Origin of the sequence: Shewanella sp. SM71 (genome assembly GCF_025653905.1) — a bacterium.
Taxonomy (GTDB): Bacteria; Pseudomonadota; Gammaproteobacteria; order Enterobacterales; family Shewanellaceae; genus Shewanella; species Shewanella oncorhynchi.
Genome location: NZ_JAKKRW010000008.1, coordinates 170217 through 225969 on the forward strand (window position 1 = coordinate 170217; position 55753 = coordinate 225969).

The 55753-nt window shown below is 45.9% G+C and carries 34 protein-coding genes (1 of these 34 running past the window's edge); 16 read left to right on the forward strand and 18 right to left on the reverse strand.

What is annotated here, in order from left to right; genetic code table 11:
- On the forward strand, positions 1–758 hold the 3' portion of the coding sequence (locus tag L5L97_RS10305; RefSeq protein WP_263181795.1) for a DUF3187 family protein. The gene continues 229 nt to the left of window position 1, outside the view; the window shows 758 of its 987 coding nt (coding positions 230–987); the start codon falls outside the window, past its left edge; the stop codon is at positions 756–758.
- A gap of 283 nt (positions 759–1041) precedes the next feature.
- On the opposite strand, the gene L5L97_RS10310 is transcribed toward L5L97_RS10305, so the two are convergent.
- Entirely contained in the window at positions 1042–1638 is a 597-nt protein-coding gene (locus tag L5L97_RS10310; RefSeq protein ID WP_105251362.1) for an FxsA family protein, read from the reverse strand.
- A gap of 225 nt (positions 1639–1863) precedes the next feature.
- Between L5L97_RS10310 and cutA the strand changes: the two genes are divergently transcribed.
- The 5 genes from cutA (at position 1864) to L5L97_RS10335 (ending at position 8522) form a co-directional block, all read left to right on the forward strand.
- Positions 1864–2187 carry a divalent-cation tolerance protein CutA gene (gene cutA, locus L5L97_RS10315; RefSeq protein ID WP_113940010.1) on the forward strand — a complete coding sequence of 108 codons (324 nt, stop codon included), beginning with the start codon at positions 1864–1866 and terminating at the stop codon, positions 2185–2187.
- Positions 2184–4019, forward strand: a complete 1836-nt coding sequence (locus L5L97_RS10320) for a protein-disulfide reductase DsbD (protein WP_263142059.1) — start codon at positions 2184–2186, stop codon at positions 4017–4019. Before cutA ends, L5L97_RS10320 begins: the two co-directional genes overlap by 4 nt.
- Before the next feature lie 181 nt (positions 4020–4200).
- Positions 4201–5856: a cation:proton antiporter family protein gene (locus tag L5L97_RS10325; RefSeq protein WP_263181796.1), complete on the forward strand. Its 1656-nt coding sequence runs from the start codon at positions 4201–4203 to the stop codon at positions 5854–5856.
- Positions 5857–6151: 295 nt separating this feature from the next.
- Positions 6152–7297: a galactokinase gene (galK, locus tag L5L97_RS10330; RefSeq protein WP_028761840.1), complete on the forward strand. Its 1146-nt coding sequence runs from the start codon at positions 6152–6154 to the stop codon at positions 7295–7297.
- A gap of 190 nt (positions 7298–7487) precedes the next feature.
- Entirely contained in the window at positions 7488–8522 is a 1035-nt protein-coding gene (locus L5L97_RS10335) for an aldose epimerase family protein (protein ID WP_263181797.1), read from the forward strand.
- A 133-nt stretch (positions 8523–8655) separates the two neighbouring features.
- Here the strand turns inward: L5L97_RS10335 and L5L97_RS10340 are convergent, their stop codons facing one another.
- Together L5L97_RS10340 and L5L97_RS10345 are read right to left on the reverse strand one after the other, a co-directional pair.
- The gene (locus tag L5L97_RS10340; RefSeq protein ID WP_263181798.1) at positions 8656–9060 is read right to left on the reverse strand and encodes a hypothetical protein; all 405 of its coding nucleotides are present in this window, start codon (positions 9058–9060) and stop codon (positions 8656–8658) included.
- Positions 9061–9550: 490 nt separating this feature from the next.
- Positions 9551–10552, reverse strand: coding sequence for an NAD(P)H-quinone oxidoreductase (locus L5L97_RS10345; protein WP_263181799.1), 1002 nt, complete (start codon positions 10550–10552; stop codon positions 9551–9553).
- A gap of 409 nt (positions 10553–10961) precedes the next feature.
- Here L5L97_RS10345 and L5L97_RS10350 point away from each other — a divergent pair, with 409 nt between their 5' ends.
- A complete protein-coding gene (locus L5L97_RS10350) occupies positions 10962–14078 on the forward strand; it encodes a M9 family metallopeptidase (protein WP_263181800.1) in 3117 nt (1038 codons plus the stop codon).
- A 158-nt stretch (positions 14079–14236) separates the two neighbouring features.
- Here the strand turns inward: L5L97_RS10350 and L5L97_RS10355 are convergent, their stop codons facing one another.
- The 4 genes from L5L97_RS10355 to L5L97_RS10370 form a co-directional block, all read right to left on the reverse strand.
- Positions 14237–16054 (reverse strand): sel1 repeat family protein, encoded by a 1818-nt coding sequence (locus L5L97_RS10355; protein ID WP_317629529.1) that lies wholly within the window; start codon positions 16052–16054, stop codon positions 14237–14239.
- Between the two features lie 199 nt (positions 16055–16253).
- Entirely contained in the window at positions 16254–19325 is a 3072-nt protein-coding gene (locus L5L97_RS10360; RefSeq protein WP_263181802.1) for an efflux RND transporter permease subunit, read from the reverse strand.
- Positions 19325–20539, reverse strand: a complete 1215-nt coding sequence (locus L5L97_RS10365; protein ID WP_317629530.1) for an efflux RND transporter periplasmic adaptor subunit — start codon at positions 20537–20539, stop codon at positions 19325–19327. The genes L5L97_RS10360 and L5L97_RS10365 overlap by 1 nt, the downstream gene beginning before the upstream one ends.
- A 296-nt stretch (positions 20540–20835) precedes the next feature.
- Positions 20836–22191, reverse strand: a complete 1356-nt coding sequence (locus tag L5L97_RS10370) for a leucine-rich repeat-containing protein kinase family protein (RefSeq protein WP_263181803.1) — start codon at positions 22189–22191, stop codon at positions 20836–20838.
- A 210-nt stretch (positions 22192–22401) separates the two neighbouring features.
- Here L5L97_RS10370 and L5L97_RS10375 point away from each other — a divergent pair, with 210 nt between their 5' ends.
- The gene (locus L5L97_RS10375) at positions 22402–23841 is read left to right on the forward strand and encodes a LysM peptidoglycan-binding domain-containing protein (protein WP_263181804.1); all 1440 of its coding nucleotides are present in this window, start codon (positions 22402–22404) and stop codon (positions 23839–23841) included.
- Positions 23842–24016: 175 nt separating this feature from the next.
- On the opposite strand, the gene L5L97_RS10380 is transcribed toward L5L97_RS10375, so the two are convergent.
- Positions 24017–25138 carry a sterol desaturase family protein gene (locus L5L97_RS10380; RefSeq protein WP_263181805.1) on the reverse strand — a complete coding sequence of 374 codons (1122 nt, stop codon included), beginning with the start codon at positions 25136–25138 and terminating at the stop codon, positions 24017–24019.
- Between the two features lie 249 nt (positions 25139–25387).
- Complete coding sequence (locus tag L5L97_RS10385) at positions 25388–26758, reverse strand: DUF4397 domain-containing protein (RefSeq protein ID WP_263181806.1); 1371 nt, start codon at positions 26756–26758, stop codon at positions 25388–25390.
- 375 nt (positions 26759–27133) lie between these two features.
- Between L5L97_RS10385 and L5L97_RS10390 the strand changes: the two genes are divergently transcribed.
- Entirely contained in the window at positions 27134–29848 is a 2715-nt protein-coding gene (locus L5L97_RS10390; protein ID WP_263181807.1) for a DEAD/DEAH box helicase, read from the forward strand.
- 148 nt (positions 29849–29996) lie between these two features.
- On the opposite strand, the gene L5L97_RS10395 is transcribed toward L5L97_RS10390, so the two are convergent.
- From L5L97_RS10395 to ansB, 5 genes are all read right to left on the reverse strand, one after another.
- A complete protein-coding gene (locus L5L97_RS10395; RefSeq protein ID WP_263181808.1) occupies positions 29997–30956 on the reverse strand; it encodes a hypothetical protein in 960 nt (319 codons plus the stop codon).
- Positions 30957–30980: 24 nt separating this feature from the next.
- The gene (gene yidZ, locus L5L97_RS10400; RefSeq protein WP_263176418.1) at positions 30981–31946 is read right to left on the reverse strand and encodes an HTH-type transcriptional regulator YidZ; all 966 of its coding nucleotides are present in this window, start codon (positions 31944–31946) and stop codon (positions 30981–30983) included.
- Positions 31915–33111, reverse strand: a complete 1197-nt coding sequence (locus L5L97_RS10405) for an MFS transporter (RefSeq protein ID WP_263176419.1) — start codon at positions 33109–33111, stop codon at positions 31915–31917. Before L5L97_RS10405 ends, yidZ begins: the two co-directional genes overlap by 32 nt.
- 253 nt (positions 33112–33364) lie before the next feature.
- Entirely contained in the window at positions 33365–36199 is a 2835-nt protein-coding gene (locus tag L5L97_RS10410) for a M16 family metallopeptidase (protein ID WP_263181809.1), read from the reverse strand.
- 484 nt (positions 36200–36683) lie between these two features.
- Positions 36684–37742: an L-asparaginase 2 gene (ansB, locus tag L5L97_RS10415; protein WP_105251343.1), complete on the reverse strand. Its 1059-nt coding sequence runs from the start codon at positions 37740–37742 to the stop codon at positions 36684–36686.
- Between the two features lie 556 nt (positions 37743–38298).
- Here ansB and aspA point away from each other — a divergent pair.
- The 6 genes from aspA to L5L97_RS10445 all read left to right on the forward strand — a co-directional run bounded on the left by aspA (position 38299) and on the right by L5L97_RS10445 (position 46189).
- On the forward strand, positions 38299–39741 hold the full coding sequence (gene aspA, locus L5L97_RS10420) for an aspartate ammonia-lyase (protein WP_131524382.1): 1443 nt from the start codon (positions 38299–38301) through the stop codon (positions 39739–39741).
- A 114-nt stretch (positions 39742–39855) separates the two neighbouring features.
- Positions 39856–41157, forward strand: a complete 1302-nt coding sequence (locus L5L97_RS10425) for an anaerobic C4-dicarboxylate transporter (protein WP_263181810.1) — start codon at positions 39856–39858, stop codon at positions 41155–41157.
- Positions 41158–41296: 139 nt separating this feature from the next.
- Positions 41297–42022 (forward strand): fumarate reductase cytochrome b subunit, encoded by a 726-nt coding sequence (locus L5L97_RS10430; protein ID WP_168825590.1) that lies wholly within the window; start codon positions 41297–41299, stop codon positions 42020–42022.
- Between the two features lie 151 nt (positions 42023–42173).
- Positions 42174–44183: a fumarate reductase flavoprotein subunit gene (locus L5L97_RS10435; RefSeq protein ID WP_263181811.1), complete on the forward strand. Its 2010-nt coding sequence runs from the start codon at positions 42174–42176 to the stop codon at positions 44181–44183.
- A complete protein-coding gene (locus L5L97_RS10440) occupies positions 44180–44905 on the forward strand; it encodes a fumarate reductase iron-sulfur subunit (RefSeq protein WP_105251338.1) in 726 nt (241 codons plus the stop codon). Before L5L97_RS10435 ends, L5L97_RS10440 begins: the two co-directional genes overlap by 4 nt.
- 228 nt (positions 44906–45133) lie before the next feature.
- Entirely contained in the window at positions 45134–46189 is a 1056-nt protein-coding gene (locus L5L97_RS10445; RefSeq protein ID WP_263181812.1) for a porin, read from the forward strand.
- Between the two features lie 366 nt (positions 46190–46555).
- On the opposite strand, the gene ushA is transcribed toward L5L97_RS10445, so the two are convergent.
- The 4 genes from ushA to L5L97_RS10465 all read right to left on the reverse strand — a co-directional run bounded on the left by ushA (position 46556) and on the right by L5L97_RS10465 (position 55022).
- On the reverse strand, positions 46556–48289 hold the full coding sequence (gene ushA, locus L5L97_RS10450) for a bifunctional UDP-sugar hydrolase/5'-nucleotidase UshA (protein WP_263181813.1): 1734 nt from the start codon (positions 48287–48289) through the stop codon (positions 46556–46558).
- A 167-nt stretch (positions 48290–48456) separates the two neighbouring features.
- Positions 48457–50589, reverse strand: a complete 2133-nt coding sequence (locus L5L97_RS10455) for an endonuclease (RefSeq protein WP_263181814.1) — start codon at positions 50587–50589, stop codon at positions 48457–48459.
- Positions 50590–50663: 74 nt separating this feature from the next.
- Positions 50664–53936: an ExeM/NucH family extracellular endonuclease gene (locus L5L97_RS10460; RefSeq protein ID WP_263181815.1), complete on the reverse strand. Its 3273-nt coding sequence runs from the start codon at positions 53934–53936 to the stop codon at positions 50664–50666.
- Positions 53937–53969: 33 nt separating this feature from the next.
- Positions 53970–55022, reverse strand: coding sequence for a porin (locus tag L5L97_RS10465; protein ID WP_263181816.1), 1053 nt, complete (start codon positions 55020–55022; stop codon positions 53970–53972).
- Between the two features lie 532 nt (positions 55023–55554).
- Between L5L97_RS10465 and L5L97_RS10470 the strand changes: the two genes are divergently transcribed.
- Positions 55555–55753 (forward strand): transposase (locus tag L5L97_RS10470; RefSeq protein WP_263181817.1); only part of this gene is annotated, 199 nt, incomplete at its 3' end.

The window sequence follows — 55753 nt, forward strand, 5'->3', positions numbered from 1 at the left end:
GTGTATGGGCTGAAACTGACGATTACTATGCTGACTATTATCATAATTCTCTTAATGGTGGAATAAAGTGGCAACTCACTGAAAAATTGATGTTTGATACTAATTATAAGTGGAGTTTTAGTGGGGATAACCATCTTGACTCGGTCACTATCTGGTTTCATGATGCATTTGGTGTGGGTCAAAATGGCCGCGACAATACAATCAAAGACAAAAACCAAATATTTTCAAAGAATGGTATAAATCAACCTGATCTTTCTGGCGATACGCTAACGAATGCCCTAAATTTCTATTTAGAATATCAATTGCTTAGTGAGGATAATTATGGTCTATCAATTGGTGGCAGCTTATATTACAACCATGTTAATTCTGGCCCATTTGTAGATAACCGTTTTGAACAAGCATTACAGCTGAATTATAGCTATACATCTGGAATGCATCATTTTTACTCCACAACAGGTATAAGTTTTAGACAAAATGATGAAAGTCTATCTGGAATAGACTATAAAGACCATGCTGTAATGTTATCTTTAGGTTATGAGTATTTAATGGGACGCCATGGTTGGCTTATTGAATTACATCACTATGAAGGTTTACTCAAAACAGATAATGACTTTTCAAAACCTTCTCACGAAGTATTTCTAGGCTATAGGTATTATCTGAATAACAGTGCAATTGAATTCACTATCGTCGAAAACCTACTCAACATGGACAACAGCACTGATATTGCTTTTTCTCTTGGATACAGAGTCATGATTTAATAATACCTAACTTTATCGCTTGGATGCGAAAAAAAAGCTTTTCTCTAATATCATGTTAACTCTTATACCTGAGTGGGCGGGTAATTAGTATTGGAGTTTTTTAAGAGTGAAATGGCTATTACGGTGGAGGTGAACCAGCGGCACAGGTCAGATTGATTCAGTGGGCCACTGGTATCTAAGGGATATTAGGGGCGAATAAACGCGATAATCAAATGAGTTAATCCAATAAAAAACTAACGCAAAAAGCGACTAAGACAATACGAGACTCATACTAAGACTAAGACTAAGGCTTAGGATCTTTATCCTGTTCTTTGTCCTGCGCTTTATCAGAGAGTTGATGGCTAGCGGGTTTGATATCACTTGGATCGACTTTATGTTCAAAGTCTCCCTCAAACACATTACCGTCCTTTTTCACACTATCATCAAATGGTGCTTGGCCAAATGGGTCCTGTGGCTTAGGCCCAAAGGGACCTTGGCCTGCTTGAAAGCCACCGTGCATTGTGCCCTGTAAACCGGCAACAACCCGTAACTGCATACGTTTGAACAGCAAGGCAGCAATGGGACGACGGGTTAATGGCGTCAAGAATAATAGGCCAATGGCATCGGTTACAAAACCGGGGATCACGAGCAAGATGCCCGCCATAGCTAACATCATACCTTCAACGATTTCTTGCCCCGGTGCTTCACCACGGGCGAGTTTTTGTTGTACTTGCATTAAGGTGTTTAAGCCTTGGCTGCGAACCAGAGAGACCCCGAGCACGGCGGTAAACAGCACTAAACCTATGGTAGTCCAAGTGCCAAGCACTTCACCCACACGGATCAGCACCGACAGCTCTATTACTGGGATCAGCACAAAGAGTAAAAATATAATGAAAAACATACCGACCTCAGGTTTATCTGACTATCTCTGTAAACTAAATGGGGGTTATCCGGTCTTAATTCAAGTCAGGATAACCATTAGGACCAAGTAAGGGAGCAAAACACTGATATTTAGCTCACCCTTTTGTTAACCCGCTAATGTATGAGACCATTAAAACACGTAAAGTAGCCTAACGAAGTTGGCTTAAGCGAACTTTAAGATTCTTAAGAGACGATACCTAACACTATGCAGCATCAGTATTTAGTGGTTAGCACTACCTGCCCCGATGAAGTACAAGCCAATACTTTGGCCCGAGCTTTAATTGAGTCGCGTATTGCCGCTTGTGTTCAGATTTCCGCCCCGATACGTTCAATTTATGCTTGGGAAGGAAAAATCTGTGAAGAGCAAGAATTTAGCTTACAGATTAAATGTTTACAAAGTCGATATACAGAGTTAGAACAACTTGTGCTTAGGCTTCACCCTTATCAAGTACCCGAAATTATTGCCGTGCCTGTGACCCACGGGCTACCAGCCTACTTAGATTGGATAAAAGACAACACTCAGCCATGAAAAAACTACTCAGCCTTATTTTCACTTCTTTATTGCTTCTTGCGCCCTTAGCTCATAGTGAAGGGGTTTTCGGTAACAAATTCGACTTCATGAAGGGTGAGCCTGAATTGATGCCTGTCGATCAAGCATTTGTCTTCGATTCCAAGCAAGAAGGTAATCAGGTCAAACTCAATTGGGTGATTGCCGACGGTTACTATATGTACCGCGACAAGCTTAAATTTAGCGTCAATGGTGCCGAGTTAGGCACGGTCGCTCTACCAAAGGGAAAGCCCCATGAAGATGAGTATTTTGGTAAGCAAGAAGTCTATTATACCTATGTCGATATTCCCGTTGGTTTAAAACAGGCCGATGAAAATGCCACGCTCACAGTGACCTTTATGGGTTGTGCCGAAGGTAAATTGTGTTATCCACCGACCAAGCATGAAGTCGTTTTAAAGGCGATTGCAGCCAACGATGGATTAATTGCAGGCGCCGAATCAACCACGACGACTGAGCAAACCAGCACTGAGCCAAGCACTGCCGATAAAACCAATACGCAACCCATTACTCAGCAAGATACCCTGAGCCAAATGCTGTCGAACGACAGCTTAATTTGGACTTTAGTGATCTTCTTTGGTCTAGGTGTCGGTCTGGCATTAACGCCCTGCGTATTCCCTATGTATCCGATTTTGTCGGGTATTATTGTCGGCCAAGGGCAAAAGCTCTCAACCGCAAAAGCCTTTACCTTGTCCATGGCTTACGTCCAAGGCATGGCAATCACTTACTCTATCTTAGGGTTAGTGGTCGCATCGGCGGGACTAAAATACCAAGCGGCATTACAACATCCTGCCGTATTAGTCGTACTCGCGATTTTGTTCTTTGTGCTCAGCTTATCTATGTTTGGCCTATACGATTTGAAACTGCCATCGAGCTGGCAGGAGAAGATGAACTCAGTCTCGAATAATCAAAAAGGCGGCAACTTAGTTGGCGTGTTCTTGATGGGCGTGATTTCTGGCCTTGTCGCATCACCTTGTACTACCGCGCCGCTGTCGGGTGCACTCGTTTATGTGGCCCAAACCGGCGACCTACTCCAAGGTTTCTTAGCCCTGTATGTACTCAGTATGGGTATGGGATTACCTCTACTGATTATCGGCACCTCAGGCGGTAAATTATTACCGAGAGCCGGCGCTTGGATGGACATCATCAAGACTATCTTCGGCTTCCTGCTGATCGCTGTATCTATCGTGATGCTTGGCCGTATTTGGACAGGAGTAGTATCCGATGTGCTTTGGTCACTGTGGGGCGTAAGCTTCACCGGCTACTTGATGCATCAGAACAAACTCAGTGAATTTAACTGGAAACAAACTGTACGTTCAGTCCTATTAACGCTGGCGCTACTGGCGAGCTTCTCCTACGGATTCCAAGCTGTGATGGGACACTTTGGTTTTAATAACAATTCCGTAGGCACTGCGGCGACGACCGAAGAAGTCCATGGCTTTAAACGGATTAAATCGATTGAAGATCTTGAGCAAGAAATTGCAGCCGCTACCGCCCAAGGTAAGCCTGTGATGCTCGATCTGTACGCCGATTGGTGTGTTGCCTGTAAAGAGTTCGAAGCCATCACCTTTAAAGATGCCAACGTGTTAGCCCGCATGAATAAAATCGTGCTGCTACAAGCGGATGTGACTAAAAGTGACAAGGTCGATGTGGCCTTACTCGAAAAATACAATGTGCTCGGTTTGCCTACGCTGTTGATGTTTAATGAACAAGGTGAGCAAAGGGAAGATTTACGCGTGACTGGTTTTATGGGCCCCAAAGATTTTGCCACCCATTTAGATCATCTCGTGAAATAGTAACGATTTAGGCTTAGACCAGCGGAGTGATTTAGTTCACGCGAGTTTTAACAGCCAAGTGTATTTACCGCAACACCAATAAAAAGCGGACTTTTTTCATTAAAAGTCCGCTTTTTTATCCAAGTGTCATAGATTTCTTATACAATCACTTACAATTTTAGACTTTTTAGATTGGAGCATCATGGAACCAGGCATCCTCATTATTACACTCATCTGCGGCATGCTCGTCAGCCGTATAGGACTCCCTCCGCTCATCGGCTACTTAGTGGCAGGCTTTGTACTGTTCATCTTAGGAATAGATAAAGAAAGCCTGCCATTACTGCAAGAACTCGCCAGCCTAGGCGTCACTTTACTGTTGTTCGCCATAGGGTTAAAACTCGATATTCGTAGCCTGTTCAAGGCCGAAGTATGGGCGGGTTCGAGTGTGCACTTAGTGCTCTCGATCGTGATTTTTGTGCCGATTCTGAAACTCTTCGGCTTACTGGGCTTAAGCCAACTCACGAGTCTGAACCTAGAACAACTGACGTTAATTGCCTTCGCATTAAGCTTCTCCAGCACCGTATTTGTGGTCAAAGTGTTAGAAGATAAAGGCGACGTGCAATCCCTCTACGGCCGGGTCGCTATTGGTATCTTGATTATGCAGGATATCTTCGCCGTACTGTTTTTAACCATTTCTAAAGGCGATGTACCTTCGGTATGGGCCTTTGCATTACTCTTACTGCCACTGGCTAAACCGCTCATCTATAAAGCGTTCGACCGTGTCGGCCACGGTGAACTCTTAGTCCTTTTCGGCCTAGTTATGGCACTCGTGGTTGGCGCTTGGTTATTTGAATCTGTTGGTTTAAAACCCGATCTCGGCGCACTGATTATCGGTATCTTGTTGGCGGGCCACAAAAAGTCCTCCGAGCTGGCAAAATCCCTGTTCTATTTTAAAGAACTCTTCCTCGTTGCCTTCTTCTTAACCATAGGACTCAATGGCTTACCTACGGTATCGGATATCGTCCTCGCGGCGCTATTGGTGTTGTTAGTGCCACTCAAAATTCTGCTGTTTGTTTACATTCTTACCCGCTTTAAGCTGCGTTCGCGTACTTCTATGTTGGGCTCATTTAACCTAGGTAACTTCAGTGAATTCGGTTTGATCGTCGCCGCAGTAGCCACCTATAAAGGTTGGTTACCTCCTGAGTGGCTAGTGATCATCGCCGTGGCATTAAGCTTTAGTTTTTTACTCGCCGCGCCACTTAACGCCACCGTCGGTAATATCTACCAGCGATTCCAGCAGCGTTTAATCAAGCTAGAAAAACGCCCGTTACACCCAGAAGATAGACCCATCGCCATTGGCAATCCACGCTTTTTAATCTTAGGCATGGGCCGTATTGGTAGCGGTGCCTATGATGAACTCAGGGAACAATTTGATGGGGAAATTCTCGGTATTGAACACAAGCAAGACTTAGTCGACTTACATAAAACAAAGGGTCGCAATGTAGTGCAAGGTGACGCATCAGATACCGACTTTTGGGAAAAACTCGACAGAGCACCTAATCTTGAACTGGTACTGCTAGCCATGCCGCACCACGCGGGAAATATGTTTGCAGTTGAGCAACTCAAAAAACTGAATTATCAAGGCAAAATCAGTGCAATTGTGCAGTACAGTGATGATGCCGCGGCGCTTCGAGAATCGGGGGTACACAGTGTGTACAACCTGTACGAAGCCGCAGGTGCCGGTTTTGTGGATCATGTGATTTACGAGCTATTGCAAAACTCGGAGAAAAACACAGTTCAAGCGGAAGATACTGTACAAGTGCCTGATCCTAAACTTAATGCGGAGCCACGTAGTTAAGTGCCTGCTAATGCTGCATTAAATTAAAATCACGCCATAACAGGTCGCACAAACGAGCAGTAACATCCTCTGCTAGTTTGTGCGGCATCCAACTAAATGCTGACTAATCTTTACAAATCAATTAACTAGATAAAACACTCAATACGCTATTTTGCCTCCTCATCCCAGTATCAATTTACTCATTGCAGCCTATTGCCATTTCAGCAAAAAATCTCAGTTACATCACTGACTCAGTCGTGATATAAATCGATGACGGTAACGAAATTAGCTCAGCTTTTTTGGAATTTTTTACAGCATGTCAAACCCTGCGCAACGCGCCACTAAGTTATTTGTCCAAACCTTTGGCACTAAAGCCGATGATTTATATCAAGCCCCAGGGCGCGTCAATCTGATCGGTGAATACACGGATTACAACGACGGTTTTGTACTCCCGGCAGCCATTAATTTTCATACAGTGATTGCAGTAAAACGCCGTGACGATACTAAGTTTCGAGCCGTCGCCGATGCGTTTCCCGGACAAATTAAAGAGTGGGTTTTCGGCCAAGAAAACGACATGGACCCGCAAGATGGCTGGGTGAATTACCTCAAAGGTTTTACTGCAGCTATGGCGCAAACTGGCTTATTAGCCAAGGGCTTAGACTTAGCCATTGTGGGCGATGTGCCACTTGCTGCAGGTCTTTCATCTTCGGGCGCACTCGTTGTCGCCTTCGGTACAGCCATTAGTGATACCAGCCAACTGCATTTATCCCCAATGGCAGTGGCGCAACTCGCACAGCGCGGCGAACACAGGTATGTTGAGTCGGCCTGTGGCATCATGGATCAAATGTGCAGCGCCATGGGTGAGCAAGACCATGCACTCCTGATTGACTGCTTAGATCTCGATAGCGAAGCCATTCCCATTCCAGAAAACCTAAGCCTTATTATCATAGATGCCCATATCGAGAAACAACGCTTAGCCGCGACCAATGAGCAACGTCGCACTGAGTGTGCACAAGCGGCAGAGTACTTTGGCTTAGATGCACTGCGTCACCTCGATTTACGCCAGCTAGAAAGTGCAAAGGCCGATTTAGATGAAGTGCTATACCGCCGAGCGAAACACGTCGTCACTGAGAACCAAAGAACTCAAAATGCTGCCCGCGCCCTAGAGCAAAATAACATCCAAAAATTCAGTCGTTTAATGGCAGAATCCCATGCTTCTCTGCGTGATGATTTTGAAGTCACACTGCCCGAATTTGATACTTTAGTTGAAATTGTTAGCCAAGTGATCGGCGAACGTGGTGGCATCCGCATGACCGACGGCTGCGTGGTCGCCTTAGTCGACCATGAACTGACGGACGCTGTTGTTGCCGCCGTTGAACATGAATTCTTCGAAAAAACCGCCATCGATGCCACAGTGTATTTATGTTCCGCCAGCGCTGGCGCGGGTCGCATCGATAACTAGCCAGAACAAGCAATTGGCTAGAACAAGCACTTAGCCGCACTTAAATCAAAGACAACCAAATTGAGTGACTACGCCGTCGATAGCATACGAATTCATCGCTGAACTTTATGCTGTTGATGGCAAATAATAGGGTTAACATACTCATTTAACACAATAAGCAGTGAGCATATTCAACACAGAGGGAAGCTAAATGGTACGTTTCAGTGTTTTGGATCCTTGGACCGATCCCCGCGGCGGTGAAATCGAACGGGTTCGGATCGACAATGGCATACTCGCATTAGAAGTCATCAGCTTAGGCGGTATTATCCGCGCTCTGTGGACTCCTGATAAACACGGCGAACGTGCCAATATCGTCTTAGGTTGTGATAGCGCCGAAGATTACTTGACCCAATCGGCTCATTTAGGTGCCATTGCAGGCCGCTTTGCAAATCGCATCGCTAACGGCAAAATGCACTATCAAGGTCATGATTATCAATTAGATGTAAACCAAGCGACTAACTGTTTGCACGGCGGCCGTGAGGGTTTTAATCGTAAAAACTGGCAACTAGGTCAACTCCCCGATGGTGTGCGTTTGACCTTAATGAGCCCAGATGGCGACATGGGTTTCCCCGGTAATTGCACAGTTCAGCTGGATTACCGCCTCGCAGGCAATAATTTGTACGTAGAAATCTTAGCCTCCGTCGATAAAGCCTGTCCCGTAAGCCTCACCCAACACAGTTATTTCAACCTCGATGGCACAGAGACCAATCATAAGCATCTGATGCAAATCGATGCCAAGCGCTATCTGACCATGAACGATGTCAGTGTTCCCACTGGGATTGCCGATACAACTGGGTCGATTTTCGATTTAAGTCAACCAATACGCTTAGGTGATAAGCTGCATGCCGCTGAACTCGCAAGCACTCGCGGTTATGATCACTGTTATATGATGAATAATCCCGATGGCTCACTCGCCCGTTTTGGCTGTTTAAGCAGTCCCATCAGCGGTCGCGCTATGACGGTTTATACTAATCAACCGAGTGTGCAGCTGTACTGTGCTAATTTTTTAAATGGCACTGTAGGTCGCAATCAACAGGTATTAAATCAACATCATGCTGTGTGTTTAGAGCCGCAAATGCTGCCAGACTCACCGAACCAAGGCGAGCGCTTTGGTGATAACGTTTGGTTAATGCCAGGCAAGGTTTATCACCACATCAGTCGTTATCAGTTCGATGCCGATGCGTAGCCATTCGCAATAAAAATTGAGAAAACGAGGAAAGCGCGGTTTAGCAGAAGGGAATAAATAAAGCGATAAGGAATAAAATAAACACTACTTTATTCCTTACACTCACAGTGTTAGCCCTTAGGCCGACACTGTGTTAATCATCAAAATCATCGCCCCAATCATCGTCAAAATCCACGCCAACGGCATCAGATTCGACTTCTGGTTCAACTTCAGGCTTCGCCTTACGTACAGGCGCACTTTCCTTCACGTTGTTCAAGTCAATGCGAGCTTGATGTTTACTCATAAATTGAGATCTTGCCGCCTTCCATGCACCACCAAACTTAGCCTCAGCAGCTTTTAACGCAGCCTCATCTAAGTCGTATAGGTTCACTTTGACTATATCTTCCACATACTCAATGATCGCATCGCGATCGGTATTGTATAGGTAGATACGTCCTGGGGAGGCATCGGGCAGCTGGTTGTCATGGACGACAATCGCGTTGCCTTTCGATGTTCTCAGCTCACCATACCAAACCTGTTTCTTTGCTGTGTTATACATATATGCTAATACCCTTAAATCAACACATACACCATGAGTTTTTTAGCCTGAATAAGCGAAGCATCGCTTGCTTTGATCCACGAATAGCGCCTGAAAGTCTCTGACGTTTTCAACTGGGTATTTTTACAGAATATTTCCGATAATCAATGCCTCATACCATGAAATTTTCACTAATTACGAATTAATTTCTGCCAAAGTACCCAAAAAGTTTAATCATTAACGACTTTAGTCTAAAAAATCGACGCGGCAAGTTTTATTCCCAAGAAAAAGCAATCATATCTATGGTGTTTGATGAGTCATCAACGTTAACAATTCGAGGTTGCTGTAAAGTTAACCATCAAGGTTATCCATGAGGATTTAATGACAGCGCTACAAACTCATATTTACCGAACAATGACTAAGCCACTATGATGTCAGAATGTCTTCTAGATTGACTCGAATAGCAGCGACTTAAAGCAAATATGTCGCTGCAAAATCCAGTATGCCTAGCTCAAATGACAGTCAGTATTACTTTGCCCCTGTGCTCACCCGACTCCATCAAAGCATGGGCTTTAGCGGCCTGTGCTAATGGAAAGGTTGCAAAAATATTGGGGACAATTTTATGGGCGTTTAACAACGGCCAAACTTTCTCCAATAATTCAGCAGCAATGGCGGCTTTGGCCTCCACGCTCTGCGGTCTTAGGGTCGACCCTGTCCACATGATACGTTTTGCCATCAGGCGGAAAATCTCGACCTCGGCCTTAGGCCCCCGTTGCATAGCTACCGACACCATACGCCCGTCCATCGCTAAGGCTTGTAAGTCGAGATTGATAAAATCACCACCCGCGATATCAAATACCACGTTTACGCCCTTATCTTGAGTGAGTGCCATCACAGGTTCAACAAAGTTTTGAGTACGATAGTTGATGACTTCAGCGGCGCCAAGGCTCAAGCAATAATCGCGTTTCTCATCCTGTCCCGTAGTCGCTATTACTTTTGAACCCAGTGCACTGGCCAACTGAATAGCCGTACTACCAATGCCACCTGAGCCACCGTGGATCAGTACCGTCTCGCCCGCTTTGAGTCCCGCACGCATAAACAGGTTACCCCATACGGTGAAGAAGGTTTCTGGCAGCGCAGCCGCCTGCACATAACTAAAGCCCGTCGGGATCGGCAAACAATGGGCCGCATAGGTCAGTGCATACTCGCCATAACCACCGCCCGGCACTAAGGCGCATACCTTATCGCCAACTTGCCATTGGCTCACGCCGTCACCGAGGACACAAATATCCCCAGCAACCTCAAGACCAATAATCGGTGATGCACCCGGTGGCGGTGGATACGCGCCCACCCTTTGTTTAACATCGGGGCCATTCACTCCTGCTGCATGTACGCGGATCAACACTTGCCCCGCCGCAGGGACAGGCAAAGGCGAGCGCGATAGCCGCATCACCTCGGGCGCCCCAGGTTGCTCAACATGAATATGAGTGTACTCGCTTGGTAAAGCTGACATAAAAGCTCCTGTGAGAATGGCACCAACCTAATAGCAGATTGCTATGCTTAAACGGTTCGTTTGCTAAACCTTAATGCGGCTAAGCTAGCGCAATTTCAAGCCAAATAGCCACAGTTATTCCATTCTATATGCCATCGCACTAAATCAAGCGGCTGACGTTAACCATTTGAACTGAAAGCTGAACCTAAGCTGAACAGAAAAGATGTATCAAAAAAATATTATGACAAATACTAGATATATTAAAAACTTACAGCCATTATTCTGATGCATTATTTGCTGGCTGCGATGTTTGTCGCGCTATTGTTATCACGCAAATAATCCAATGAGGTTTGATGCAAGTCTGTGTTAAATACATCAAATAACGCCCAAGGAAGATCTGCTTTGCAGACTAGATAACTACGGATACACAATGAAAAACACACTACTCTTCGCAGCAATTAGCTTAGCGATTGCAACTCCCGTTCTTGCCCATAACACTCATGCAAGCCCCCCATTAGGCAACAACACACCAAACAGTTCACCAGCTCAACCCGTCCCGCCACCACCCTCTGCACCGATTAGCTTAATTGAATCACATAGACCACTGCTACGGGAGACGCCATTGATGGCATCCCCCAATGATCCGACGATGACAGAGCAGCCTAAGATTCATTCACGCCAGAAACGTCAGATAGAGGTCTCGGAGCAACCTCCACTTAAGTTGCAGAATCGTAGCGCCGCGATGCAAGTCAGCGACTGCAGTGACTTTGTTGGGAAATCAGGTCAGGCACTAGTCAATGAACTGAGCCAATCTACGCCCGAATGTGTCGGTAAGCTCTATAGTCTCAAAGGCAGTAGCGCGACCGCACTATTTAGCGAGGCCAATGTGATCAGTGTCGCCAACGCCATTGCCACTAAAGCAAAGGACTACACTGGGGTCGATATTCAGCATCTTGAGTCCCATATTTACTTTATCCGCGCGGCCCTTTATGTGCAGTTTTACAGCCCAAATGATGTACCCGCTTACAGCAATGCTGCTAAGGTCAGCTTAAAATCTGCCCTTAATGCGTTATTTGCGAACGCTGCGATTTGGACTGTCTCCGATGCTAATGCTGGCGTGTTGAAAGAAGCCTTAATCCTGATTGACTCAGCCGAGCTCGGCGCCGAGTTTAATCATGTCACTATCAAAGTGCTTACGGACTACGACGCTAACTGGCAAGCCAGTTTCGCCATGAACGCCGCAGCAAACTCAGTGTTTACCACCTTATTCCGCACCCAGTGGAATGATGAAATGCAGGCGCTGTTCGCGCGTGATCAAGGGATTTTAGATGCGCTGAATAACTTCCAACTCGAACATCGCGACTTATTAGGCACCAATGCAGAGTATCTTTTGGTCAACTCAGTTAAAGAGTTATCTAGGCTGTATTACATTGACGCCATGCGCCCGCGAGTGACCCAGCTGGTCAAAAACATCCTCAGCAGCACCAGCAAAACCGAACCGAGCAAAGTGCTTTGGTACGCGGCGGCTGAAATGGCCGACTATTACGATCGCAGCCATTGTAACGATTACAATATCTGTGGTTTTAAGGCGCAGTTAGAAGCCGATGCCTTACCTTTTAATTGGAAATGCTCCGACAGCCTCAAGATCCGCGCCCAAGATCTCTATCAAGATCAAGCCAAATGGGCCTGTGATGTGCTGACCAGCCAAGAAAGTTATTTCCACAGTAAACTCGAAACGGGCATACAACCCGTGGGGCAGGATAACAACGATGACTTAGAGCTAGTGATCTTCGGCAGTTCGTCTGAGTATAAATCCTTAGCCAACAGTATCTTTGGTATCAGTACCGACAATGGCGGCATGTATTTAGAAGGTTCGCCCGCTGGACTCAAAAATCAGGCACGTTTTATCGCCTATGAAGCCGAATGGCGCACGCCAGATTTCCATGTCTGGAACCTGCAACACGAATACGTACACTACCTCGATGGACGCTATAACCTGTTTGGTGACTTTAGTCGTGGCACTTCAGCCAATACCATTTGGTGGATTGAAGGCCTCGCGGAATACATCTCTTACCGTGACGCAAACCCTGCGGCAATTGCCATGGGCGAAACCGGTGAGTATATGTTATCGACCATCTTCAAAAACAACTATGAATCTGGCCAAGACCGCATCTATCGCTGGGGCTATCTGGCGGTGCGTTTCATGTTTGAACACCACAGGGACGATGTGAGACAGATTCTAGCCTACCTACGCAACGATCAATATGCAGAATATCAAGCCTTTATGGATAATATCGGCACACGTTACGATAACGAATGGCAGGGTTGGCTCGCCAGTGGTTTAAGCACGGCTGACGATGGCATAGTCGATAAGGGCCCGAGTGATGTCGACGCTGAGCCCAGTGGCCGCGAAGGCAACTGGGCAGGACCAGCAGGCACTATCAGTAAGGATTACTCGCCTTGCCAAGTGACTAACGAAGCCTACCGTTACACAGAATCGGCCAGCCTGAAAATTGATGTGCCGATGGAATGTATCGATTCAAAACTCGGCCGCGCCAGTTTCAGCTTCACCAATACCGATCGCACAGCCCAAGAGCTTTGGATCAAGATTGGCGGCGGTTGGGGGGATGCCGACATTTATTTCGATTCTAGAGGCTGGGCAAGCCCTGAGCAAAACCAAGGGGCTGGTATCGGTAATGGTAATTATCAAGTGATTAAGGTGCAGTTAAACCCTGACGAGTATTGGCACTACATTACCTTATCGGGGGACTTTGGTGGTGTCGATATGCAAGTCAGCACCACTGAGCTATTTGCTGATATCGACCCCGATCTGGGGGATGGCGGCGTGGATCCTGAGCCACCAGCCAATTGCGGCGCAGCGACCTTAGATTACGGTAAGCTCACCCTAGGCAAAAATGAGTGCATCAGTGGCGGGCGTAACAGCTTCTACTTCTGGGTTGAGGAAGATAATACCCAGTTCACTGTCACCACTAAGGGCGGCGTTGGGGATGCCAATATTTACTTCAATGCCAGTCAGTGGGCCGATGCAGATAATGCCGATGCAAAGAGCGCTAAAGCAGGAAATCAAGAATCGCTTAGCTTCAGCGCCAATCGTGGCTGGCGTTATATCACGATTGATACTGCCACTGAGTTTAGCGGCGTAACACTGACCTTAAGCACAGGCACGAGTAACACACCCGATCCAGTGCTCATTGCCAACGCCTGCGCGACGCAATCACCTTTAAGTTATGGTGAGCTCAGTGCTGGCAAAGCCATTTGCACCGCCGATGGGCGCAACGATTATTACCTTTGGGTACCAGAGGGAACGAATCAGCTAAGCATCAACTCCGCCCACGGCAGTGGTGATGTTAGCCTGTTTTCGGGGACGACTTGGGCGAATGCTCAACACTTCGATGCAGCCTCTGTAACACCCGCCAATACGCGGGAAAGCATCACAGTCAATGCACCAAACGTGGGGTGGTATTACATCACAGTGCAAAGTGAGCCCCAGAGTGCGGGAGTCGCACTGCAGGTTGATTTACGCTAGTTTGATGACTCACATCGCTTAAGTAAGCAGTTTTAGCCATTACGCATAAATCAAGCATTTGAATAAATAGCAAAATCCCTGCTTCGGCAGGGATTTTTATTGAAGATAAGCTGAATAAGCGACACTGACGTCATAGAGTCTTTAGCGACAATACGTTATTAGCGCATCCCTTCGAGCACTTGCACTCTCTCCTTGGCCCTTGCTGCATAGTCGTTTGAAAACCGCTCTGCCATTTCAATGCTCTGCTGATAAAGCGTTAACGCTGCTTTAGCATCGACCGGTCCACCCTCGCCTTTATCTAACAGGGTTGCTAGCTGGAAGTATGCATTGCCTAAAATGTCCGCCTGCAAACCTTGCTTGGCACCCAGCTTCGTCACTCTTGCTAACCAGTAGCGCGCGTTAATCGCATCCCGATGGGTTTCCGATAACAGGATATTGGCAAGTTCGGCTGCGGCATAGAGATCCCGCTCGGCGGCAATCTGCCAAAATTCCTTACCCGCAGCAAAATTATCCGCCAAATAGTAGTAATCGCTCGCCGCCGCATGGGCCAGTTCAGGCTTAGCCTTCACACTCAGGCGATAATTTTCCAATGCCGTTGTGGCATTAAAGTAAGGGGAGCAAGATAACACTTGATAAAACGCCATCAGACTTCTTGCCTCCGGCAACCCTTGGTCAACTAGCTGATTTAACTGCTGCCATGCTTGCGTTTCACGAACCTTATCCGCACCTGTATTAACCAAGCCACGCTCGATAACCGATAAAGGTAAACGGATTAACTCAAGCTTTGCCGCGTTATCGCCAAAGCTCGCGGCGCGCTCCAGCCAATAGATCTTCTCATCGGCACGCCCCGCGTAACCCGCTTGATCTCGCATCCAATGCAGCGCCTCAATATCGCCAGCTTCAGCGGCTTCACGGTAATATTTCTGTGCCTTAATTTTATCCTTGGGTAAGGCGTGCCCAAGCTCATAGATACGTGCTAACAATCGTTTATCAGCAGCCTTTGAACTCTGAGCTAAGGTATTGATTTGTGATTCAGGTTTACCATAGGCATACAATTCCACATCACCGTTAGCATAAGTATATTGAGTACCATCGGGATAATTCACCTCAACCGTATCAGGCTGATACCAAACATTGACCTCATACTGTTCGGCAATCTGTGGATTAAAATTCACCTTCATCACAGCCTCATCACCGCGACGAACCGCTTGAGTATAAGGACTAGCCCATAGGCTAGAAATTTGCTGCAAACTGCTTTTCAGCCTAGCCTCGAAGGGTTTGTCTTCCTTAGGAGAATGAATAAATACTGGATAGTAAACTGGCGCTAAAGATAAAGGCGTAGTCGCAAGCAACGAATTATCCGCCTCGCTACCCGCATGAATAGGATCGATATTAAGTTCATGAATTAAATAAAAATCATCGTGGGGTGACACTTGAGTCGGCAACGTCGTTTGGCTAGCAACTTGTGCTGCATCCACAACAGAAGTGCGCTGCAACTTAGCAAGGTATTGTTGTTTAAGTGTTTTAGCCCTTTGCCACAACGGATGGTTCGGCAGTATTGTCACATCGAGCATTAAATCCTCAAGCCGCCACTGACAATCGCCGCCACCATTTAAAGCTAAGGGCAGCGAAAACTCACTCGCTTTGCTACCACTGCTAATCACTTGCCGCAGCACTGAGGTTTCTTCGAATGTCGCGCGGTAAGGATTAGCAATATCACCACTGGGAAAACGGATTTCCTTTCGGGTGCAAACAGATGAAACGTAATAACCGACAAGTTCTAATTGCGTATTAGCAGGTAATACACCGACGAACTCGAAACGCGGACTGTCTACAGGTGCAGTCACTTGATCGACGGGCAACTCACTACGAAATAAAGAATCCCAAAAAGAGGCCATGACGGGAGAGGCAAACATCAATCCAGCCGAGCAAACCAAATATAAAAAAGCCCTATGAAAGCAATGTAACAAACTCATAATGCCAGCTCTCCGTCGCTGATGAGGCAAATCCACTCGCACTTAAACACTCGCTTAAATACAACAAAGATCATTAAGTTATCGACAAAAAATTAAGCCAACGCGTTTAGCCGTTGGCTTAAATCATAACGTATTTACAGGCAAGTTGAACCCATGCCTCTCAGCCTAGGGGCGATAAACCCAGCGCATAAAACTCAACTTAAGCACTTCGCAGTCTAGCAAGCACATCCTTGGCCTTCAATTCAGCCATAGCGACATAGGCCACAGGCACTACAAATAACGAGAAGAAAGTGCCCGCTAACAGACCTCCGACTAAGACTAAACCTATGTTAGCTAACCCTAACGAGCCCGGTCCCGATGCCAAGGCTAAAGGAATCGCACTTAAAATCATGGTTAAAGACGTCATTAGAATCGGTCTTAAACGAGATTTGGCACTGCTTCGCGCCGCCTCAATCGCACTCAAACCTTGGTCTTGTTGCTTATTGGCAAACTCCACCAGCAAGATACCGTGTTTAGTCACTAGCCCCACTAAGGTTAATAAACCAATCTGCGAATAGATATTCACACTCTGGCCAAACAAGGCTAAGGTCAATAACGCACCGACAATACACAAGGGCACAGTCAGTAAGATAATTAAGGGATCGACAAAACTTTCGAACTGCGCAGCCAAAATCAAATAGATAAACACCAATGCCAGCAAGAATAGCGACTGAGTGCCCGCCTGCGAATCCATAAGATCCTTTACCACGCCATTGTATTTAAAGCCTTGGGCATCATTAAGCAATGTCGGTAATTGTTCATCTAAGTAGGTTTTGATTTCATCAGTTGAATAGCCGGGCATAATATCTGCCGTCAATTCAGCGCTATCAAGACCCATAAACGTCTTAATGTTAGATTCTGCCGTAGTCTGTTTAATCGACACAAATTGCGATAATGGCAGTGCTTGCCCAGATTCAGAAGTGACATACAGCTTATTCAACACTTTAAAATCACTCAATTTGTCTAAGTTTACTTGCACTTGAATAGGATAAGTAAAACCATCGGTAGCATGTAAGTCCGCCGCCTTCACTGAGCCAAGAAAGGTAGAAAGTGCATTAGTGACATCACCATAACTCACACCTGAGAGGATAATGGCGTTGCGATCGATAGACAGATCGTAGCGTAGTTGGTCCCTAAGCACTGAGTTGCCCACGTTATTCAGGCCAGGATAATCCTCGAGTAATTTTTGCACTTTGGCGGCGGTTTCGCTGAGTTCGTCCTTATTCCGATCTAAGGTCGTCAGCTCTAAACGCAAGTTATTGGCAATATTAAGATTATTCGCTGAGCGAATGCTAAACGACATGTTATAGGCAGAAACGTTTTCCTTTGATGTTGTAATCAAGTCGCTGATCACATCATCTATACCCTCACTGCGCTCACCCCAAGGTTTGAGTAGCACATGGTTCACTGGCTCTCCCTCGATATAGGACAAGTTAGCCCCAACCGCGGGATGCTCGTCCATCACGCCATTAAGCTCAGCATTGTGATTGAGATGATACTGCCGACCGACACCGGTAGGACCATTAGACGCCACATCAATAAAGCCAGAGTCCTCCGCAGGCAAGAGTATTTTGGGTAATTGCCAGTAAGCAATACCCGCAAGACCCACCAAAACCACAGCCGCGCCAAACATCAAGCGCTTGCGGAAAAACCACTTATTCAGCTCATTGATATACAAATGATTTAACTGCTGCAGCGCATTCTCGACTCGGCTAAACCATTTAGGGTGTTGCTCAGTGGTATTGATAAGATAAGCGCTCATCATAGGCGACAAAGTCAACGCCACCACGCCAGAGATCATTACGGCCGCTGCTAAGGTAAAGGAGAATTGCCGAAACAGATCGGCGGTTAAGCCCGACATTAATCCGATCGGCAGATACACGGCGGCGAGCGTTAACGTCATCGCAATGATAGGGAAAATGATCTCCTGACAGCCTTTAATCGCCGCATTGAAAGGCGTTTCACCGTTTTCAATATGGCGATAACAGTTCTCGACCACCACAATGGCATCATCCACCACCAGGCCAATGGCCAAAATAATCGCCAGAATAGTCAACACATTGATACTAAATCCGAGCGCCGACATCACAGCAAACACCCCAATCACGCACACGGGAATGGTAATAATGGGGATCGATGCCGCCCGCAGGCTACCCAAAAATAACACCACAATCAGCGAAACTAAGATCACTGCTTCAATCAACGCAGAAAACCCTTCGTCGATGGAGGCTTCAATAAAATCAGCTTGGTTGTAGGCCAAGTTCATTTCTAAGCCTTGGGGTAAATGTTTTTGCATGCGTGCAATTTCGGCTTTAATGTTCGAAGCCACTGTCACGGGGTTAGCGTTGCTCAGCGGTAAAATCTGCAATGACATTGCACTATGTCCACCGATAGACAACATACTCGGCGACAGACTTTCCTCGCCCATCACCACATCGGCGACATCGGACACGCGGATGATCTTACCCTCGCTGACCTTAATCACCAGATCCTTCACGTCTTCAAGCGTTTCAACTTGATTCAAAGGGTTAATCGAGAAATCCCGCGACTTACCTTTGATCGCGCCCGAGGTAAAACTGGCATTGTAGGAGCCTAACGTGCCCACCACATCGGCAGCTTTAATATTCAGCGCCTTCATTTGTTCAGGATTGAGCCAGACTCTGACCGCCTTTTGTGAGCCACCATAGGGCCCCCAAACGGCACCAACGCCTTGAACTTGTTTGAGTTGCGGTACTAACTGCTGGCTAATGTAGTCGTACATAGCCTGCTTTTCCATGCCACCCGCGTTCACAAAGGTGATGATATTACTGGCCGAATCCGTGGCCGAGGTATCGTCGGTAACTGTGGGCTTATCTATCATGCTCTGGGGGAAATCGTTAATCCCTTCGACGCTGCTACGCAACTTGTTCATTAAGTTGGTGTATTCAATATCGCTGGTGTCATCATTGAATTTAATCGTTAATGAGCAACGCCCCTCGCTACAATCGGTCGACATGGTATCGACTTTATCTATGCCCGAAGCCGCAGCAATCAACTTATCGGCCACGTTGCTCGACATAAAATCGGCGCTCGCCCCTGCAATCGACGCATTTACAGATGCCGAGTGGGTGGTATGCTCAGGGAAGTATTGGATATCGAGTTTTTGAAAGGCAATCAAGCCCAGTAACACAGCCATAATACTGAGTACGGAGGCGAAGATAGGATGACGAATACAGACTTCGGGTAAACGCATTATTCAGCCACCTCAATATTTGGAGTTGAGCCTGAATCAGCACCTTTGTCAGCGCTTGATGTTGCCGCTTTATCTGCAGTGTTTCTATCCTGCACGACTTTGATCTTGCTATCGGACTTGAGGTTTTGCATACCCGTTTTAACGACTAAATCGCCTTCGGCTAAACCTTCAGTCACGACGGCATAACCGTCATTCGTATTTTGAGCGAGTTTAACCACTTGCTTTACTACGCTATCGCCCTGCACTAGCCAGACAAAACGTTCATCGTTATTGGCAATAATCGAATTTTGCGGCACTAATAGACGTTTAATCCCTAGACTATAGAACTGCTTGATGTTGGCGAACATGCCAGGAGCAAGCTTAAACTCAGGGTTTTCAAGGGCGGCATGCACTTCAACCCGTCCTGAGCTTTCATCTACCGCAGGGGCAACATAGTTAACTAACCCTTTGAATACCTTATTACCATAGGCCTCAACAGTCACATTCACCTTTTGGCCCTTTTGCGCCTTGCCTAAATCCTTCTGACTAATGGCATAACGCACTTCGACCGGATTTAAACTATAGAGGGTGACTAAGGCCGTACCAGCACCAATTTGACTGCCGATAGACTGACTAAAGCTGGTCAACTGACCATCAAAGGGAGCCTTGATCAGGTAATCGTTCATGGTTGCTTGTTTCTGGCGAAAATCCGCATCGGCCAGATTCACATTTTCCCGTAGCTCATCCACATCTTGCTTAGCAAGCGCAAAGGGTTCTTTAATCAGTAAATCTTCGATACGCTCCAGCTTAGTTTTAGCCAGTGCTAAGGTGCTCTTGGCTTTGTCTAAATCAGCCTTGGCTTTAATGTTGTCCTGCTCGGCAATCACTTGGCCTTTAGTCACTTTGTCGCCGTTACTAAAATGAATCGCGCTAATTTTTTCGCTAGCATTAAAGTTCAGTGTGGCTGAATCGATAGCGTTGATTTTACCGACTTCATTCACTACATCGGCAAAGGACGTTTCTTTAACGGCCTCGACCGTCACAGGGATAATGTCAACCTTGTCCGCCGACATCACGGCCATAGGGGCTAAAGCGAAAACACTCGCCAGTAGAAACGGCAAAGGCGCGAATAAGGGCGCCTTTGGGAGATGATGGGGATGGCTTTTTAATGACATATCGCATGCACTGCGTGCTCGTTCAGTTACTCTTTGTATAAACAGCGTTCGTGTAAACATAGTATGCAAACCTATCGTTCTTACTATTCAACGGACATCCTATCCGACAACAGCAAACCGGATTGAACCCAAAACTAATACCAAGTCCCCCCAAAGTGCCTGTTTAAGCAATTTGAGGTTATTTGGGTATACAGCCTATAGGCTTAATCCCAGTCAGTGCCAGTAAAAACTCGGTTACACAACCAAACAAAACAATAACTTAACGATAAACTCAATAGTGAGCACTTAAATCACACAAACAACCATAAAATACAGCAAACTTGAAACAAGTGTAGAGCCAGCCGGTTAGCAAGCCACTATTTACCTTTTAACAGGGCTCCGATGGCCTTTTTCACATCTGCAAAACAGGGGCGCTGAGCCACATCTAACTGCATGCACTCGTCTTTAATCGCACTCAACTGTGTGTAGTACAGAGGGCCAATCGAGGCACTCACATCGGCCGATGCATCCACATAGGCCAACAGATCTTCAATCAAGCAACCAAGCGCCCGCACTTCAATAGCTTCTATCGCTAAGCGTTCTGCTGTCGATAGATTGCGTAAGTTTGATGCCGCACCAAAATCCCCAAACAATAAGCTCATCTGTTGATTAACCATAATATTATGGGCGTAGACATCACCATGACTTACTTGTTTGGCATGCATGTGCGCCATTGCATCGGCCAACTGGTGTGTGATTTTGGCGACTTCATCAAGGCGAAATTGGCTACCGTCTTTAAAGGTATCGCGAGTACAGGTGACAAGACTTGGTGGTAGCCCTAAGTTACTAAACCCTGGCGGAATAAGTTCCATCACTAAACCCAATTGATCTTGCTGGCTAATGTGCGCCACGACCTTAATAAGGTTGGGATGATCACCCGTTGTGAGACAGCAATCTAACTCGTCAGCGGGATAACCATCACTCGTCACTTCACCCTTAAAGAGTTTTACCGCAATCTGCGCCGACCCCGTCGCGGCTATCATGGCTTGATTCAACCAATCGCCTCGATAAATGACCCCAGAAGCCCCTTCGCCAAGCTTCTCAGCCAACTTGATATCACCCAGAGTCACATTCGCCACTGTGGCCACATCGGCGTGGGGATCGACTAAGGTATGGCTGAATGGATTTCCCGCAAAGGCGAGCCAAGTCAGTTTGGGCAAACTGAGTAACCAAGCTGGCAGTGCGTGGAGTTGATTGGCCGATAAACGCACTAACTCTAAGTTGCGGCAATTGGCCATCGACCCGGGCAAGGCTGTTAAACGGTTACCCGCTAAGGCTAATTTTTGCAGACGATGTAAATCGCCCATGGCCGTAGGCAACGTCTCAATGAGGTTATCGGTTAGGATGAGCCAGCGGGTTTGCAGCGGTAATGCCGCAGCTGTCACTGTTTTAATTTGATTGGCCTTAAAGCCAATCATCTCTAAATTTGTGCAGCGTCCTAATGCCTCGGGTAAATGCTCGAAGCGGTTATTAGAAGCAAAGATGATCTTTAAACGCGATAATAGGTACAGGTCCTCGGGCAAAGCATTCAATTGATTATTCGATAAATCGAGGATTTCGAGGGTATCGGCTAAGTCAAAAATCTCCCGTGGAAACTCGGTTAACTCCTCGACCAATTGTAAACGCGTGATCCCTTGTAACTGCCCTGCTCTTAACTGCGCTAACGTCTGCACTTTGCTACCCAAGTTAATGAAAAATCGCGGCTATGGTAGCGTATAAATCGACAAAGCTAAACGCAGGATCTGCAATCAAAGGGCGGCACAATCGGCCTTAAGACAACTTTGATACTATAGGTAAAACTTGGGGGAGCTATCCAGAAACTCGAAAACAGATTAGCATGTGCACCAATATGGAATGCCCAGTCAACTCATCACAGGACAATCATGCGGACACATTTTCGCCAAACGCACTCATTTACAGTGCTTATGCTTGCCATGCTAATGGCCCTACTGAGCGGTTGTGCTACAACATCAGCAAGCCCATCAACCACTGAATTCAATGCCACAGCAAGTGATGTCAGTAACGATAACGACCACTCGCCACAACAGCATCAAACACCACCCGCAGTGATTGAGCAGTACAGCGATGTGTGGGAAAAGATCCAACACGCCAATACCATTGATGTCCATGATGATGCCGAAGTACGTAAACAGCGTAACTTTTTCGATGATAAACAAAAATTTATGAATCAGGTTGGCGATCGCGCCGAGCCATTCTTGTATTACATAGTCAGCCAGCTCGAAGCGCGTAACATGCCATTAGAATTGGCGTTATTGCCCATAGTCGAAAGTGGCTATAACCCTTTAGCACAAGCTAACGGCCCCGCAGGACTGTGGCAAATGATCCCTGCTACTGGACGTAATTTTGGCTTAACGGTGAATTCAGCCTACGATGGCCGTAAAGATGCGCTGGCCTCAACCGATGCAGTGCTCGACTATCTACAGCACCTATACGACACCTTAGACAAAGACTGGATCAACGCCGTCGCCGCCTACAATACCGGTGAGCTAGTGATCAAAGCCGCCATTGATAAAAACAAAGCCAAGGGCAAACCTACGGACTTTTGGTCACTGGGTATCCCCGCTAAGCGAGTACAAACAGTCCCTAAGTGGCTGGCATTTATTCAGATTATTCGAAATCCCAACCACTACGGTTTAAAAGTCCCTCCTATTGCTAACCGCCCTTTCTTGGAAAGAGTGCCAGCACCTAATGGCGTAGATATTGGCCAGATTGCTAATGCAGCAGGGCTCAGCAAAGCAGAATTTAAAACCTATAACCCAGGCTTTCGCCAAGGTGTAATCCCCAGCAAAGGCAAATATCAAATCGCCTTACCGCTGGAAAACATAGGTCATTATCAGGAAAATCAAGACAAGCTCTACGCTCAAAAACGCTATGACAGCCAAAGCTATATCGTCAAATCTGGCGACAGCCTAGGCACAATCGCAGCCAAGTTTGATATGTCAGTGAAAGCATTAAAACAGGCCAACAATCTGACATCTGACCGCCTAAAAATCGGCCAAGAGCTCACACTGTTAACGCCAATGGCGGGCAATGATAATGAGCCTGAACCCACTAAAACTAAGGCGAAGGCCGATAAGAAAGCCAGCAGTAAGCCATCAAGCAAGGCGAATAGCACTGCCACCGACTCAACATCGGCCGATAAACCGGCAACGAAAGCGGCCACGTACAAGGTAAAATCCGGCGATTCGCTGGATAAAATCGCCCGTAAGAATAAGGTTAAACTGGCTGACTTAATGAAGTGGAACCAGCTCAATGGCAAAAGCATTATTAAGCCAGGCCAAGAACTGAAAATTTCCGAATAACGATTGTAGTTTGAACGGCAAAAAGCCCAACAAAGCGCGGTTCCAAAGCGCTGTGTTGGGCTTGTTTCTATCCCAATATCAGAGTTAACCGCCACAGCTCAGCGTTACTACTCAGTTGACCTAACCAATACTCCCGGACAATCATTCCAAAACAAACCATTCTAATTGCACGCCATTATTTTGTGTCTTTCTTCGCTAAACCAAGGGGATACAATTGCTGCTTAAACATGCCAACAGGCATGTAATCGCCCACGACACCATATTGCTCTGGCCACTCTTTCTGACCTCGAACTGCAGTCCCAAATAGGTAATCTAAAAAAGAAAAATGGGCAGCATAGTTACGGTCGATTGCCGCCTTATCGGAAGCATGGTGCCAATGGTGGAATTGCGGACTGACAATTAAGTAACGTAGCCAGCCAAAGTTAACCTGCACATTGGCATGATTAAAGACCGCCTGCACGCCAACGATAATCACATAAATACTGATGATGTCTTTGGAGAATCCTAAGATAAAAATCGGCGTGAGCACTAAACAACGGGTAGCAATCAACTCAAACATATGTTGCCTTGAACCAGCCAACCAATCTAAATGTTTCGCGCTATGGTGCACCGAATGGAAGCGCCACAGGAAAGGGATCTCATGGTAAGCACGGTGCGCCGCATATTGCATTAAATCGGCGACCAATAAAATCAACAACAGTTGCAACACAAAGGGAAGACCCGCGATAAAGCTTTGCACTGTGCTGGAAATAGCCCAAGAAAAGGTCGACTGCACAAATTGGTTTGCCACCAATAATACAAATCCAATCGCTAAGTGATTCACCAAAAAATGGTTTAAATCCCCTTGCCACTCGGGTCTCAATATTGCTTGTTCTGGTTTATGGGGTAGCCATTTCTCGATAAAAATGAAAATTAAGGTTGAGCCTAATAAGTCTAAAATAAACCAATCTAAACCCAGTGAGACCTTATGATTAGCAAAAGGCTCGACCTCAACTTGATGACCACCAAAGGCAATCGCTAAGCTCACAAATACCCAAGCCACAAAGCCGAAACGCTTATTTTTATTTCGAATAAAATTCAATAAACCTAAACTGCCCGATACCACTAAGGCGACAAATATTAAGCTGCGAATAACATCGACATTATAGCTTTGGCGTAATTCTGGAGTGGTGAGATATTCGGGAAAATGAAACGCCAATACACCCAGAAACGATAATATCGCTAACATACACGCTATAGTACCGCTAATACTGCCTTCACCAATTTGGAAATGACCGTCTTTAAATCCTTTATTCATCACAGTGAACTCCTTTTCCTATATTGCTCACGTTATTCATACCACAGCTTATTCACACCACAGCAATGCTCGGCTTAATTTTTGCCGATCAGCCTACATTAACCCCGCAGCCACAATCAATAAAAAGTGAATGCTAAGACAATAATGCTCAATCTACTAAGCCCACTAAAACGAGCACACAAAAACAGCCCAAAAAAAGCGCTACCTAAGTAGCGCTGTTTTATTAGAGCCGTTCACTCACCTTAGCGGTTAGATCTTAATCAAGTTATAACCAAAGCTAGTAGAAGGATCTTTATTCAGCACCATAGTCACATTGTCTTCATTGCTGAAATCCATTAAATCGGATGCATAGACAACGGTTTTAGTACCGTTTTCCACAGCGATAACTTTAATAGAATATTCGCCAGCTGGCACAGTCACTGACTGAGGGCTCGCAGGATTGACCGCGGTGATCTTATTTACAGCCGTTTCAATCGTGTCATTTGCCTTTAAGAAATACACGGTTAGATTGCTTTTATCGGCAAAACTCACAATGTCGAACTTAAAGCTATAGGGACTTGGCGTCTTAGTTTGCTTCATCTCCATCGCCTTCACTTGGCTGCCCTGCTCGGTCATTTGCTCATAGATGAAGATGGTTTTAATCTCATCTTGGTTCAGGGTGATAAGCACATTATCGAGCAATTTATTTTGCGTACCGTGGTCGAACACACTCACACCAAAATCATTAAACTCAGCACCTTGATAGCTAGTCACCCCAAAAGATGGCACTTCGCTAAACAGAGTATCTTGCTTACTGCTAGCCACTTTCACATCGATAATGTGCGAACCTAAACCGTTAAAGACGCGATAATCGACACTCGCTTCTAATGCTACATGATTACGAACATTGGTGGTTGAATCGACACTGTCCAAGGTGATTTTTGAATCCGAAGCACCAAAACCTTCACGGATAATCAGCTTATAAGGCACCTTAGAACTGAATTTAATGTTCGCAGTTGTATAAGAAACATTGGTTGTTCCCGCTGGTGCGAGGTAAACCTTATATTCACCCGTATCCATCACTTGCGGCTGCGACACTTCACCGTAGGCCACACTGCCTAACATCACGGCATCGGCAAAGGTTTGGGTCGACTTAGAAACATAAGCGTCAAAGGCTTGGGCATGTACAGCAGTATTGGCAATCAAGAGCTGCATTTTACTGTTTTCAGCCACTTCGTTGAGCTTATCGAGTTCAGTGCGAGAATAGTTGATATTAAGTAATTTAGGTTCGGTAAAATCACCATGTAATACAAAGAAATGGTCCGTTGCAACTTTCAAATCGATATTTTCTTTATAAATAGAGATATCTTTATCAGAGGCATCCTTAGCCATCACTTCAATCGCAGTTACGCCAGCCGTCGACGTAAATCGCGGCATAGTGTCCCCATAGATCACACTTTCATAGGTTTTATCGGCAACTTTGAGTGCAGTAGCAGTGCTTCCAGCTGAAGCATTATAGAATTGCACATAGGTGGCATTTTGATCTGTGCCCTCTTCATTATTATCATCTGAGCCACATGCCGTTACCGCTAAACAGGCAACAGCCACCGCAGCGAATCCCTTTAGCTTACTTTTTATCATTGTTTCCCTCATTAGCAGACAAAAATTCAGTTCAATCTACGCAGTTATACAATGACAACAATGGCAATTTCCACTAAAAACAAAAACAAATATTTTACAAACTAAAACACTTAACAAACATTTCAATAACACACAAAAAAGTGATACAAACCACACTTTTCAAGCCCTTAATTGATACAAATGCGGCTGCTGATACTTTTGCTCGCTTCTCAAAAACGCTTCTGCTCCAGTGGAAAATGGCTGATCTATCGAACACCTCTCTTTTAGGCTTAAAGCGACTATAGATAAACTATCCTCAGACGGTACAAACCTTGTTCGACTAATGCGATTAGGTTACTCTCGCATCGCCAATTAAGCCTTTGGGATGGATAGGATTTGCAAGGGATTCTCAACTACTACAAACAATGTTTTCAACACGATAGTGCTGAAATCAATCTCTGGTCTAGCCACAAGCTTGCCGAGCAAGATCAGCTATTACTCCAACATGAAGACGAGTTAAGCAGTGGCTTCCTACCCCGCTTGCCAGTGCCATTTGCTCCCGCCAGTGCATTACTAGCACGTAGCGCTTTGTATTTACGCGAAAAGGTATTATTGCACTGCTGTCTGTTTTTCTGCGGCACAGTCGACCTTAATGGCGAAAAACGAAAAGTCGTGACACCACTCCTTTATCGCGAATGCCAATTACAGGCTGACGGCGATAATCTCTACCTAGAGAGCAATAACACTCTAGCTGGCAGCGGACCATTCACTATCAATGAAGCTCTATTAGAAAAATTAGTCGTTGAAGGACATAGCCTAAGCCAAGATTTACGCGATAATCCAACGGATGTCAGTGGCTGGATATCTTGGCTGCGGGCGGGCCAAGCCGATGTCGATACCAGTCATTTATTGCATTTTCCCAAGCTGATCGATGAGGCTGAATTCACTAGCTTATGCCGTAAACGTGGGCAGTTTCTTGTCAGTCGAAGCCAAATCATTTTGGCAGAACGTTCGATCGCAAGCCGGGGCATTTTGCACGAACTCGACAAACTAATGACAGCGCCTGAACCATCAGCACCGCTTAAAGCGCTATTCGCAGAAACACAACAAACAACATCAATCAGCGCCAGTGAAGACACACAAGAGGCTTATCTTCCTGGGCTGTTAAGCCGCGCGCAAATTCAGGCCTTAAAGATTGCGGCCAATCATACTTTGGGGCAGATCTCAGGCCCACCAGGAACAGGTAAGAGTTACACCATAGCCACAGTGGCAGCAGAGCAGGTATTAAGGGGTAAATCTGTCCTCATCGTCGCCCACACTGATGTTGCTGTTGATGTGATTGCCGATAAGTTACAGCAACAATTCCAGCTAGGGAGCAGCCTTATTCGAGCAGGCTCGCCGCAGTTTATAAAAGTCCTTAAAAACCAGATTGATGAAATGCTCCATGGTCAGCACCCAGCATCTGATGAAGCCGTCTCGGATAGGTTGCTACTCAATGCAAAACAGCAACTTAATACTGTGACTCGTCAGCAAGTCAAGATGGAAGCGGGCTTTATACGTCATTGCCGCCATGCCATACGTCGCGGCCAAAAACTGGCGACCTTACAACAAGGACAATCCCGTTGGCGCTTAGGATTTTATAATTGTGCTTACCGTGCAGGTATCAAAAGGTTTGCCCAGCAATGGAATGAACTCGATAAATTAACGGCCCTCATCGCGCAAAAAGAAGACTTAAGCCTCAAATACTTACAATTGGCAACTCACTATCGATTAAACCAATTACTCAAACATAAGCGCAGTACGCTGGTGAGTTTTGCCAGTGCGTTACGCGCTCGCCAGTCCGCTAAGCAACTCGACGGCTTCTACAAGACGGATTTTGATGCCTTAAAACAAACCTTTCCCATTTGGTTATCTAGCCTTGCCAGCTTGCATAAAGTGCTGCCCATGGAGCAGCAAATGTTTGACTTAGTGATTATTGATGAAGCCACTCAAGCCAATATTGCCGCATGTTTACCGGCCTTGCAGCGAGCAAAGGCGGCACTGGTGGTGGGAGATAGCAAACAACTGCGACATTTCTCGTTTTTATCCCGCGCAAAACAAACTCAAATCCAGACCCAACTCGGACTCGCGCAGGATTGCCGCGGCCTAATGAGCTACCGTGATGCCAGTATGCTCGACTTAGCGTCACAATCCCTCGCAAGCCAATCCCAAGTGGTATTTTTAAATGAGCATTTTCGGAGTAAACCTGAGCTGATCCAATTTAGTAATCAGCAGTTTTATCAAGGCATGCTGAAGATTATGCAGCACAGACCTTGCACAAGTTCAGGGCACTTACACAGAGTCCACGTTACCGGCAGCCGTGATAGTAAGGGAATTAACGCCATAGAAGCGGAGGCATTAATTCAAAAGTTAGCTCAACTGATTGATGAACAAGAAAATGTATTAGTGCCTTCCAGCATTGGTGTACTCTCCTGTTTTCGCAATCAGACGGAGTATTTATCCCAGCAAATCCTTGCGCGCTTTAGCGCACAACAACTCGAGCGTCACCAATTACGGATTGCCACGCCCTTTGGTTTTCAAGGGGAAGAGCGCGATATTATGCTGCTGTCGTTTAGCATTACGGCCAACGACAGCCGCGCCGCCGTGTATTTAAATCGCGAAGATATGTTCAATGTCGCCATCACCCGCGCTAAACAAATGCAGTGGCTATTTTTATCGGTACAAGCGCATGAACTCCCCAACAATAATTTACTGGCAACTTACTTAGCATCGGCGGGCCAATTTCAAGCGGCACACAATTATGTCGATTCCCTCGATAGCTTCGGCCAGTCTGTGGCACTCGCGATTGAAGAAAAAGGCATAACAGTATGGCGAGCCTACCATATGGCAGGGCTAGAACTGGATATTTTGTGCCGCCATGGTAACCAATATTTAGCAATAGATTTAATCGGTTACCCAGGGCCTTGGGCGGACTTTTTCGATATTGAACTGTATAAACTCTTACAGCGCGCAGGGATTAAACTTATCCCCGTCAGCTATGGGCTATGGTGCCAACAGCGGGAACTTTGTATCCAACATATTTGCCAGCAATTGGGAATAACACCCGCCTAAGGAGCAGACAACGCGACTACCAAACTCAATCACAACAGCCGTAACCACATCGCAGTTGAATGGGACAGGAAACGCCACACGTTGACAGTCCCTTATGAGACGCCTATTAAGCTTTATGAGGCGCTTGTTAAGCTTTATGAGACACTTATTAAGCTTTGTGAACCAAACGTTTACAACAAAGATCATTTCCCTTGCCTGTAACGTAGATGACAGCTTGGTTGCGAGAGTTAACTAACGAATTTAAAAGGATTGTATTGTACTTATCTTTAGTAAATTTATTGGATGAGACATCTAGATCCGCTAAGGTCCCCGCCAAATAATCAGGAATTCGAATTAACTCATCATAATGGTTTTTCCCAGACTTCTCTGGTTCTGGGAATAGAAACTGAGGGGTATCTAACATTAACACTGAATTTTCTTTTCGCTCAAAGTGTACAGAATAACTCTGTAAAAATAAAAAGTATGATAGGTCAAAAGCAAAACTATCATATCGCTCAAGCAGCGCATCTCTGTCAGAAATCCACTGAATATATTTGGGCTTTTTAGCTATAGCTAAAACTTCAAAAACGACACTAGCAAATGCTGACACTATGTAAATTTGACGGGCTAATTTTGAATTAAAGTTTTTCTTTGAGAAATCAGCTTCAAAAGCTCTAACTCTTTTCATGACTCCATCAACATAGCCGTTTTGAAATGTTGAGTTACTTGCGATATCTGATACTACATTGCGAAACGCTGGTAAGAATGACAGCATATTTTCATCTGTAGCATAATCTCTAAGCAAGTTAGCCTTTCGGTCAATTACGAAAGTAAACGAAAAGGTAACTGGGGAATTAATATATTGTAAGAATTCGACAGATACCGTCCGAGTTGATTTTATGTCTTTAGGGGCAAAGTGATTGATATATTCTTTGATATTATTCAGCTTGTCGTGATGTAAGAGAACTGTAAATGACACTGTGTCATTTTGCTTAGTTTTGTCCCCGAAACAATAATCCGAAATAACATACCAAGCAGCCCCGTCAGGCATGGAACTTAGCCAGTGCTCTAGGTCATCTTTTGCAGACTGATTTACAGTCTTCTTTAAAGGAATCAACAGTTCTAACATATATCCTCTGTGAAGCTTAACGTCTTAATCATGCGCACGCGGCTGATAAATCACTTTTATCTTGTTTCTTAGCCAAGTGATTTTGGGGTTGTGGCTGTTTCTCTTATGCCAAATCAAGGTAAAAGGAATGGCGAGTTTATCAAGATATTCGCCACTTAACGGGATCGGGCGACTGACTAAGTCAGGATGTAATTGGCGAGCATATTGCTCACAATATTGTGGCGCAATTGCCATCATGCTGTGGTGAGGCTCTGCCGCGACAAACAGTGACTGCTCAAAACTGGCCAAGGTCAGCACAATATTGCGACTTAACCCAAGCTCAATAAGCACATCATCCAAGGCCCAGGTTTCGCTCTTTTCCCACAAGATATTGATATGCGAATATTTAAGAAAGGTGTCTATATTCCACTCTTCCTGTAAGGCGGGATGATCGCGGCGTAAATACACCTGAGGAAGATCGGTAAATAAAACCTCAAAATCGATAAAATAGGGTAATAAATCAAGGGATTCCTTGGAACGGGGATGACTTTCTCGGCCGGTAAACCCCATATCAGCTTCACCACGCACAATCGCTTCGAGTGAATCGTAATCCCAATTTCGTACCTTCACCTTTGCATCAGGGTATTGAGTATAAATGGCCTGAGTCAGCTCATTAAGCATGATAAGCAACAAAGGCGACTCAAGCATCAACTCGAAGGTGAGCCCTTTGGTCATCTCGTCACCGCGCTTAGCCATCAGTTGCTTACCCATTTGCAACCATTCGGATAACTCCTGCTCCATACCGTGAGCCAATGGCGTTAACTGAAATCCCTGCGGCGTTTTGACAAATAAGGGATCGTCAAACCAATCCCGTAATTTGGCCAGCGACTTACTCACAGTGGATGGCGTGACATTGAGCTTTTTGGCAGTCTTAGAGACACTCCGCTCCTGTAATAAAAGCTGCAAAATAAACAATAAGTTAAGATCTAGCCGACTCAGGGATTTGGTCATTAATTACAATTTCCGGCAATTTAGGAACCGCTAAGATCAGTGTAATGCTCACCAGCGCACCGACAGCGAGGATCACTAATAATATATTAATCGCACTCACTTCGAGCAGACCCATCACCCAAATATATAAAGCTGAAGTACACACTTGGGCAATTCCCAGTAAAGAGCTGGCAACTCCAGCCCGAGCCACAAATGGGCTGAGCGCCTGACTCATGGTGACCCCAAATCCAATCGCAAACCCCGAACACACAAAACTAAAACCTAGCAGGTTGAATGACTGACTAACCCCGCCCAATTGAGTCAAGATCAACACCAGTGCTGCGGCGGCAAATAATGTCTGAGAGAACAAAATTAACGATTTTTCTTTAAACAAGTTAAGCAAAAAGGGCGTCGAAAATGAGGCAACCATACTCACAAATGCTGTCATAGCCATAGTGTTGGAATATTGTCCACGGTCAAACCCCATCTGCCCCATGATCAACATGGGAGAGACATTTACATAGCTTAAAATCGTGGTCACACCTAAAGTCGTTATCACCACACGACTGAGAAAAAACCGCTGTTTAAAGGATTCTTTATACCCACCTGGCTCAACTGTGGTGTGAAGTTGCGGTTTAGGATAGGTTTCGCGTAATACAAAAATACACAGGGTTAAGACCATTAATCCCATCCCCGCCATAGTGTTAAATAGGCTAGGCCATGGGAATTTAAGCATAATTAAATGGCCTATCACAGGCGCTATCACAGGGATAATGCAAGTCACGCCATTGACCATAGAGAGCACTTTTGCTCGGCGCTTATCGTCTAATACATCACGCAAAATCGCAAAAGCCACTACATAGCAAGAACCAGCACCTATCCCTTGTGCAAAGCGTGCCATTAAAAAGAGATCACTGGTTTGCGCACTACCGGCAAAGTAAGAGGCAATAGCAAACAAAAATGCGCCAAACAAGGTAATGGGTTTACGCCCAATCCTATCGGCTAAGCTCCCCGCAAACAGCATAGTGGTCGCCATGCCCGCAAGATACACAGAAAAAGCAATATGCAGCTGCGCCTCACTCGCCCCTAAATCCTGCGCAATTTGCGGCAAACCGATCAAGTACATATCTATCCCTGTCGGGTACAAAAGCACTAGACAAAAACTGCACAATAGATATCGAAACATATACCTCACCCCATTAGCCATCTCACACATTAGTTGCGCCTAGCCTAGTTTCACTCGCGCAGATCTGTGAGTGGCATTTTCGACAACAGGTATTTCCATTGACGACCTATGGGAGGACATAACACCACGAACGAGGAAGAAAAGTTGGTAACAGAACTGAAGAAGGAAAGGGGTAGAAAAATATCCCCTGCGGTTTGCGACCACAGGGGATATGTCGGTGAATGATCAGTCTACTATTCTATGAGCCCAACACTCATTGCTGAGGTTCTGGCGGTGCAGGAAGGACTTGGATCATTAAACTGCTATCGTCTTGCAGATATTGCTGCGCCAATTTATTAAGTTCTGCAACTGTCATCTGCTGCGCTAACGCTTGCCTTTGTTTAAAGGCAGCAAAACGACTAGGATGACTCTGGGCAGTTGAGGTGAGATCTAACCAAAAACCATTGGTTTGCGGCGCAGCTTGCATCCACTCAAGCACAGGTTGGCGGGCTCGATTAAGTAAGTCCTCACTGATCCCCGAAGGCGCTTTAACTTGCTTAACTGCGGCGGTGAAATACTCGGCAACCGTTGGCAACATAGCTTGAGTCGTCACGCTAAACAAACCTAAGTAACCATAACCGCTGGCATTGAAATCGTTATAAGAAAAGGCCGATGGCGAATAACTCGCGCCCGCCTTCTCCCTCACGTTTTCCGTTAATAGAATGCTTAGCACTTGCTCCAGCAGACCCAATCCCGCGTGTTGACTCAAGTGAGTCATGTCCGTTGTAGGCCATACCATGGCAAGTGCCGCCATATCCAGTTGACCATAATGGGTTAATGTTTTCTGAACGGGCACTTTCGGAAACACAGGTACTATCGACTGAGCATTAGCAATAGGGCTACGCTTAATGGCGCCAAGCGTTTCAGCCACAGCAGCAATGGCACTCGCTTCATCAAAATCGCCCACAATAGCGAGTTCAATCGCCCCTTGCTCGACGGCCGAATGGAAACTCGGCGCTAATTCTCCAAAGTGACGTTTGAGAATTTCTTCAGGCTCACCATAACCATAGCGTTTATCACCATTATGGGAGATACGGGCAAACTGATTAGAAAACTCAGATTGTGGGTTGCTATGAATACTTTGTTGCTCGGCAATCACTTGTTCACGAAACAATTGCTCAGCCTGCTTATCCATACCTGGCTCAATTAAATAAGCCGTCATTAAGCCAAGCTGCGTGCGAAGCTCTGCGGCATTAGTGCTAATCTCGCCGCCAAAACTTTGCTCACGCAGGCCTAAGTTGATGGAAATATCTTGTCCCGCAAAAATATCCTGCAGACTGTCATAATCATGGGCCTTGAGCCCACCCTGCACAAACGCACTGTTAAACAGATAAGACAAACCATCCAACTCAGGGAATGGCACTTCACCAAAGCCAATGTTTAGGCTGACCAATGTGGTGCCTTTGTTAAAGTTGGTAGGCTTAAGATTAAGGCGCACGCCATTGGCAAATTGCAGTTGGCGAATCCCCGTTTCCTTATCGCGACTATCGGCCACTAACTTGCCTTGCTCGCCAAACTGAGTATAAGCAAACTCATCAATCGCCTTGATTGATGGTGCGCTCACCGCTTGTTTACGGCTTTTCTCGTAGCTGGCGATAAGCTGTTTTTCAGCATTTTCAATGGGCTTATTGCTCGTCAGATACAAATACGGCGTAGCGTTCCATGTTTGATTAAACACTTGGCTTAGCTTTTGCGGTGTCACTGTTGGCATTATTTTTTCAAAAAATGCGAGCTGCCAATCGGGTTCGACAGGGACGCGATTGCCCGCCACCGAATACACTAGACTCTCGGCAATATTCACACTGTTAATGGTACTGCTACCCGCGACACTTAGCTGATATCCCTTATGCATACGTTTGATTTGCTGGTCAATTTCCTGCTGGCTAAAACCAAACTCTTTTGCTTGACGCAGGGTTTTCTCCAAGAGTGCTATTCCCTCTTGCCAGTTATTTTCCTGCGTACCTAGGCTCATCTGTGTGCCATAGGCAATATCAAACTGCGGTCCAACCTGCAGGTTTACACCATATAAACCTTGGCTATGCAGTAATTGCGACTCCATACGGCGATACAAGATGCCGTGGGCAAGCTCGAGCAACATTTCCTGCTCCCGCACAGCAGGGCTATCGGTAATCGCTGAGATGGGTTTTAGCATGCCAAGGGAAACTGACGTTGACAGACTTGGATCAAAAAATGCCGCCGCATCGACACTTTGGCGCTCTGCGACAGTACCAATAGCTTGTTCCTTGGTTTTAGCGGCCAAAGGCGCGGCCTTCCAACTGGCAAACTGTTGTTTTATCTTTTGTTCTACCGCGGCGACCTCGATATCACCCACCACAATTAAAGTAGTACGTGAGGGCGTATAAAAACGCTGATATAAAGACAGCAACGCCTCGCGATTGGCATTACTGATACTGTTCGCCTCCCCCACAGGGAAGCGCTTTGACAGCAATGTGTTTGGCATTAAAAACTGTAATTGGTTACGGTAATTCTCAAGATCCGCACCGCTACGTTCACGCAGCTCAGACAACACCACCGCTTTTTCACGTTCAATTAGCGCTGGATCGAGTAATAGATTACTGGCAATTTCTCGCATTAAAAACAAAGCGGTATCAATTTTATCTTGGCTATTACTCGGCAAGTTAAATTGATAGACCGTCTGCTGAAACTCTGTCACAGCATTGGTATCAGCCCCAAAACTCAGGCCAAGGCGCTGTAAAGTTGGGATCATCTCCCCCGCGGCTAACCCCGTCGAGCCATTAAAGGCCATATGTTCAAGAAAGTGCACTAACCCTTGCTCGGTATCTGATTCCACCACAGAGCCCACATCCACCCGCATTCGAACTATCACCGCCTGCTCCGGCGTCTTATTGCTCACCAATAAATAACGCATGCCATTAGTAAGCTCACCAGTATGGATGCGTCCGCTCATAGGTAAATCAGCAGTCCCCATCCACAGCGGATCTTCGCTCGCCTGCAGTGGCAACGCCATACTCAAAAGCGCCAGCAGTAACCACTGACGTACAAAACTAATTACCTTGAAATTGTTCATTAAAATTCGCACTTTGCCCCCAAAATCAAACAAGAAACCTAGGAAGCGCTCACCTATGTTTCAGATAAAATAAGCTTTCACTATAGTACCTAAAGCACTTTAAGTCACAAAATCAATACCTTATGCCGTACCAAAAATAGTTTATCGCCTTGATATATAGTCAGAATATGCCGAAAAATAATGAGCGTGGAAGGAAGCTGAAACAGCTGTAGATTTAATGGTTACTGTGGAATGGTATACATATATTAGCGAGATATTGAGTGTTTAATTGGCGAAGCCTTTCTTACAATCTAATTGCAGAGCAATATCTTGATTGAAAATCTGAGTTGAACCCTCACAATTTTGGCTTTAAAAATCACAACACTGTTTAGATATTTCGGCTCATGGCCTCGTGAAAAAACAACTTCACAGGTAAGCCATTAATGCAAAATGCAAAAGCCCTACGAATATTCGCAGGGCTTTTGTTTTATCACGCAGCTGAATCTTAAAACTGTTGAAACCAACGTTGGATCTGCTGTGGATCTTTGCTTTGCGTTAACGACAGCATCAGTAAAATGCGGGCTTTTTGCGGGTTAAGGTTACCTGCTGCGATAAAGCCATATTTAGCATCATCTATCTCGGCATCAAGCGTGGTTGCGCCTGTGGGCACTCGGCTAGAGCGAACGACTAAGGTGCCTTTTTGACTCGCCTTAGCTAAGGTATCAAATATTGAGTGGTAAATATTACCATTACCTACACCAGCGCTGACTATGCCATCAAAACCCGCTTCAACCATAGCTTTGACAGGTAAATCGCTGGCATTGGCGTAGTTATACACTATGCCTACCTGCGGTAACTTGTCGAGTTTGCTGACATCAAAAGGCGTTTGCGTAGTATGTTGACGCTCAGTATTACCCATGTACTCAATCTTGCTGTTATGGATAACGCCCAGTGGACCAAAGTTAGGCGCGGCAAAGGTATGCACACCTGTAGTGTTAGTCTTAGTCACATCGCGGGCATTCAATACGGTATCGTTCATCACCACCAACACGCCTCGACCTTTAGATTCGAGGTTAGCGGCGGTCGCGACTGCGTTATACAAATTCATCGGGCCATCGGCACTCATGGCAGTTGATGGACGCATTGCCCCAACCAGTACTACAGGCTTATCGCTCTTGATGGTGAGATTTAAAAAATACGCCGTTTCCTCTAAGGTATCAGTACCATGGGTGATGACGATACCGTCGACATCTTTATCAGCCAATAGCAGATTGATGCGCTTGGCTAAGGCTAGCCAAACTTTATCGTTCATATCCTGCGAACCGATTTTAACCAGTTGCTCACCTTGAATATCGGCAAGTTGTTTCATTTCAGGCACGGCCGCAATTAAGCTACTAATGCCCACTTCACCAGCCTGATAGTTAGACTCAGTAGCCGATTGTCCGACTCCCGCAATAGTGCCGCCCGTGGCAATAATACGTACCTGTGGAAGCGCCTGCGCCGCGGAGGAGAGAAATAACCCTAAAGTGACCGAGAGCAAAAGCTTACGCATTGGAAAATTCATGCTTACATCCTTTGATTAATAATAAACGCCCACAGTGTGCACTATTGTCTAAGCCTCACTGTGATAGCTCTCACTAAAATGAAATAACAGATTTAGCGTTATCTAATTGATTATTTAAACTTTAAGGAAAGCACCATGCATTTATTATTGAGTAGATTTAACTAATCAATGATTATTCGCTATTGACGCGGTGACAATTAAATATCGTATGGTTTATTTAAACTTAAAAACACTTGAATAAATATGTCGCCGATTGGTTAACGAATAACAAATCTATAGCTAATTTGCATCAAAAAGTAATGGCTCACACTAGTGATCCGAGTTGAGAGACTTATCTAAGAAACAAAAGAAATACACTATTTCAAACAGTTAAGTGATCACCATCCTAATCCTGTTATTGCCAAAGCGTTAAGATCTACTTCGATAGTCAAGGAGACGATTCTCCTTCATGTTTTCGATGAGTTATTCTTGATGTGTTACGTATACTTATTGTACACATCCACAACTCAATACTCGGAGATATATCTTACTATTAATTGGATTTAATAGGATCGAAATGAAAGATACTAATAGCGTACGGATCGAAGAAGATTTATTGGGCACGAAAGAAGTTTCCAATGAGTTTTATTATGGCATACATACATTACGTGCCATCGAAAACTTTAAGCTGAGTAATCAAAAAATTTCCGATGTACCTGAATTAGTCCGTGGCATGATGCTAACAAAAAAAGCCGCTGCCATGGCTAACAGTGAATTAGGCGCTGTAAGTCCTGAAATCGCTGACAAAATTATTGAAGCGTGCGATCTAATACTCACAACGGGTCGATTTGTTGATCAATTTCCGGTCGATGTTTATCAAGGAGGCGCAGGCACTTCAGTCAACATGAATACCAATGAGGTATTAGCCAACGTTGCACTGGAGATCATGGGGCTAGAAAAAGGCCGTTACGATGTCATCAATCCTAATGACCATGTCAATAAATGCCAATCGACTAACGATGCCTATCCAACAGGTTTCCGTATTGCGGTCATCAACAGTACCGATATTCTGTTAGATGCATTAACCGACCTTATCAGCGCTTTCGACACTAAAGCCACAGAGTTTAAAACCATCTTAAAAATGGGCCGCACTCAATTGCAAGATGCCGTGCCTATGACCTTAGGCCAAGAGTTTCATGCCTTTGCTGTTACATTGCGAGAAGAAATTAAGTCCATCAAGCGTTGCCAAGAGTTGTTGTTAGAAGTGAACTTAGGCGCAACCGCCATTGGTACAGGGCTCAATACGCCTGTCGGTTATTCTGCATTAGCCATTAAGTATCTGGCAGACATTACTGGCCGCGCCTATGTGCCAGCGGAAGATTTAATCGAAGCGACATCCGATTGTGGTGCCTACGTTATGCTGCACAGTGCAATTAAGCGTATGGCGATTAAAATGTCCAAGATTTGTAACGACCTACGCTTACTTTCATCGGGTCCACGTACAGGTCTGAAGGAGATTAATCTTCCTGAGCTGCAAGCGGGTTCCTCCATCATGCCAGCCAAGGTTAACCCTGTGATCCCTGAGGTCGTCAATCAGGTTGCCTTTAAGATTGTCGGCAACGATATCACTATCACTATGGCCGCCGAAGCAGGTCAATTACAGCTTAACGTAATGGAACCTGTGATTGGACAGGCAATGTTTGAGTCGCTCAGTTTGATGGGCAATGCCTGTATCTCCCTGCGTGAAAAATGCGTTGAAGGTATCACAGCAAATCCAGAGATCTGCATGGCTCATGTGATGAACTCTATCGGGATCGTGACCTACCTTAACCCAATCATCGGCCACCATGAGGGTGACATCATAGGCAAGATTTGCGCCCAAACGGGTAAAAATGTCCGTGAAGTGGTACTCGAACGCGGTTTGTTAACGGTTGAAGAACTCGATGACATTCTCTCAGTTGAAAACCTGATGAATCCTAAATATCAGGCTAAACGCAATACCAGCAAAGCCAAAGTGTAACTCAGTGGGGCTGGGGAGCCTTCCCCAGCCCACAACTCGATGATTCAAGAATAAGCCTGCGCAGAGTGAACATGCGTAGGCTATTGAAATTAAAAATAAAATAGAGTTAACACTATGATTATATTAGAGATAATTATCGTCCTCGGGGCTATTTACCTTGGTGCAAGGATGGGTAGCATGGGAGTCGGCTTCGCTGGCGGTGTCGGGGTACTGATACTGACCGCGGGGATGGGACTCAAACCGGGCAATATCCCGATTGACGTGATCCTCATCATTATGTCAGTTATCACCGCGATTGCGGCCATGCAAGTGTCTGGAGGGATGGATTATTTAGTCTCACTGGCAGAAAAATTATTACGTAAGCATCCCAAACAAATCACCTTTCTGGCCCCTGTCGTCACCTATTTCATGACACTTTTTGCGGGTACAGGCCACACAGCATTCTCCACCTTACCTGTTATTGCCGAAGTCGCAAAAGAGCAAGGCATTCGCCCCTCTCGTCCCTTATCTATTGCCGTTGTCGCATCTCAAGTCGCCATTACCGCCTCACCGATTTCAGCGGCTGTCGTGTTCTTCTCAGGCATCTTAGAGCCGTTTGGCGTAGATTATTTAGTACTGTTAGCCGTTTGTATTCCCTCAACTTTCCTCGCCTGCATGGTCGGAGCCGTTGTTGCCAACTTAATGGGCAAAGAACTGGCCGATGATCCTGTCTATCAAGAACGCTTAGCCAAAGGTTTAGTCAAAACACGCGGTACAACTCAAATCGAAATTAAAGCCGGCGCGAAACGATCTGTGATGATTTTCTTGCTGGCGATTGCGGCTGTCATGGCCTATGCCACTGCGATATCTGACAAAGTCGGTTTGATTATTGACCCTGTATTGCCACGCGACGCCGCCATTATGGTGCTGATGCTCACGGCAGCTGCCGCTATTACGATTTTCTGTAAGTTAGACGCAAGTGAAATCTCCAATGCGGCCACCTTTAAATCAGGCATGTCCGCCTGTGTTTGTGTGTTAGGTGTGGCTTGGTTAGGCGATACCTTAGTGTCGAATCATATCGAGGAAATCAAAGATCTTGCCGGCACCTTACTGCAAAGTCAGCCTTGGTTATTATCGGTAACCTTATTCTTTGCCTCCATGCTGCTCTACTCCCAAGGCGCGACAACAAAAGCGCTAATGCCCGCAGCCTTAGCGATTGGCGTAAGTCCATTGACTGCCGTGGCCTCTTTCGCCGCCGTCAGCGCGCTGTTTGTATTACCGACTTACCCCACGCTACTGGCTGCGGTCGAGATGGATGATACCGGCTCGACTCGGATTGGTAAGGCGGTATTTAACCATCCGTTCCTGGTCCCTGGCGTTGTGACGATTGCCACCAGTGTGGCATTGGCCTTCCTGTTTGGCGGCATGATGCTGTAGCTCAATTTTACCCTAAGTGCTCTCAGGGCTAATGCCTACAAATGGATTAACCCTCTTCTTTTAATCTGTATCTATAGACTTTGTGTTGGCGTGATGCAGGTACATTCACGCCATAGCAAATCGAGTAAGAGGTGAATTAATGTCAGCAAAAACGCGTGTTCCTACCGCCATTAACGGCGGACCATTTGGCCAAGCTTGGTCGGCTAAAGCAGACTGCTTACAAAGTGTGACAGGGCTTATATTAGGTATTTTCCTCTTATTTCATATGCATTTCGAGGCGAGCATTTTATTTGGTAAAGAAACCTTCTTTCACATGGTGCAATTCTTAGAAGGCAGTATGTTTAGCTCGACGGGTCATGGCTTCCCCATAGTGACCCAGATCATTTCAGTCATTATGCTGGTGATTGTTGCAGTACATGCCGCCACCGCACTACGTCGTTTTCCAGTGCAATTAGGCCAATGGCGAGCGATGCGTGGCTTTATGTCTACTATCAAGCATAGAGATACCCAAGCATGGTTCTGGCAGATGATCACAGGTTTCTTACTGTTTTTCTTAGTGTCAGCCCATCTTGCCACTATGATTTTAAACCCTGATATTGGCCCTCACCTTTCGGCCGAACGGGTTTACCACGATAACGCTTGGCTCTTATACGTGGTGTTTTTACCTATCGTGTTATTCCACGGCATCGTTGGTTTATACAGAGTGATATTAAAGTGGGGGGTGAGTAGTAACCGTCCACTTATCCGCACTATAGCGCAAGTATTGATCGTCTATTTATTGTGTTTAGGCACATTAAGCCTAGTGACCTATATCAATATTGGTATCGAATTAGTTTTGCCAGTACAACCGTTTATTCCTCAGTAATGGGCATGACGCTATCGGCGCACCTAGCCTGTATAGCAAGACAAACAACATACGGATCCTCCTCTGATACATAGTTGCAGCGCATCTATGCCCGAGGAGCGCAATGATAAATCCATGAAATGTTATCTAAATTATTAGATAAGGATCTGATTTGAAAATCATTTATACAGACTCATTAGTCATTGGCGCAGGATTGGCAGGCCTCAGAGTCGCGATTGCCACCAAAGAGCGAGGCCTAGATACCTTAGTGCTATCGTTAATTCCCGCAAAACGTTCACATTCGGCCGCCGCACAGGGCGGAATGCAAGCCAGCCTAGGCAATACTGTTAAAGGCATGGGCGATAACGAAGACATTCACTTTCAAGACACGGTAAAAGGTTCTGACTGGGGCTGCGATCAAGACGTCGCACGCATGTTTACCCACGTTGCACCGAAAGCGATCCGCGAACTCACCAACTGGGGCGTACCTTGGTCAAGGATTTCCGCCGGCCCGCGTGAAGTCATCATGAATGCACAAAGGGTAACGCTCAATGAGGCTGAAGAAGCTCACGGCCTGATCAATGCCCGCGATTTTGGTGGCACTAAAAAATGGCGTACCTGTTACACCGCAGACGGCACTGGCCACTCTTTACTGTACGCGGTCGATAACCAAGCTATCTCCATGGGCATTCCAGTACACGAACGGATTGAAGCCCTGTCGCTGATCCATGACGGTAAGCGTTGCCATGGTGTCATTGCCCGCTGTTTAGTCACAGGTGAACTGCGCGCTTATGTGGCCAAATCCACCACTATCGCTACTGGCGGTTATGGCAAGATTTATGAAATATCAACCAATGCAACCATCTGCGAAGGCATAGGCCAAGCGTTAGCACTCGACACAGGTGTCGCCACCTTAGGCAATATGGAAGCGGTGCAGTTTCACCCTACCGCCATAGTGCCCGCGGGGATCCTTACCACTGAAGGTTGTCGTGGTGATGGCGGTATTCTGCGTGATAAAGACGGTCATCGCTTTATGCCAGATTACGAACCCGAGAAAAAAGAACTCGCTTCCCGCGATGTGGTTTCCCGCCGCATGACAGAGCACATGCGTAAAGGTAATGGTGTCGAAAGCCCTTACGGCCCGCATCTGTGGCTGGATATTACGCAGCTGGGCCGTGAGCATATCGAAACCAACCTGCGCGAAGTGAAAGAGATTTGTGATTACTTCCTCGGTATCGATCCTTGTAAAGACTGGATCCCCGTCAGACCTACCCAGCATTACTCCATGGGTGGCGTGCGCACCAATGCTACAGGCGAGAGTCCACAACTCAAAGGGCTGTTCAGCGTCGGAGAAGCGGCCTGTTGGGACATGCATGGTTTTAACCGTTTAGGCGGTAATTCGGTGGCAGAAACTGTGGTCGGCGGCATGATCATCGGCAAATATGTCGCTGATTTTTGTCAGAATAACGACTTAGAAATTGATACCGCACTGACTCAAAAATTCATCGATAAATTACAGCAAGAAATCGATGGACTGGTCGAAGGCAACGGTACAGAAAATCCCTTCCAAATAAAGAAAGAAATGCAACGCATCATGATGAACTACGTCGGGATCTTCCGTAATGGACCCGAGTTAGATAAAGCCATCAAAGGCTTGAAAGACTTGCTGCTGCGGGCAAAAAATCTTGGCCTTAAATGTAAAAAACGTCACTCCAATCCTGAGTTAGTCGAAGCGCTGCGCGTCACCCGTATGTTAAAAGTAGCCCTAACCGTCGCCTGTGGTGCAGAGGCTCGCACTGAAAGTCGCGGCGCCCATTCACGGGAAGATTACCCACAACGCAACGATAAAGATTGGCTCAACCGCACGCTGGCGACTTGGCCAGATGCCGAATCACTTGAACCAGTACTGCGTTATGAAGCGTTAGATGTGATGAAAATGGAGCTACCACCGGGATATCGAGGCTACGGTAACGACAATACTATCGCCCATCCTGATACCGAAAAACGCGTACAAGAAATCAATCAAGTGCTCGCGAGCTTAGGTGATGATCCCGATAGAAACACACTGCAGCGAGCCCTGATGCCATACGAGCTGCCAAGCCACCTGCAGGCTCCTAATGAACGCCTCAGCGATACCTTAGCGATCACTCCAGCCCAACCGGTAGGAAACAAACCACTATGAGCCGTCAAATCAGCTTTAATATCTTTCGCTACGATCCGCAAGATGGCCAAGACAAGCCAAAGATGGAACGTTATCAGTTGACTGAAACACCGGGCATGACAGTATTTATCGCCTTAAATCAACTACGTGAGCTACAAGACCCTTCACTGCAGTTCGACTTTGTCTGCCGCGCGGGCATCTGTGGCAGTTGCGCCATGGTGATCAATGGTTTTCCCACGCTTGCCTGTCGCACGTTAACGGCAAATTATCCCAATGGTGAAATCACCCTTATGCCGCTACCTGGCTTCGAGCTGATTGGCGACTTATCGGTGAACACGGGTAAATTTATGCGTGAATTAGCCGAACGCTTAAAACTGTGGCTGCACCCTAGACCCGATGATCAGGACATTCATCGTCTCGAAAATCCAATGGCACCCGAAGAAGCCGCGCGGATCTATGAGCTAGAACGCTGCGTCGAATGTGGCGTTTGCGTGTCGGCCTGCGCCACCAAACAAATGCGTGACACCTTTGTCGGCGCGGTTGGCATGATGAAAATCGCCCGCTTTGAAATGGATAGCAGAGACAGCCGCAGCGCGGATGATTTCTACCATGTGATTGGCAATCAAGACGGCGTATTCGGCTGTATGACGCTACTCGGCTGCCAAGATAACTGCCCCAAAGATTTGCCACACATGCAGCAAATCGCTTACCTGCGCCGCAAAATGGCCGCGACCATACTCTAATCCTCCCTCTAACGTCCCGCTGTTTTGGCGGGATTGATAGGATTGCACCTTTCCAAAACCAGCTGACAGCTTTTATCTGTCAGCTGCTGAGTTACGAAGCCTAATTTTCTTAGTTAGGCGCCTCCCCAGCACTATCACAAGTGCAGCTCCTTACTACTAGCGATACAGCTCAATCGGCAACAAAATCCATTAGCGTAACGCGAGTAGTTGTTATGTAAGGAAACATAAATGAAACCGTCTAAACTTACATCAGCCATACTTGTGCTGAGCTTTGCCACACCTATCTTTGCCGTTCAAGCCAATAATACAGCAGAAACCAATGACGAATTACGCACTGAGTTACAACAAATTCAGCAGAGACTCGCCATGCTCGAAGCTCAAGAAAATGAGCCATCAGTGCCATCGGATACCCAGTTTAATTTTTATGGCTCTTTACGCCCAACCTTCGGCCTGACCCACACTAACTCGGACGATGTGTGGGATGTGGGTGATGCCAGCTCACGGATTGGTTTTGCCGCAGAGCAAAAGCTCAGCCACGGCCTAACAGGCTTTGCTAAAGGCGAATTTAAAGTCGACATCAAAAACGACGGCGACTTTGGCGACGCACGTCTAGCATATGTCGGTATTGAAGGCTTATTTGGTCGGTTCGCCATCGGTAAGCAAGCCGTTACTCAGGAAATGATTTCTGATCCGGTCGATATCTTTAACCGCTCAGGAACACCGCTTGCCTATGACAGTGCGAGCCCATTCAGAGTGAATAATCTAGTCACCTATCGTAAGCAATTTGGCGATATCTTATTTTCGGCCGATGGACAATTCGACGGCGACAATAAAGAGAGTAACGGCAGCGACTTTGTCAACGCCGGCGTGCGCTACAAAACTGACTTTATCTACATCGCTGCGGCTTTTTATAACAAAGAGTTAGAAGACGGCACCGATGAAAATACTCTAGGCGTGACCCTATCAAAAAGCTTCGACTCTTTATACCTCGCCGCAGCCTATCAAGACATAGACAAAGATGACGCCGATGGATCCACACTTGACGTCGTAGCAAGCTACGCCATCAATGAAAGCTATAAAGTTAAGCTAGGTGTATCTAAATATGATGATGGTGGCAACGATGTGACCTCTAAAACCTATAATGCCTACAACACTACGCTTGAATGGCATTTAACGTCTATGTTCAGAACCTTTGTCGAATATCAAAAAACCGATTACGAATACCTTGAAACCAATGACCAAATCATGATCGGCATGCGTTATAACTTCGATTATAAGTTTTAAGTTTCTATCTAAAACTAATGGTTGAACCAGCTTTAACGCTCTTAGTCTGCTTACACTGCACAAAGGCCAAAAGCACTAAAGCTAAAAACAACAAAGCCACGACTCGCGTGGCTTTTGCTTATTTAAGACGATACCGTCTTTACACTTCGATACGTTCCAATTTAAAACGGTAATACCCACCCTTGATCTCTGAAGCTATACTGGTTTGTATTTTGTTGGCTTCAATCATAAATTCAGAAGCTTAGACAGAAGATTCAACGTAAGCGGTAAATAAACCGCACATACAAATAAACAGCGCCCAACCGGAAGGTTGGGCGCTGTTTAGGGTGCAAGGGAGCAGCTGATTAACCTTGTTAGATAATAAATTTAACCACCGCAGCCATCAGAATTTCTAGAGTTGATATAGCGAACATCTTTCGCTCTGTCATAGTCGACAGGATCAAGCGTGTCATGCTTTTTGATGAATTGATAAAGCATATCGGCATCAATAAAGCCGGTGTCTCTCGCCTTTTCCTTCAACTTGGGATATTTGTTACCGCCCGCAGCATTATAGCTAGGGAGGGTAAATCGATAGTTATCCTCTAGCTTGAAGGGCTTGTCACCAACAGTATTGATATCGACATCTTTAGCTTTACAGTCAACGGTCATCTTGATGCCGCTGAAGTGGGCAAAGCCTCCAGAGCCTTGGGTCATAAGCGCAACCTTAGACAAATACTTTTTCAGTTCGGCACCATTCATCTCAGCCACTGTGACACTGTTGGAAAAAGGCAGCACCTCAAGCACATCACGATAACGAATAGGCCCTTTCTTTATGGTGGTACGAATACCGCCAGAGTTCATTATGCCAAAATCTGCTGGCACAGGGAGCTGAGTCTGAGCATGGGCTATCATAATCCCGAGAGGTGTAGCTTGGTAACGAACGACCTTACGTTCACCAATGAAATTAGCCTTTGCAACACCAATCTCCTCTCGCAGTTTCATCTGACCATTGCGCTGATATGGACGCAGTAACTCGAGGGTTTCCGGATCTTTGGGGGTTAGCATATGAGGTGGATAGAAGGAACCGAATTTGGTTTCGGCATTCACAGGTACTAACTCGTAATGAGCCAGGTGTAACTTACCGCCATAGTATTCAAAATCGGCGCGACCTACGAACTTACCCCACTCGTAGGCTTGCATGATCCAAGTGCCATTTTGACGATCGGGTTTACACGGCTCATCTCGACCATAATCTTTTACGTACTTACCAGTCTCTCCTTCCATACAAACAGGCAACTGTGAATGTCCGCCAATGATGGCTTGAATCTGGCCAGGCTTTAGGCTTTTAGCAAGTGCAACATCACCGGGGGCGTTACTGCCATGTACACCGTTTTCATAGTGCCCCATATGGGTGAGGCCAAAAACAAGATCCGGTTGATACTTCTCTTCGAGCTCAGCCAAAATACCTTGAACCTCATCTTGTGGAGAGGTGAATTTAAACGCTTCAACAAACTCAGGATTACCAATATCGGCGGTTTGTTCGGTAGTCAGACCAACGACGGCCAACTTCAATCCTTGAACCTCGAATAGCTTATAAGGCTCAAAGTAGCGCTGCCACTCACCATCGACTTGGCGATAGATATTGGCCGATAACCAAGGAAATTTTGACCAGCCTCGCTGCTTATCCATCACAGTCGATGGGTTATCAAACTCATGGTTACCCACGGCCATGGCATCATAACCAAGATGGTTCATGCCGATAAAATCTGGCTCGGCGTCTTGAAGATCAGACTCTGGCACGCCAGTATTAATATCGCCACCTGAGAGCAGTAGCGTCTCCCCACCTTGTTCAGTGACCTCTTTGCGGATTTGGTCCAGTATGGTTTTACGTGCCGCCATGCCATACTCACCTCTAGGGCCATGCCAAAAACGGCCGTGGTGATCATTGGTATGCAGCAAGGTAAAGCGCTTACAGTCATCACCAGCGGCTTGACAGGCAACCGATGCAGTCGTTTTAGGCGCCTTTTCCACCTTTTCCTTACCACAGCCGCTTAATGCTAACGTTAACGCGATAGCTGAGCCGGTAAGAAGTAGGCAAGAAGGACGGAGTGAAGTATTCATAATAATCCTTCAATAATATTCAGATAAACCTTGTCACTCGCCCTAAGGGATTTGCGTCTACAGTGAGAACGCAGTGCACAAGGAGAGATGTAGACAACGTCTGTACCGTTAAAAAAAGCAGCACCCAGTGCGATACCGGTGCTGCTTTTTATAGGCTTAACGTATGATTAGCCTTGCCGACGACGCAACCAGATTAGCGGTAGTAACAGAGTTATAAAACCACCTAAGCTACCCGCTCCATCAGGCTTAGTCCAACCAGCATCTTCGGTGTTTAACACCTCAATGCTAACAGACTTGCTGAAGCTTTCTTTATCGGCATTCGTAACCGTCAGTTCAAAAACTAACGATTGATTTATGTCGACCTTAGGTGCAGTCACATCAAGTTTCAGGTCAGTGGCAGTAAACTTAGCAGTAGTGCCTGATACTTGCTTCCAGCTATATGTTGTTCCTACTGGCGCATCGGCAACCGTTGCAGTGATAGTCGTGCTTTGTTCTTCTGCAAGCTTAGTATTACCCGCAAAACCGACTTCCACCATGAAAGGTACGTTCATCACGCTCAAGCTAACAGCTTTGGTTGTTTCCGAAGTACCGTTGCTGATGGTCAAGGTGAAGTTCAACGTATCATCGGCTTTAACCTTTGGTGCAGTTAGAGACAAGATAGCCTGATTGCCAACAAGGGTTTTCTCTTCACCAACAATCTGCTCCCACTTGTAAGTCAGCGTAACACCTTCGCCAGCTTTGATTGCTGAGGCATCTAGGGTGTATGCAGCGCCTTCTGTAACACTTTCAGGAGTAACAATTTCACCTTCGACGACCAAACCAGGGTTTGGATCGTCACCACAGACTGCACCGTACACTTCTTTTACTAACTCAGGGCGGTCAATAAAAGGGTTACGGTTGCCTTGGTATTTGTATACCTGATTGTTACGGTTTTGCTCGTAGCTATCAACAGCGTCTAACTGGCTCCACTCATACAGAGTACAAAGTGTACCGATCAGCGGAGCGTCATCCTCGGCTGTCGTCGTTAGGCGATCAACTGCGACGAGATCTGGCATTTGAGTCATAGCAGTATCAGTGCCTTGATAGCGAGTATCCATATACATGATCATACGAGCGACATCGCCTTTTACCTTATCACGAGGCTCCCAGCAGTCCGTGGTTTTGTCTAGGTAGTTACCCGTACCAGCACCGTTGAACAGCACCTCTTCACCTGTATCTTTACACGCACCAAAGTCATTGTTGCTTCGTGCAGTGTTGATACCTACATCTGAAGGACGTAGGTGATGAGCATCGGTATAGCCCCACTGAGACTCATTTGGGAAGCCATGGCTTTTGGCCCAAACGTGTTCACGGTTCCACTTACCCACACCGCTACCGCCAGTCTGGTTGTCGTATTTGGAAATAGAGGCGCCTGTGTAGATCTCAATAACATTTTTATCGTTAGCGGGATCTTGGTCAGCGTAAGTCAGTGTGCTCCAAACCTGCTTATAGGTCAGTTGCTTATGATTTTTCGCTATGATTACAGACAAGGCATTCTTCAGTTCTTCAGCATTGGCAAATTCGCCACTGAGCACATCAGAGTAATAAATTTCACTATTGAACGTCGCAGGATCGGCAACCGGAGTCAGCGTCTCGCAACCCGTACAAGGACCTGTTTCTGGCTCTGGTGGCTTTGGTGGCTCTGGAGGAGTGACATCGCCAGTACAAGCTTTTTCACCTGGGCAACCTAGGCCATCAGCGGTATCTATAACGAATACGGCCCACTGGTTGTTGGTACCTGGAAAGTCAGCTTCGGCAACTGTATCACCAGTAGTGACACTGGCTTTACGGCGCAGTGTCTTATTCACTGAAGAGAAATCGGCGTTGTTTGGATCTTTCCACTCAGTGCCAGGGTCTTCACCGCGCTTACCAAAGCGATCGATAACCACATCATTTTTGGTTAATACTACGGCATCGTCACCGTTGAAATAAGTTACGGTAGAAGCACTGCCGAGTTTAAACGCATCGATGGTTGCACCAGCATTATGGAACACAATACTCTTACCTGGCGCTAAAGTGCCAGTTAAGGTCTCAGTATTACCTGGTTTTGATGCATCTGCGCCATTGGCAAACAGGATCAGCTTATAAGCGTTAGCATCCAGGTTAATATCACTGCTACCTAGGTTTGAGATCTCAATAGCTTTATTGTTGGCGCTGCCTTCAATGTATTCAGTAATAACTAAATTTGCACTCGCAGCTGTAGAAAAAGTGCCCAAAACTATGGCAGTCGCGGTGGCAACTGCACTCATTTTAATTCTCATAATGTTATCTCTTTTGAATCTTTGATGAGAAGCGCACTGCCCGAAAGCAGGCGCTTCATTATCTAGTTGAATGCTTATTTGCGAAGACGACGGCGAATTGCTGCCAATCCGAACAGAGATAACAAGCTGATGAAGCCAGCACTACCCGCTTTACCATCACCGCCAGTGTTATCGGTTTCTTCTTCTACAATTTCAGCAATCAAAGAATCTCGACTAGATACCTTCGCTATAAAAGTCTGCTCAGATCCAGCAACAGGCTTACCATCACGTTGCAGGCTAACTGTCACGTTGTAGTCTGCTGATGGGGCACCAAAGACTTCGAAAGTGACCATAGTCTGGCCATCTTTAGTCAGTATCACTTTAGGCAGAACCATTTGAGTTAGGTCAAGACGTTTATCTTTATCAACTGGACTCAGGCTAACAATCGCCACATCTTTGGCCTTCGCAATACTAACAAGTTTACCTTCAGCATCCTTAGAGCTTGGGATCTGATAAGGCACCTTGATTAGCTTATTCAACTTAGTCAGGCTTAAAGGCACACCCGCATCTGCATCGCCGGGCTTATAGCTAAGAGAAATTAATGCTGGGTCATGATCCGATGCACGATAAACGTTCGCTTTGTAGAACTTATGCGTGCCAGTACCGTCGATACTACCTTTAAAGCTGTTTTGGTAGTCATACAAGGCTGTCTCTGGAGCATTAACATGCCAGTCAGTGGCGTCAATCACGCGATCTTTCAGAGAAGGAGAAATCAAGATGTGATCAAGTGAACCGACTTCATCACTGAAAGAATAGCTCCAAGGTGTCTTACCCTTCTCCTTGAACTTTTCACCGACGATATCGATGTAGCCGTAAGTCTTAGTGATAGTCACTGGTGAGCCATCTTCGTTAAACTGAGGCTTAGATCCAAGGAAAGTGTGGCTAGCGGTAACGATAGTCTTGTTGCGTGGGTTCTCGGTAAGAACCAGTACAGGATCTTCTTTACCATAGGCGTTCAAATCACCAAGGATGATTTTATCCCCAAGCACATCTTCCATCTCTTCACCTAAGTGCACGGCACCGGCTACGCGGAACTCGGCACAAGCCCCTTGGTAGTCGAGATCAGGTGCTTCACGGTTATTCCAAGTCGTGGCATTGCCAAACTCAACATCTTGCCATTCTTCCCAACAACTAGAGCCTTTTGACTTAAGGTGATTTACAGATAGCGTCAAGCGCTTGCCTGTTTGGTTAATGATAAAGGTTACCACCAAGGCATCACGGTGGTAGTTTTGACCGTCCTCTAAGATCTCTTGGTTTTGATCTTTTATCACCTCACCTAAGTCGTTGACGATAGTCGGCGCTTTTTGCTGAGGCATTGGAATAACGCGAGTGCGCTCAATGCTCATCTTGCTTGGACGGTAGATAATACCTGTGGAAATAGCGTCAGAGCCAATGGCGTCTAAGTTATCCAATATCTGATTACCGTTGTTATCAAAACCAACGAACACATAACGGTTTTCTGTAGAGGTAGGGCCATTATAATCTTGGGGGCGCTCATCCACATACTTGATATTGACTTGGTTCACAATCTCAGCAATGGCACTGTCATCGCCAAAACCGTTGTTTTCAATCTCCATCAGAGCCATGACGTCAGCATTCTGAGCACGAATGATTTCTACCAGTTTGCTTCTCTGGTTAATGTATTCGTCGTAAGTTGTAGCGCCTCGGCTCTGACCAAAGCTATTGTTGTCACCACCAAAAGGAGAGTTAAAGAAGTTAAACAAGTTCTGGCTGGCAACGCGGATAGCAAAATTATCACCTGTCACAGTATCTTTAAGATCTGGTTTACTGGTACGCGGTAAATTATGGATAAAGTTAGCGCTAGTTAACTGGTTGGTAATGGTCAGGCTGTAGTCCTGATCATATTTATCAGTGCCAGGGATCAACTCAGTTTCATATTGACTGATCACACCCTGCGCATTAACAAGACTATCGTCGATACGAATATAGTTAGTGTGTGGGTCACTGTTAAAGCCTGCGTAATAAGGCAAATCAATGCCATTGGATTTAGTGGCACTTTCGATAACTAAGCGATAATCATTGTTTTGCTCATTAGCCGCTTTAGACTCTGGGCTTCCTGCAACATGCAAGTGGTTAGGCTGTAAATTAGGACGCTTATAAGCAGCCACCATGTTGTTGCGACCGTTAGGAGACGACAGATAGTTGTAGCTGAAGCTGCGAGTGATACGCATATCTTGGTCGCCATCAGTCTGAGGATCCAGATCTGTAGGCAAGTTAACCAACATACCTTCATAACGTTCTAGAGTCTTATCGAAAGAACCGTTATCAGCGCTAATAACCTCAATATCGGTAGGCTGCGTTAGGATATTAGTATCAGTCACATTCCAGCTAAATGCCGTATCAGCGGACAGTTGAGTCTGACCTTGGTATTCTGCCACTTTACTACCGATACAAACGGTTTGACCAACCTTCAGAGCACCTGCGGCACTAGAGCTAACGAAGATGCCATCGGAAGTCTCAGGGTCGTTGTCAGAAACAAGATTGCGAAGATAGAAGCCTTCATTAGGAATCGTTCCCTTAACAGAGATGATCCCCTCTACGGCAACTTTTTCAGCTGATTCAGTCTTACCTTCAGCAATTAAAGGCGAGGTAAAGCCTGTCCCCTGAACTTCGCTAGGAGACATGATTTCACTCTTATCAGTTGGACAAGTGAAGATGTCCATGATGTCTTTTGCATCAGCAGCCGGCAGCTCTGATTTACCTAAATCATCAAATCTCATTGGCAAGATGTTCTGCCACTTAGTCGCATCGAAGGTGCCTGATTGAGCAGGATTCTTACCGTCAGCAGTTTTTTTACGACGTAAAGTGGTGTTCGATGCCCACTTGCTGCCGTCATTCACTGCTCCAACACGATCAATAACGGTATCACCATTTTTCAGGAAAAAGCCGTCATTACTGGTCATGAACAGGTTGTTATACTTATTACTGGCATCATATGTAGAGATAACAACGGTGCCACCTTGAGTAGCAATAGCATTACGAAACTCTTCACTCGCTCTACTATTAACAATAACCATAGAAGCACCGGAGGCAAGTGTCTGACCACTCAACAGCGGCTTAGCATCAGACTTGAACAACTCGTTGTCATACTTACCGTCAGAGCGTTGGAAAGCTCTAATATCATCAGTAAAAGTGAAGGCATCAGAGCCTGTATTAGTGATCTCAACCGCGCCAACATTGGCATCGGAACTTTGGGTCATTTCGGTGATCAGCAGATCTTCAACGCCAGCGAAGGCGCCCATGCTGATGGTGCTGGCAATGGCCAGCGATAGGACAGTTTTTTTCATAGTAAACTCTATAAAAGTTGAATTCAATTCGGACTAGAAATAGATACGCGCGTAGGCGTAGCCTGCTTCAGGGGCTTCGCCAACTCGGCCTTCTAGAGACAGCACGATGTCGCGGGCAGGACGATAGTTGAAACCTAAACTGGCCCACTGACGCTCTTTGCCGTACTCGGCAGGTAGCTTCGAGTAGTCATAGTTCGGACCTAACAGATCCCAGCCCTCGTACTCTTCGTGGTTTACTGAGCTGATTATTTCCCATTGTTGATTCAGGTCGTACTTGGCACTTAGTGTTACCCCCTGATTACGGAAAGTCTGGTAATCTAGGTGTACGTCACCGCTCTTACGTGTCGACAAGTCTTCATCTTCTAAAAAGCCATTTAAACCAATAGATAAGTCAGACATCAGTTTCAGACGGACACCCAAGCCTATCTGTTGCTGCTCACCATATTTACTGATCCCGTTAGAGCCGCCGCGCGTTTCTAAGCCAACCACGACAGAGAGCAAATCAGACATCCACCCTATGTATCCGTTAATGATGTCACCTTGCAGCGCACCACTCTCGTGTTCACCATTGTATGAGTAAGAAGTACCGAAAATTAGATTTTCAAACTCAGCTTGATACTTAACTGTGTTCTCTTGGTCACCCGCTTCACCGGTTTCAACGGACTTGTTGAAGGTGAAATCACCGAAGTGGTCGTAATCGTCGAATGCTGTATCGGTCAAGCCGAGCTCAATCCACTGTTGATCGGTGAAGGCATAGCCTACGTACATCTTGTCGATGGCCAACTCGAACTCACCGTCGCCGCCAAGCCAGTTACGGCGTTGGTAGTCTAATTCAAGACGATAGGTAAACTGTTGACGTTGACCCGATACGCCCATGGTGGCTAAGCTATCATCTACATAGCCTTTGGTATCGTAGAACTCATCGTGGTTGTAAGCTGGATGAGTATCAAAATGCCCACCGACACCCACTTCGCCATATAAGCGAACATGGTCACCTTGACTGTCACCATCTAGCATTACAGCGCTTACTGAACCAGCACTAAACATAGTGATGATAGCGATTGCAATTGTTGTTCTTTTTAACATTACCGTTACTTCCGATTAGTAATTTGTCAGCCTATATTTGAAGGCCAAACTCAAAATTAAAAATATTGATTAGTAAATTCTTAAACTGCTAGCTGCTCAGATAGGTGGAGCATTTGATGGCGAAATCGCCGATACATTTATTACACGCTTCATATATCAACCCCATTTTTATAATATTTCCGCTAATTTGTATTAACGTGAGGCGCGATTGTTGCAGAATTTGGCAGCAAAAAAAAGGATGTTTAGTCACATTTGCATACATAAGTACCTGTTAAACAAGATAAAAAGAGACTCATTGAGCGCCATAGGGAACGGCACGCCATCTTAATTGGTTTATATTTATTTAAATCATACACTTAATTAAGAACGTGGTCGGATGTGTCTTGTGTGGAATAATGTGAGAATTAAGGGGGCTTATTTCAGTTGTACTTATTAAGATAGGCAAGCTAATAAAAAAGGGGAGTGGCACGCTAATTTGGGCAACCTAAATAGAGGTGATATTATTACCTCGTAGATGACTTTAGGTGAACACATGAGATCGACAACCAGAAAAACATTTAGTGCTGAATTCAAACTTGAAGCAGCCCAATTAGTCCTCGATAAAAACCATAGCATCATCGAAGCTGCAAAGGCGATGAACGTAGGTAAGTCCACTATGGATAAATGGGTGAGACAGTTAAAACTAGAACGCCAGGGTGGCACACCAAAAGCATCTCCGATTACCCCTGAAC

What these genes read in the sequence shown, in the direction of transcription:
- cutA (WP_113940010.1), top strand. Translation starts at nt 1,864, where the DNA reads ATGCAGCATCAGTATTTAGTGGTTAGCACTACCTGCCCCGATGAAGTA.
- L5L97_RS10360 (WP_263181802.1), bottom strand. Translation starts at nt 19,325, where the DNA reads ATGCGTTTACCCGAAGTCTGTATTCGTCATCCTATCTTCGCCTCCGTA.
- L5L97_RS10310 (WP_105251362.1), bottom strand. Translation starts at nt 1,638, where the DNA reads ATGTTTTTCATTATATTTTTACTCTTTGTGCTGATCCCAGTAATAGAG.
- aspA (WP_131524382.1), top strand. Translation starts at nt 38,299, where the DNA reads ATGAAAGATACTAATAGCGTACGGATCGAAGAAGATTTATTGGGCACG.
- L5L97_RS10355 (WP_317629529.1), bottom strand. Translation starts at nt 16,054, where the DNA reads ATGAGTTTGTTACATTGCTTTCATAGGGCTTTTTTATATTTGGTTTGC.
- L5L97_RS10460 (WP_263181815.1), bottom strand. Translation starts at nt 53,936, where the DNA reads ATGAAAAAAACTGTCCTATCGCTGGCCATTGCCAGCACCATCAGCATG.
- L5L97_RS10320 (WP_263142059.1), top strand. Translation starts at nt 2,184, where the DNA reads ATGAAAAAACTACTCAGCCTTATTTTCACTTCTTTATTGCTTCTTGCG.
- L5L97_RS10345 (WP_263181799.1), bottom strand. Translation starts at nt 10,552, where the DNA reads ATGTCAGCTTTACCAAGCGAGTACACTCATATTCATGTTGAGCAACCT.
- L5L97_RS10410 (WP_263181809.1), bottom strand. Translation starts at nt 36,199, where the DNA reads ATGAACAATTTCAAGGTAATTAGTTTTGTACGTCAGTGGTTACTGCTG.
- ushA (WP_263181813.1), bottom strand. Translation starts at nt 48,289, where the DNA reads ATGAATACTTCACTCCGTCCTTCTTGCCTACTTCTTACCGGCTCAGCT.
- L5L97_RS10430 (WP_168825590.1), top strand. Translation starts at nt 41,297, where the DNA reads ATGTCAGCAAAAACGCGTGTTCCTACCGCCATTAACGGCGGACCATTT.
- L5L97_RS10395 (WP_263181808.1), bottom strand. Translation starts at nt 30,956, where the DNA reads ATGTTAGAACTGTTGATTCCTTTAAAGAAGACTGTAAATCAGTCTGCA.
- L5L97_RS10365 (WP_317629530.1), bottom strand. Translation starts at nt 20,539, where the DNA reads ATGTTTACACGAACGCTGTTTATACAAAGAGTAACTGAACGAGCACGC.
- L5L97_RS10380 (WP_263181805.1), bottom strand. Translation starts at nt 25,138, where the DNA reads ATGAATAAAGGATTTAAAGACGGTCATTTCCAAATTGGTGAAGGCAGT.
- L5L97_RS10385 (WP_263181806.1), bottom strand. Translation starts at nt 26,758, where the DNA reads ATGATAAAAAGTAAGCTAAAGGGATTCGCTGCGGTGGCTGTTGCCTGT.
- L5L97_RS10465 (WP_263181816.1), bottom strand. Translation starts at nt 55,022, where the DNA reads ATGTTAAAAAGAACAACAATTGCAATCGCTATCATCACTATGTTTAGT.
- L5L97_RS10440 (WP_105251338.1), top strand. Translation starts at nt 44,180, where the DNA reads ATGAGCCGTCAAATCAGCTTTAATATCTTTCGCTACGATCCGCAAGAT.
- L5L97_RS10425 (WP_263181810.1), top strand. Translation starts at nt 39,856, where the DNA reads ATGATTATATTAGAGATAATTATCGTCCTCGGGGCTATTTACCTTGGT.
- L5L97_RS10335 (WP_263181797.1), top strand. Translation starts at nt 7,488, where the DNA reads ATGGTACGTTTCAGTGTTTTGGATCCTTGGACCGATCCCCGCGGCGGT.
- L5L97_RS10375 (WP_263181804.1), top strand. Translation starts at nt 22,402, where the DNA reads ATGCGGACACATTTTCGCCAAACGCACTCATTTACAGTGCTTATGCTT.
- L5L97_RS10325 (WP_263181796.1), top strand. Translation starts at nt 4,201, where the DNA reads ATGGAACCAGGCATCCTCATTATTACACTCATCTGCGGCATGCTCGTC.
- L5L97_RS10405 (WP_263176419.1), bottom strand. Translation starts at nt 33,111, where the DNA reads ATGTTTCGATATCTATTGTGCAGTTTTTGTCTAGTGCTTTTGTACCCG.
- L5L97_RS10340 (WP_263181798.1), bottom strand. Translation starts at nt 9,060, where the DNA reads ATGTATAACACAGCAAAGAAACAGGTTTGGTATGGTGAGCTGAGAACA.
- galK (WP_028761840.1), top strand. Translation starts at nt 6,152, where the DNA reads ATGTCAAACCCTGCGCAACGCGCCACTAAGTTATTTGTCCAAACCTTT.
- L5L97_RS10350 (WP_263181800.1), top strand. Translation starts at nt 10,962, where the DNA reads ATGAAAAACACACTACTCTTCGCAGCAATTAGCTTAGCGATTGCAACT.
- ansB (WP_105251343.1), bottom strand. Translation starts at nt 37,742, where the DNA reads ATGAATTTTCCAATGCGTAAGCTTTTGCTCTCGGTCACTTTAGGGTTA.
- L5L97_RS10455 (WP_263181814.1), bottom strand. Translation starts at nt 50,589, where the DNA reads ATGAGAATTAAAATGAGTGCAGTTGCCACCGCGACTGCCATAGTTTTG.
- L5L97_RS10445 (WP_263181812.1), top strand. Translation starts at nt 45,134, where the DNA reads ATGAAACCGTCTAAACTTACATCAGCCATACTTGTGCTGAGCTTTGCC.
- yidZ (WP_263176418.1), bottom strand. Translation starts at nt 31,946, where the DNA reads ATGACCAAATCCCTGAGTCGGCTAGATCTTAACTTATTGTTTATTTTG.